Source organism: Thermoactinomyces mirandus (assembly GCF_013868055.1).
In the GTDB taxonomy this organism is placed as follows: Bacteria; Bacillota; Bacilli; order Thermoactinomycetales; family Thermoactinomycetaceae; genus Thermoactinomyces; species Thermoactinomyces mirandus.
In genome coordinates this window covers 1-46,793 of the sequence record NZ_JACEOL010000027.1, presented here as the reverse complement: position 1 = coordinate 46,793, position 46,793 = coordinate 1, and the positions used below count along the sequence as shown (strand labels likewise).

Sequence of the window (46,793 nt, the reverse complement as noted above, 5' to 3'; positions counted from 1 at the left end):
AATTACAACTGTAGTACTAATACGGGAATAAATGAAAAAATAAAAAGTTGGCATACAGCGTGGGTTACAGGCATAAATACCCATTGACTTTTACTAAAATAAATGGTACTTTTGTACAGAATTAATTACACTTCGGGAGTGTTATAATGAGCGAGTTAAAGGAAGGGGCCGTCGTACAGGGAGAAGTGATTACAACCAAGCCATTTGGCGCGTTCGTAAAATTGGAGACGGGCGAGACCGGATTAGTTCACATCTCTCAAATTTCGACAAAATTTGTGGAAAAAGTTGAAGATGAATTGCAAGTAGGTTCAACCATTAAAGCAAAAGTGCTTTCTATTGATTCTTCGGGAAAAATCTCCCTGTCAATAAAAGCGCTCCAAAATAATCGACCACGTGAAAGAAGAGGGGGCGACCGTCGCTCAGGCCGTAAAAATTCAGCTGACTTTGAAGACATGATGAAAAAATGGATGAAAAGCAGTGAAGAACGCTTGAGTGCCCTTGCAGCAAAGCAAAGAAAAAATCGATAATAAGTTGATTGCATAGACGGCAAAAAAAATGAAAAAAGAGCGTAACATCTTCCATCAATGAGGAAGATGTTTTTATTATGGAAAAAGAACAAAACTTCCTTTTTCAGGCATTTTCAGGTTATCGTTTCTCAATGATCAACAGGGAAGGAGCCTGATGCCGATTGACAAACTGCTGCCACATGACCTGGTAATGGCGGGACGGAAGGCTGGATGCCCATCGGATCACCTGGTCGGATTCTGTTTGCCCGCCGGGATGGCCGGTATATAAGGCAACGGTGCAAAGGCCGCCTGGCATCAGATAATAGATGGCCGCCTCCAGCGCTTTTAATGTGGTATCCGGTTTGGTAACCAGCTGGTGGTTTCCCCGGGGGAGATAGCCCAGATTAAACATGACGACATGGACGTTTCCCCCAAGTTGTTCCGGCAGCTTTTCCTGCATTTGATGATGGCTGCAATGAAAAAGTTTAACCTGGTGATGCTGGTTGTTATGTACCAGGCGTTTATACGTATTGTCGATTGCCTGTTTTTGAATATCAAATCCGAACACTTGCCCGTCAGGCCCTGTCTGTTGGGCCAAAAACAGGGTGTCATGGCCGTTTCCCACCGTTGCATCAATGGCAATCCCGCCAGGGACCAGGACCTTGGCCGCCCATTGGTGTGCACTTTGCAGAATGGAGGGCAGGATCATCATTTATTCCCCCTTGCTGTCAGACTGATTTGAAGCTGGATGATTTTGGGAACAGAAGTAATATGTCTTCACCGGGAAACGGAGATCCGCGCCCTGTCCGCTCCCCGGATGCCAGGGAGATTTCCGGAAAGCTTCAGGACGATTGCCGGCGTGGTCTTGCCTTTTTTCCCTGCCATGAATTGCGCTGCTTTAATTCGGCGTCGATCGCGTTTAAAACTTCCCATTTTTTTAAACTCCATTTGGGCTCGATCAATAGATCAGGCGGCCCGTCTCCTGTTACGCGGTGAATAATCACGTCAGGGGGAAAAAGTTCCAGTGAATCGGCAACCAGGCGTACATACCGGTCTTTTTTCATCGGCTTGAACAAACCGGCTTCGTACTGTTTCACCATCGGTGTCTTTTTCAAAAGATGCAACAAATGAATTTTGATTCCCTGAATGTCCATATGGGCACAGGCAGATACCGTTTTTAGCATCATTTCTTCTGTTTCGCCGGGCAGTCCGTGAATGATGTGGGCGCAAATGCGGATTCCGTGTCGTCGCAATTTGTCAACCGCTTCAAGAAAACAGGCTGTATCGTGCCCCCGATTGATTAAAGCGGAAGTTTTTTCGTGGATGGTTTGCAGTCCCAGTTCGATCCACAAGTAGGTTCGTTTATTAAGTTCTGCCAAATATTCAATCACATCTTCGGGCAGACAATCCGGTCTTGTTGCTATATTTAAACCGACAACGCCATCCTGCCTCAGGATGAGTTCATACATTTCTCTCAGCACTTCCACCGGGGCATAGGTGTTGGTAAAAGCCTGGAAATATCCAAGGTATTTTGCTTCCGGCCACTTGCTGTGCATGCGGTTCTTCACTTCGTGAAATTGCTTAAGCAGATCGTCACGCCGGTTTCCGGCAAAATCCCCGGAGCCCCGGGCACTGCAAAAAGTGCATCCGCCAATGGCTACCTTGCCGTCCCGGTTTGGACAGGTAAATCCGCCATCCAACGCCACTTTGAATATTTTTTGCCCGAACACCTGGCGCAGATGCCAGTTCCATGTATGGTAACGTTTGTCTCCCCAAAGGAGAGGAGATTCGCTTGTTTTAATGGATATCATGGAGATCATCCTTTATTTTCGGTGTGTCCTGATCCGTTGCTGGTTCCCGTCCTTATATTATACATGATTTTCATTATACATGAATTTCGATACCTGCATCCGCCAAATACTGATTATTCCACGCCCGATGGATCATATTAATAAAAACGAAAGCCCACCGGCCTCCGGCAGTCAGTTTTCGGTGTCTTAATTTCGGGTACAGGATTGGGAAGGAGTGTAGCCATGATACAATTAATTGCAACAGATATGGATGGGACATTGCTAGATCGCGAAGGGAAAATCAGTGAACAGAATCGGAAAGCATTGCGCCTGGTCCAGGAGAGAGGGATTCTGGTAGTGATTGCTACCGGGCGTTCTTACCATGGGGCAATGGATCTTCTTCGCGATTCGGGGCTTCATGTGCCGCTTATTTATTTGAACGGAGCATGTATCAGGTCTGAGAAGGATGAATTGATGAAGGGCATCACGTTGGAACCGGATGCGGTTCGCCGGATGCATGAAGCGTTTCAGGAAATAGAGATTTATCATGAATTGTATACAGGAGACGGAATTTATTGCAATCGTGACGGATACAATTACCTGAAAATTGAGATCGACCGCATAATAAGCACCAATCCCACCATCCAGCCGGAATTGGCCAGGCATGTGGCCAACAGGAAGTATCGCACATCCCGGATTACTGAAAAACATTATGAGGACATCGCGGAGGATCCGGGCGCTTCAGTCTATAAAGTGCTGGCTTTTTCAACCATTGATGAAAAGTTGAAGCAAGCCCGGCAGAAAGCGAAATCCTTCAGCGGAATTGTCGTTACCAGTTCAGCCAGACACAATATAGAATTAAACCATCCGGACGCACAAAAAGGATTGGCTTTGGAATATCTGGCACAAAAATATGGAATCAGCATGAAGCAGACCATGGTGATTGGTGACAATTTCAATGACTTGTCCATGATGAAAAAGGCCGGTTTGAGCATTGCGATGGGAAACGCGGAAGAATATGTGAAAAAGGCATGCCGATATGTAACGCGCAGCAATGATGAGCATGGTGTGGCCTATGCGATCTCCAGGTGGGCCGGAATCGGGGAATTGGTCTAAAAGCAGAATGGATACAAAACTCTTTGCGGGACGGATTCAATTTGCTGTTTTGGTCCCGCAAAGGGTTCCCGGGTCCGGATCATGATTTAATAGTGGAAAAAGGCATTTAGGGGGAAAGGAGCATTGGAAGACGGCGACAGTTGGTAGATCGTGCTCGGGTGGATCGTTTTACCGGTTTTTTTAAACAGTTTGCTTACCGCTTCGGAAATGGCTATCCGCCATTTGTGCCCAGGAAAACAGATGCGGGAATGCCGGAAAGTGCAAATGATCTTTTGACCGTTACACAATCAGGACGAACCTTGGTTTCGCTTGGACTTGGGTGGATTGGCGGCTTCATGATTGTTCAGGCCATGGAAGCATGACTCGGGCAACTCGGGCTGTTTGACATGGCGGCTCAATTGATTGCCTTTGTGATGGTGTTTGTGGTTTTTGCTTATTTACATGGGGTGTTCGAAGGAATTATTCCGAAGTTACTTGCTATTCTAAAAGTGAAAAATACAGTCCGGTACCTGCTTCCCTGGTTAACGCGGATTTTCCGCCTGTTCAGGCCTGTTGTTCAAATTCTGCAGCCCCCGCCCGGTTATGGCTGCAGAAACTGGATGTTGATCCATGCCGGCAAAATAATATCCCGTTTGGCGATGAGATGCACCAGTATCTTTTACGGTCGTGCCGGGACGGCACTGTGGATGGAATCGCTTACAATCTGTTGGATAATGTTGACCGTACAGCAAGAGAAGTGATGGTTCCCCATGTTGAAATGGTTTGCCTGTATGAGGGGCAGTCTTTTCGTGAGATATCGGATATCATCAACCAATCCGGGCATACGTGGTATCCCCTGTGTGGAAAGGATAAAGACGATATTCCGGGGATCATCCATATCAGGGACGTATTTGAAAAGATGCAGCAAGCCGGGGACCGGGATCTAAAAGACTTGATACGGTTGTGCCGGAAACGATGCGACGCAAAGAGATTCTTTGCTGTCTGCAAAGGAGAGGGCCGGTTTGGCCATTGTGATGGACAGGTTTGGCGGGACATCCGGTCTTGTGACGTTTGGAGATCTGATTGAGGAAATCTTGAAGGAAATTCCCAGCCCGGTATACGAAAGCAAACCAATGATTCAACTGTCTGAAAATGGAATGGAAATGGATTTAAGGTTATCCAATCGGTGATGACCAATATCCGCTGTCAAACCATGACGCGCATCATGATGCGGTTGGCAGCCGGATTTTTACAACCGGTTAAAGCCCTGAAGTTGAATACCTTGCTGGATGGATCAATTTTCAGTGAACCTGTTATACCATAACCAATCCATAAATATAAAATGCTTTGCCTTTTTGTCAAAACAATCGGAAAATAGGGAACAAACAATTTATTACAAGATCGAACGAATGATTCTGATTTATAAAACATCTCCAAAAAACTGTTTACTTTTTATGTACAGATGGCTGTAAAAAAGTAAAGGTTTATGGAGTTTGTTTTTTGATCAATAAAAATTTAGCTGATCGGCGGGTCAGCTCTGAAACAACGATCCATTGAAAGTCACCTCTTTATCCAAATCTAATAAATGGAATATTTATATAACGGTAACTTTGCATACTAATATAACACTTTTTAGTGATGTAATAAAGAATATTTATAACAAAATAATTAGAAAAATTTGTTTTCTAAATGTTCTGTTTTCCAGTTTTTGTTACAAGAAGTTGATTCGTAAGTATTCATGAATGACATAAGATTGTGTTTGGGAATGCTAAATATGTCATGGGATACTAATCCCATTATACATAATAGAAAGATAAAGAATTAAAGAAACGGTCAATCATGAATTATTGAATATTTATTGACAAACTTTTTTTTAGTTGTATTATTTAAGTAAGGTGTTATCATTCATACAGAAAAAAGCAATTAATAACCAGGTTTTCGGGGGTTTTTTATATTGTTATAGTACCAATTTATTCAGTCGTTGCTACAGTAAAAACGTTTTCGTGTTGAATATTACTCAAAGAGGTGAATGTAGCGTGGCAGATACCAGACAAGTTGCTGAAGGGTTTGGCAATTCAGAAATCCGGTTGGAACAGTTTAAGCCATTTACCATTCTTTCTCCGGAAGGGAAAGTGGTAAACGAAGAGCAAATGCCGGAATTAAGTGATGAACAATTGCGTGAATTGATGAAAAGGATGGTCTTTACCCGTGTCTGGGATCAGCGTGCGGTCGGTTTGGCCCGCCAGGGACGTCTCGGTTTCTATGCGCCGGTATCCGGGCAGGAAGCGACGATGATCGGAAGCGAATACGCCCTGAACAAAGATGATTTCATCTTGCCGGGTTATCGGGATATTCCGCAGCTTTATTGGCATGGTTATCCAATGTACCAGGCTTTTCTGTGGTCTCGCGGGCACCAGCATGGCGGAGAGATTCCGGAAGATGTGCATGTACTTATTCCCCAAATTATCATCGGGGCACAATATGTCCAGGCAGCAGGCGTTGCCATGGCATTCAAACGCCGCGGTGAAAAACGCGTGGCTATTACTTATACGGGTGACGGTGGAAGTTCCCAGGGAGATTTCTATGAAGCAATGAACTTTGCCGGCGCCTTTAATCTGCCTGCCGTTTTTGTAGTACAAAACAACGGTTATGCCATTTCCACACCGTTTGAAAAGCAGACAGCTGCCAAATCGGTTGCACAAAAGGGGATCGCAGCAGGTATTCGAAGCGTTCAGGTAGACGGAATGGACGTACTGGCTGTTTACCGGGTTGTGAAAGATGCAGTCGACCGCGCCCGCGACGGAAAAGGCCCGTCTCTGATCGAAGCCGTTAACTATCGGCTTGGACCCCACTCCATGTCCGGGGATGATCCGACCCGTTACCGTTCCAAAGAGGAACCGGATCAATATGAGCAGAGGGAGCCACTTGTCCGTTTTCGCAAATATCTGGAAGCAAAAGGTCTTTGGACGGAAGAGGATGAAAACCGGGTTATTGAGGAAGCAAAACAGACAGTTGCCGATGAAATTAAAAAAGCAAATAAATATGAGAAAATGACCATTCCGGGGTTGATCGATTCGATGTTTGATGTGACACCTCCGTATCTGGAAAAACAAAAAGCGGAATATATGAAGGAGGGGAATTAAACCATGGCGCAAATGACAATGGCCAAGGCGATCAATGATGCATTGCGCGTCGAATTGGAACGGGATCCGAAAGTGATGTTGTTTGGGGAAGATGTGGGGAAAAACGGCGGTGTTTTCCGCGTCAGTGACGGATTGCAAAAAATGTTCGGTGAAGACCGCGTATTTGATACTCCGCTTGCAGAGTCCGGAATCGGCGGGCTTGCTGTTGGATTGGCAAGTCAGGGTTTCCGTCCGGTAGCGGAAATTCAGTTTATCGGGTTTATTTTTGAAGCGATGGATTCAATATGTGTACAAGGTCCCCGCTTGCGTTACCGCTCAGGAGGACGTTACACAGCACCGATCGTGTTCAGATCTCCGTTTGGTGCAGGGGTGAAACCGCCTGAACTTCATGGGGACAGTCTGGAAGGATTGCTCGCGCAAACACCAGGGTTAAAAGTGGTAGTTCCTTCCAATCCCTATGATGCCAAAGGGTTGTTGATTTCAGCAATTCGCGATAACGACCCGGTTTTCTTTCTGGAACACTTGAAATTGTATTTTTCACAAAAGGCAGATGTGCCTGAAGGAGAATATACTGTCCCGCTTGGCAAAGCCAAGGTGGTTCGTGAAGGATCGGATGTAACAATTATTACTTATGGGGCAATGGTTCATACATCATTAAAAGCCGCCGAGCAGGCTGAAAAGGAACAGGGAGCCAAAGTGGAAGTGATTGACCTTCGTACAATCAGTCCGCTGGATACCGAAACAATTGTTCAATCGGTTGAAAAGACCGGTCGGGCAATCGTGGTACAGGAAGCGCAGAGAACAGCCGGAATTGCTGCAGAAGTAATTGCCCAAATTAATGAAAATGCGATCCTGAAACTGGAAGCTCCGGTGAAACGGGTAACGCCACCCGATACCATAATCGGTTTTCCATTGATTGAAGAAGAATGGATTCCGGATGCTTCCCGCATCGTGAAAGCTATTAACGAAGTTCTCGATTTTTAATGGTTATCAGACCTGCCATGGGTGTGAAAACTGTCTGTGCGGTGATGAACTGTCACGCGCCTTTCCTTGCATCATGATCAGTGAATAATCAGGTTGAATCAGATAAGGAGGCTATTCTTGTGGCAATATTTGAATTTAAATTGCCGGACGTGGGTGAAGGAATCCATGAAGGCGAAATTGTAAAGCTGCATGTCCAGGAAGGAGAACCCATCCAGGAATTTGATGTTTTTGCCGAAGTGCAAACGGATAAAGCGGTTGTGGAAGTATCGTCTCCGGTAACGGGTACGGTGAAGGAAATCAAAGTGAGTGAAGGGGATATAGCTCTCGTTCATTCAACGATTGCCTTGATCGATGTGGCAGGAGAATTGCCGGATGGTGAAGGACAGGCCAAAGAAAGCAAAGAAGAAGGTCCGGCACCAGAGGAAAGCAAGGAAAAGAAAAAGGAATCAGCTCCGGCCGCCCCGAAAAGAGAAAACGTGGCAGCAATGCCATCAGTGCGTAAATTGGCTCGTGAATTGGGTGTTGACATCACCCGGGTGGCTGGAAGCGGCAAGAACGGACGGATTTTGGCTGAGGATGTAAAACGTTTTGCTGAAGCCGGCCAACAAAGCGGACAACCTGAGGCGGAAGAAGTGAAAACGGCAGCGAAACCGGAAGTAAAGGCACAGGAAACCGCTGCTGAACCTGCCGGAGGAGAAGAACGCATCCCGCTTCGCGGCATTCGGCGTACCATTGCGAAACGGATGGTGGAAAGCAAACATATTGCTCCCCATGTAAACCTGATGGACGAAGTGGACGTTACAGAATTGATTGAACTCCGCAAATGGGGAAAACCGATTGCCCAGGAACGGGATATCAAGCTGACGTACCTGCCGTTTATCATCAAAGCGGTCATTTCCAGTTTACGTGAGTACCCGGAATTGAATGCATCGATCGATGACGAGAAAGAAGAAATTGTTCTTAAACATTATTACCATATCGGTCTTGCCGCTGCGACAGACAATGGCCTGATGGTTCCGGTCATCAGGGATGCCGATCGCAAATCCGTCTTTGAACTTGCCAAAGAAGTGACTGAAAAAGCAACCAAAGCGCGGGAAATGAAACTGGATGTCAGCGAGATGAAAGGCAGCACCTTTACGATTTCCAATCTGGGCGGATTCGGGGGACAATTCTTTACTCCGATTATTAACTATCCCGAAGTTGCCATCCTGGGTGTTGGAACAATCAAGGAGAAACCGGTTGTTCACGAAGGCGAAATCGTGATTCGCCCGCAGATGTATGTCACCTTGAGCTTTGACCATCGCCTGGTGGATGGGGATTTGGCGGCAAGGTTCATGAGACGTTTCAAACAGCTGATAGAAAATCCAAAACTTTTGATGATGGAGATGAGTTAACATGGTAGTGGGAGATCTGGCTCAAGAAGTAGATGTTCTGGTGATCGGTGCCGGCCCTGGCGGTTATGTGGCAGCAATTCGGGCCGCGCAACTGGGACGCAAGGTTACCATTGTAGAGAAAGATTCCCTGGGCGGCGTATGCCTGAATCGCGGTTGTATCCCGTCAAAAGCAATTATTTCGGCGGCTGAACGTTTTCGGGAAATCAGGGAAGCCGATGAAATGGGGATTGAAATTGCTGGAGACGTCAAGGTTAACATGCCTAACCTGATGAAATGGAAAAACAGTGTCGTAAAAAAACTGACTGGCGGAGTAAAATCCCTTTTAAAAGGGAACAAGGTGGAAATCATCAGCGGAGAAGCCTTTTTCAACGGACCCGATTCAGTGCGGGTCGTAAGTGACAACTCCAGCCAGACCTATAAATTCAATGATGTCATCATCGCTACCGGTTCCCGTCCGGTTGAACTGAAATCCCTGCCTTTTGACGGGAAACGGATTCTTTCCTCCACTGAAGCTTTGGCTCTGGAGGAAGCCCCGAATCGTCTGGTTATTGTCGGCGGTGGTTACATCGGGCTTGAATTGGGAACAGCTTATGCAAAACTGGGTGCCGATGTGACGATTCTGGAAGGAACGAAAACCCTTCTTCCCGGAACGGCCCCGGCTTTGACCAAAATGGTATCACGCAAGTTGAAGAAACTTGGTGTCAAAGTGGTAACCGAAGCAATGGTTCTAGGTGGAGAAAACAAAGGGAATGAAGTAGAAGTAAGGGCCGCCATCAATGGAGAGGAAAAAACATTTGCCGCTGATTACTGCCTGGTCGTAATCGGTCGCAAACCAAATACCGATGAACTGGGGCTGGAATATGCAGACATTGAGGTGGATGAACGCGGTTTTATCAAGATTGATGACAGGTGCCGTGCCAATGTTGAACATATTTACGCCATCGGGGATTGTGCCGGTGGAGCGTTGCTGGCGCATAAAGCCAGTTATGAAGCCAAGGTGGCCGCTGAAGCGATCGCAGGCCTGAGCAGTGTGATCGATTATCGGGCAATGCCTTTTGTCATTTTCAGTGATCCGGAAATTGCCTATACCGGCCTTTCTGAAGCGGAAGCAAAAGAACAGGGCTATACACCGGTTGTCAGCCGTTTTGCGTTCCAGGCCAATGGCCGTGCCTTGTCATTGAACCGAACCGATGGCTTTGTGCAAGTGGTGGCCGATTCGCAAACGAAGCAGGTATTGGGAATCCAGATTGTCGGACCTGAAGCGTCAACCTTGATCGGAGAAGCAGTATTGGCTGTGGAAATGGGTGCCAATGCCGAAGACATTGCCATGACGATTCATGCACATCCCGCTTTGCCGGAGACGATTATGGAAGCCGCAGAAGGTGTGTTGGGCCGTGCCATTCACATGGTAAACAGGTAAACCCTTGCAGGGCTCCATGTGCAAAAGTAGCGCATGGAGCCTCTGTTTGACGGAATTTGACGGAAATTTAAAAATAATTGTAACTCAATTCAGTTCAAGTATATTTCGTATTATAATGAGGGAGGAGTAATAACATATAGGTTTATTTTAAAGAGCAGAATGATAAGATTGTTACATGAAATGGATTGATTCTCTGATGGTTAATAAGTGGATGAATTGGTATCGCAGGTGGGTTTATGTCAATGTGGTCTATCTGGTTTCCTCTATCCGGCATCGTCTGAGAAAGACTTATGAGGTGAAAATGGGTGAACTTGTGGTCTTGCCGGAGCAAAACATATGCCTGAGGCATCATAACCCGGGAAATCTGTCACAAAGCCAGATCAGCACAGTCTTCAGCATCATGGATAAAATACTGGGAGATCGCAACAATCTGACACCGGAGGAGCATGAAGCTTTCAGAAAATATCAGGACAGCTTTGTAAACAAGCGCCTTTTGCAGCAATGGAAAAAAATCCGTTCCAGATTATATGTCAATGACGGGATGAGCCGGCTGGATGATCAGGTTGAGGCCGCTTTCAGGGAAATTAAGCCAATTCTGTACAAAAGTTTTTATGAAGCATATCCGAATCAGCCAATGGCCATGAATTTGTTCACATTGCGGGCATTTGTCTGGAAGCAGGAGTATATCACCCGCAAGTTTGGTTTGGAACAGGATCACCAATGCTGGCTGGAGATCTTAAATATGATTGATGATTTGAAAAAAAAAGTGTTCTCTGTTCAAAGTAATTATCCTTGATGATTGTTGAAAAAGGGGAAAAAGCAATGAAAACTTCCATCCAAATAGAAGTGCGTCCGACAGAGATTGATGTTATGGGCCATGTCAATAATGCCAAATATCTGGAGTACATGGAATGGAGCCGGGAAGACTGGTATAACCGCATGGAACTCCCGTTTGATGTATTTACGGACATGGGAGTTGGTACCGTTACCGTCAATATTAATATCAACTACCGAAAAGAAGCGCTGTTGGGGCAAAAGCTGACTGTTTCGACAGAACCGCTTTGCAAGGGAAGGACAAGTTATGTTTTGAAACATGAGATCTGTAATGAGGAAGGTGAATTGGTCGCTGACGCAGAAGTAACCAGTGTCACCATTGACCTGAAAAAGCGCAAATCGGTGGAGCTGCCGGAAAAGCTTGCCAAAGCCTTTACATAAGCGTTTTAGGTTTGCCGCTCAACGATGCAAATGGTTTACAGTCTTTTATACATGCCAAAAAGCAGGGGGAACCCCTCAGGGGATCCCCTGCTTTTTCTGGCTTGAATTGTTATTTACAGGGAGTGAATGCAGATGGAGCCCTATTCTCCTTTGTATGTTTCATTTTTTTATTTATTTAATGTAGAGCAGGATTATTACAAATGCCATGACGTTTTGGAAGAACTGTGGCTGGAAGAAGGAAGAGAAGCATATTATCAGGGATTGCTGCAGGTGGCGGTTGGCTTGTACCATTTGCAAAATGGTAACCGGAATGGAGCGGTAAAGCTGTTGACCAGTGCACTGGTCAAACTGGAACCTTATCCGGCAGATAAATGGATGGGACTGGACCTGGCCAGACTGAAGCAGGATGTACAGCAGTATTTGATCCGGTTAAAGCAGGAACCGGATCTGACTGAGTCTCTATCCCCGATTGTGATGAAACTGACCGATCCAAAGCTGCAAGCGAAAGTGGAAGAACTGGAAAATGGCTGAAAAAGGGAAGAAAAATAGTTGCCCTTATTTTTCTCTCCTTTCGGGCGGCGGTTTAGTTTCTGAACACTTTCTGCTTGATCAGTGCAAGGCATTCCCGCGTTTTGTGATAGGGAAGAAACAGCACTTTCGAGTGGACGGGCGATCCCGTTGCATAGATTCCTGCCTGCCTGGCATAGTCCAGGGCTCGTACCATATGATAATCATGTGTAATAATCGTGATATTCTTCCATTGATGCTTCTCAAGAATTTTTTTGGAATAGAGAAGGTTTTCCTTCGTGTTGGACGATTGGTCTTCCAGAATCAGGTGAGCAGGTGAAACGCCTCTTTCTACCAGATAATTTTTCATTCCCTCCGCTTCAGTGATTCCGTTATTTCCCAATCCTCCTGACAGAATCAGGTAATTCACTATATTTTCCCGGTACAATTTCAAGGCGAGATTTAACCGTTCCTTCAAGGCTGGACTTGGTTGCTGATTCCATAATGCGGCTCCCAGCACGATTCCGGCCTCCGAGTGTTCCCGGGGCGGATCGACGTGGTCATACCGGGATACCCATTGCCACAGATAAATGAAGACACCGCTTGAAAATATTGCAAATAGCCATCCAATCCAGATCCATTTGTTTGAAACCATGGCTTTCCTCTCCGTTAATTAAATAATCACTTTTTCTATGGATATTCATAAACAGAAAATATCAGACATGTGCAGGGAAATCCTTTCTGAAAAATCCGCCTCCAACCACCTTTTTATCTGCAATGTGAGTTGTTACGCAATGGCCGGCTGACAGAGCCGGATATTCCTCCAAACAGGTTCTTCATCAATATAACAAAAATTTAAAGAATGAAAAAGAAAATCGCTGTTTCGCCCGAATTTGGATGGGAGCCTGTTTTATTCACATGATCTGGAAAATATGAAATATAGATTTAGTAGATTGTTATTCCAGTTTATTCTGAAAGGAGCCATTCATGGTGAAAAAAGGCAGGAAAGGAATTCGTACACCCGAAGAGACCGGTTTGCATACGAAAGGATGGGTCCAGGGAGGCATCCCGGCGGTTGGAGCGGGTGTTGACCCCAGATCCGGGCACGGGAATCGTGCGCCATGTGGATGCCGGTTACGAACAGGCGTCGAAATAACGAAAAAGTATGGAATCAACAAATTGATGATGGAGTGAATGGAAATGGACAAATGGATCATTGAAAATGCGAGCCAGCTGCTGACTCTGGAAGGCGCAAGCAATTGGCCAGTGACGATCAATGCGGCACACGCGATTGCCCGGGCCCATGAAATCGGAAGTCTGGAAGCGGGAATACAGGCGGACCTGGTTGTCATGAATGCACCCAATGTCTCTTATCTGCAGTACCATTACAGGGTCAATCCGGTTGAACGGGTGATGAGAAAAGGAAACCGGGTAGATCGGGGTGAAAAATGACATGGGATTTCAGTATCTTGCTCCGCCTCCTTTTGTCCATCAGTCAGAAGCAGCCGATCCCAATGATGTAAAGGTAAGTGAGTGGATTCAACCCTGGGATGGGAAAGAACAGGCTGATGTCGGAGTAATCGGGATACCCCTGTCCCGCTCTTCCATCAGTGCGTCTGCTGCCAGCGAATCTCCCTGGGCCATTCGCCAGAGCTGGAGATATTTTTCTGCTTACGATGTGGATCATGATATCGACTTGACCAGGCTGAAAGTACGGGACTTAGGCGACATCCGGATGCATACGACCGATATTCCGCTGTGTCACCGGCACATTGAAAAAGGAATAGAGGAAGTATACCGGACGGCGGCAAAATGTACTTCGTTTTTGCCGGTCATGATCGGGGGAGACCATTCGATCACCTGCCCGTCAGTAAAAGCATTTGTCAAAGCACATCCTGGCAGGAAAGTGGGATTGTTTCAGTTTGATACCCACTTTGATGTGCGCAGCCTGAAGAGCGGTGGGCCGAGCAATGGCACACCGATCCGGGGATTGCTGGAGTCAGGGATGCTTAGGGGGCAATATATTGTCCAGGTGGGGATACACGGTTTTGCCAACTCAAAAATATACCGGGATTATGCGGATGAACAGGGAATCATTTTTTACACAATGCACCAGATTCGAAAACAGGGGTTTGCCCAAATATTCGATGAATCATTCGCCCGGTTGTCCCGCAAGGTGGACGTCATTTATGTGACTGTCGACCTCGATGTATTGGACTTGTCCTTTCTTCCCGGCTCTCCCGGATCTTCCCCCGGTGGCCTGTATTCGTGGGAACTGTTTGAAGCCTTGCATTTGCTTGGGCAGAAAGAACAGGTAAAAGCTTTCGATATGGTTTGCCTTGATCCCAGCCGGGATCTTGGCTCATTATCGGTCAGAACAGCAACTCATACCTTCCTGTCCTTTCTGTCAGGGGTATGCAGCCGGAAAAATTGAAAGGATTGAAACCGGTTTTTGCCCCCCAGATCTCCATCCGTGTTAAGATGGGGGATAAATGATCACCATAAGTGGAAGAAGGACAAAAAGGCCCAGCTGCAACTGCTGAGCCCTGAATTCAATGAACAGAGATCGGAGGATTCATATGGAAGAGACATCCCGCTTGTTTATCGCCCTGGTTCTTCCCGGTGAGGTAAAACGGCATCTCGCCAAGGGATGTTCCATGCTGAAGGAAAAATGGAAATTCTCGCGCTGGGTTCATCCCGACGATTACCATATTACCCTGTATTTTCTGGGTGATGTATCGGAAAAAAAGAAAGGACAGATTGTGGATACATTACATACATGTTCCGCCAAATCGGGCTCGTTTTCCTTGAATCTCGCCGGCCTTGGGACTTTTGGCCAAAAAAGGCAGCCCCGTGTCCTGTGGGCGGGTGTTTCCGGTGACCTGGCTTCTCTGCACACATTGCAAGGCCGGGTGACTGAAGCGGTCCGATCACTGGGGTTTCTTCCCGAAAAGCGTGCATATTGTCCACATATCACACTGGCCCGCAAATGCCAGTCCCGCGATTTTCTTTTGTCGCCGGAAGCAAACGACTTCTTTCGGGAGATCAGGTGGAAAGCGGATGAAATTGCGCTTTATGAAACGAAACCGGGACACCGGCCCATGTATGAAACGGTTCAAAAATTAAAAATTTCGCTTTGAGATTATCGATAGATGGAAGCGCCTTTTTCCTTGAATTCAGCTGCTTTCTCCCGCATTCCTTTTTGTGCGGCTTCGTCAAGGGAAAGCCCCTGTTTGTTTGCATATTCCCGAATGTCCTGAGTGATGCGCATACTGCAGAACTTGGGACCGCACATGGAGCAGAAATGGGCGGTCTTGGACGGTTCAGCCGGCAGGGTTTCATCATGAAACTCCTGGGCACGAACGGGATCAAGGGATAAATTGAACTGATCCTCCCACCGGAATTCAAAACGCGCTTTGGACAAGGCGTTATCCCTTTTTTGGGCGCCCGGGTGCCCTTTGGCCAGATCTGCCGCGTGGGCTGCAATCTTGTAGGTGATGACCCCTTCTTTTACGTCCTGTTTATTGGGCAGTCCCAAATGCTCTTTAGGCGTCACATAGCAAAGCATGGCTGTTCCGTACCAGCCGATTATGGCGGCACCGATGGCTGAGGTAATATGGTCGTAACCCGGGGCAATATCAGTGGTCAGCGGCCCCAGTGTGTAAAATGGAGCTTCCTGGCAAAGTCTCTGCTGGATGTCTACATTTTCCTTTATTTTGTGCATCGGAATATGCCCAGGGCCTTCAATCATCACCTGCACATCATATTCCCATGCGACTTTTGTCAATTCGGCCAATGTTTCCAATTCGGCAAATTGTGCTTCATCATTTGCGTCGGCAATTGAACCGGGCCGCAGGCCGTCGCCCAGCGAAACCGCAATATCGTAGGCTTGAAGAATTTCACAAATCTCGCGGAAGTGCGTGTACAAAAAGTTTTCTTCGTGATGTGCCAGACACCATGCTGCCATGATCGACCCGCCGCGGGAAACAATTCCGGTCGTCCGTTTGGCTGTAAGCGGAACATAGCGAAGCAGCACGCCTGCATGGATGGTAAAGTAATCCACCCCCTGTTCGGCTTGCTCAATCAGCGTGTCCCGGTAAACTTCCCATGTCAAATCCTCGGGTACTCCATTCACTTTCTCCAGTGCCTGGTAAATGGGAACCGTCCCCACCGGGACCGGAGAGTTTCGGATAATCCATTCACGTGTGTTGTGGATATTTTTTCCGGTGGACAAATCCATGATCGTATCGGCACCCCATAACGTTGCCCAGGTCATTTTCTCCACTTCCTCTTCAATCGATGAAGTGACGGATGAATTGCCGATATTGGCGTTGATCTTCACATGAAAATTTTTTCCGATAATCATCGGCTCTATTTCGGGGTGATTGATATTTGCCGGTATGATGGCATGTCCGCTGGCCACTTCACTTCTTACAAATTCGGGGTCCAGGTTTTCACGAATGGCCACAAACTCCATTTCGGGAGTGATCATTCCTTTTTTGGCATAATGCATCTGTGTTACCGACTTGCCTGGTTTCGCCCGCAGCGGACGCCTGTTTGGGCTTGGAAAAGCTTCAAACCGGGCCGCTTTTTCCGCTGAACGAAAGCCGTTGTCTATCGTCTGGACCGGGCGCCCTTCCGTTTCTTCCACATCAGCGCGCTCCAGAATCCAGGATTTGCGCAATTTCGGCAATCCCTGTTTCAGATCGATGGTTGCTTCAGGGTCGGTATAGGGTCCGCTGGTATCATAGATCAAGAACGGTTCATTCGGCGTTTCACCGCGCCAGTCGCGGGTGGCAGAAAGTGAAATCTGGCGCATCGGAACACGGAGATCCGGCCGGGACCCTTCTATATAGACTTTTTTGCTGTTGGGATAGAAATAACGTTCCATGCCTGTTACCCTCCTTTGGATTGCAACCATAGGCCAATTGACAGAGAGGGCGAACATATGGCATTAAAAAAACCATACACCTGATGCGTATGGCTTGAAAAAGCAATCGTAAGACGGGGGAACAGCAAATCCCCTTCATCTTCCCTACGCTGGCATTACCCAGATCAGGTTAACCGGTCGGCGGCAGAGTTCTCCGCCCTCTCAGCCTGGCTTTTTCCAAGCTCCCGTTTTGACCCTATATAGTTGCTTAATTTTAAGCTATCATAGATAATAAAACAGGTCAATGCAGGAAAAGAGAATCAAGAGGATTTCAACATGGCAACTGGGCATGTTTACCGGGGATTCAGAAAAACAGGCAAGTTGACATTTTATGATAGCGTCGTTAACACTGGACTTTTATTTGTTTGCTATACTAAAAAGCACATTGTGTTAAAATAAGTAAATATATTCTATCAATAACGAATTTTTTGCGTAGTCCTTGGACAGTTTTTTGTTTACCTGTGAAAAGTTGGAGAAAGGATGCATGAAAATTGAAGATAAACTGGCAACATGTACGGAAGATTTTTAAACAGGACGGGCATATGCCTGAAGCGCAATTTTTACATACCGGTTTTATGGGATTGTTGGATTTTTCGGCATCTGTCAGGGAAGGAATTACGGTTTTACTGGGGCCAAAAGGTTCGGGCAAAACGACATTGCTGAAATTGACAGCATTGCAATTGGTTCCCGACGACGGACGGGTTACTTTTTATATTAACGGAAAACAGCCCTGGGTCTGGTCAAGAAGAAATTTTGAAATGCCGGAAATTGCCGGGCTGCTTGACATGAAAAAATGCATCCATTTTACTCCGCAAATAAAACGGTTAAATCAAACTGCCACCGTGGAGTCTGCACTTTTAAAAAAAGCCCAATTCATGCGTGTGTCACATCCGAAGAAAAAAAGTGCTGAACTGATTGCCAGGTGGGGCCTGGCAGGTTATCGGAAATTACCGCTTAACCAGCTTTCGGGGGCAGTGTTGAAAAGATATCTGCTGGTCTATGGTCTGGTTGCGCCTGCTCCGGTTTGGCTGCTGGATGAACCGACCGATACACTGGATCCATGGGGGCGCCATTTATTGATACAGGAATTGAAGAAGCGATCCAGATCGAAGGGGCAAATCACCGTGATGGCTTTGGAAAAGGATCTGGATCTGGCTGAATATGGGAATGATTTGATCCTGTTGGAATCAGGGGCTTGCCGGCGGGCCGGAAATCGTAAAATTTTGACATCCAGCGTGCCGGAAGGAACTGTCCGTGCCTGGTACGAAGCGATGCAGGCTTTTTCCTATCTGAGAAAACAGCGTCAATCCTGAATTCGGCAATATGGTCGTGCGTAATTGACTTTCTGCCTGTGGGAGGAATATAGTGTAAAGATAAAGTCTGACCATTATTTTACACAACCCCCTGTCCAGGGGGAGGGGGAATGTAAAAGGAGAGGAACCTGCAATAAGACTGAAAAATGAAGAAAGACTATTGTACCATTCCGATTTTTTTCTTTATAATTGAAAGAAACTAACTGATTGGAGGAAAGAAATATGAGCATTGATGAACGGATCAATCAATTTTTGCACAGCGAAGAAAGAGCTCCGTTGCCATATCGTGCCGGTGATCGTGTTCCAATCAGAATTACCCGAATCATGGAATATGGGGCCTTTGTCGTGACAAGGGATCAGTATATGGCACCCGGATTGATTCATGTTTCCCAGATCCCCGACGGGGTTAACCTGGAAGTGAATCAGATGATTGATGCAGAAATAAGACAGATAAAAGATGATCATAAGGTGGAATTCAGTTTGATGTTTATGGAAAAAAAAGAATCCCCCTTTCAGTTGCTGGAGGGCATGAAAAAAGATTTGCCCAAAAAAGAAGTGCCGCAAGATGAAGTTGAACAAATTATACAAGATCTTTCCAGAGAATTCGGAATAGTATCGGAAGACTCAAAAAAGAAAATTGAGGAAATGGTAGAGAAGATGGGAGTTTACCGGTTTACCAAGGCAATGATGGAGACACTCCCTCACTTTCAAAGGGATCTGGTTTACCACTTCCTGGAGGAAATGAATCAAGAGAGGGAGTATCTTTAACCCGCGTTCTTTTCATTTTTCCTATCATTTGAGACAACGCCTCGAAGAACGGTTGAAAAGAAAAATATCCGGACATGAAATCGACCGTTTCATTCGGGAAAGTCAGGTTATTTTAGAAACGGAGCGTCATCTCTATTTATATCACCGCGGGCAGGATATCCGTTTTCCCTGCATCCGCGACGGGAAAGAGTGGATTATCAAGTCAGCCATTGTAAAGGGAATGTGGATGGAGGCTAAAAATTAAATGCGAGCGTCTCGTTTAACCTCAGCGGCTGCTGGGATTTTTTAATCAATTTCAAGGGAAACCCTCAGGCCCCCACCTGAGGGTTTCCTGTTTCTGCCGTTTTGCCTAGTTTTGCACGGTTTCCTTGTCGTTCAGGATTTGGCGCAATACAGTTTGCAAGATGCCGCCATTGCGATAGTATTCCACATCAACCACGCTGTCGAGACGGACGATGACTTCAAATTCAACTGTATTTCCGTCCGGTTTGACCGCGCGTACTGTCAGGGATTGACCAGGTTGAATGTTGTCATTCAAACCGGGAATGTCAAATGTTTCACTGCCATCGAGGTTAAGGCTTTTCCAGCTTTGCCCTTCACTGAATTGCAACGGCAGCACACCCATACCGACAAGGTTGCTGCGGTGAATCCGTTCGAAGCTTTCGGCGATGACGGCTTTCACTCCCAGCAGGTTGGTTCCTTTTGCCGCCCAGTCACGGGAACTGCCGGTACCATATTCTTTCCCGGCGATCACAATCAATGGAGTGTTTTCTTCTTTGTATTTCATGGCTGCATCATAGATGGAGATGACTTGGCCGCTCGGAATATGTCTGGTAACACCACCTTCGGAACCGGGAACGATCTGGTTGCGAATCCGGATGTTGGCAAAGGTACCGCGAGTCATTACCCGGTCGTTTCCGCGGCGGGAACCGTAAGAGTTGAAATCTTTCACGGCAACGCCATTTTCCTGCAGGTATTTTCCTGCCGGGCTGTCGGGAACAATGCTTCCGGCTGGTGAAATGTGATCCGTAGTGACAGAGTCATTTAACAGGGCAAGCACACGGGCACCTTTGATCGGAGCAATTTCTTCTGCGTTCACCGACATATCGACAAAGAAAGGAGGTTCCTGGATATATGTCGATTTTTCATCCCATTCGTAAAGAACTCCTTTTGGAGTAGGCAACTGATTCCAACGTTCATTGGCTTCAAACACTTTGCTGTATTGTTTGCGGAAGTGTTCTGCTTTGATTGTTTCGCTCATTACCTGGCTGATTTCCCGGGAACTTGGCCAAATATCTTTCAGATATACAGGCTGGTTATCGGTGCCGTATCCGATTGGTTCATTTTCAAAGTCAATATTGACCGTTCCGGCAAGGGCATATGCAACCACAAGCGGCGGTGAAGCAAGATAGTTCGCTTTTACGAGTGGATGAATCCGTCCTTCGAAATTACGGTTACCAGACAGTACAGAGCAAACGGTCAAATCATTTTCTTCAATGGCTTTGCTTACATCGCCCGACAAGGGCCCGCTGTTTCCGATACAGGTTGCGCATCCGTAACCGGCAACGTTAAAGCCAAGTCTGGCGAGAGGTTCAAGCAGGCCGGACTGTGTCAGGTATTCTGTGACGACTCTGGAACCGGGGGTCAAGCTGCTTTTGACATACGAAGGGACTTTCAGCCCTTTTTCTACCGCCTTTTTGGCGACAAGCCCGGCTCCCAGCATAACGGACGGGTTGGAAGTATTCGTACAGCTGGTAATGGCAGCAATGACCACAGAACCTTGTTTCAGTTCGTAACTTGTTCCGTCTTTGCGGGTTACTTGCACCGATTTGCTGATTTCCTGGTCGGTCAGGCCAAACCCGCGTTCGTCAATCGGTTTGCGCAAGGTTTCATTCCATGTATGTTTCATTTTATTGAGTTCAATCCGGTCTTGCGGACGTTTTGGTCCGGACAAGCTGGGAACAACAGTGCCGAGATCCAGTTCGATGGTATCGCTGAAGACGGGGTCCGGCGTATCATCTGTGCGGAACAGGCCTTGTGCCTGATAGTATTCCCGGATCAATTCAATCAGGCTTTCGTCACGTCCCGTTGTTCTGAGGTAATTCAGGGATTCTTCGTCAACCGGGAAGAATCCGACCGTAGCTCCGTATTCAGGAGCCATATTGGCAACTGTTGCACGGTCTGCCAGGTTGAGGTTGGACAGTCCGGGTCCGTAGAATTCAACAAATTTGCCAACCACGCCTTTTTTGCGCAGCATTTCCGTTACGGTCAGTGCCAGGTCGGTTGCGGTGGCGCCTTCCGCCAGTTTACCGGTCAATTTGAAACCGACCACTTCAGGAGTAATAAAATATAAAGGCTGGCCAAGCATACATGCTTCTGCCTCAATTCCGCCAACTCCCCAGCCAACAACACCAAGACCATTGATCATCGTGGTATGGGAATCGGTTCCGACGAGGGAATCAGGGAATACAACGGTTTCGCCATTTTCTTCACGGGTTTGTGCCACACGCGCCAGGTATTCCAGATTTACCTGGTGAACAATACCTGTTGCCGGCGGAACGGCCCGGAAATTGTCCAGTGATTCGGAAGCCCAGCGCAACAGGCGGTAACGCTCCTCATTCCGCTTAAATTCCAAATCCATATTGTACTGGAGGGCATCATCCGTACCAGCCCGATCCACCATAACAGAGTGGTCAATCACCAGATCAACCGGAATGTGCGGATTAATCCGTTCCGGATTGCCGCCAACCCTGTCCATTGCAGAGCGAAGGGCTGCCAGGTCAACCACTGCCGGAACTCCTGTAAAGTCTTGCAGGACAATTCGGGCCGGTTTAAAAGCGATTTCCTTATCAGAACGGTTTTTTGTCCATGTAGCCAACTGTTCGATATGTTCCCGGGTTACGGATTTTCCGTCATACTGGCGGATTGCTGCTTCCAGCAAGACCTTGATGGAAAACGGCAGCCGGGAAATCTCGCCTACCCCCTGTTCCTCCAGACTGTTCAGACGGTAATATACATATTCTTTGCCGCCGATTTTCAGACTGGAGCGTACATTGTACAAATCTTTGGCCATCAGGGATACCTCCTTTGGTCATACAGAAAAGTTCCATTTCAATCATTTTTTTGACTAACCTTCATATTTGATCTGGAATCGCAATTTGGAAAAAATAAAGTGCCTGTAAGTCTCACTGTTTGTTTCATTAGACGAAACCTGGTTTCTAAATTCGCATTCATTATACAATTTTTTTAAATACTTGTATAGGTTATTTGCAAAAAAACATCGGGAAGGGAGAAAAGATTTAGGAAAGAATATGTGACTATTTCATTATATTTGTGAATATCTTTTTGTTTGCCTTAAAATATCCGTTTTCTTAACCAAGTTGGAGGAGTATAATATTTGGAAAACATGTTTCATGGAGTGAAACACGGAGGGTTTAATTTTGAGTGGAGAAAAAAAGTCAACGGTCAGGGCCGCGGAGAGAGCTTTGGATATTTTGCTGTGCTTTGTTGATAAAACACAACTTGGAATGATGGAAATCGCTGAACGCACCGGATTGAACAAAAGCACCGTTTTCCGGTTGCTGGCTACCCTGGAGAGCAAAGGGTTTGTAAAGAGAAACCAGTATACGGAAAAATATGAACTGGGTTTCCGGATCTGGGAGCTGGCAGCCCATTTAAACCAGTCGGATGATCCCGCCGTATTGTTTTTGCCGGAAATGGAACGATTGCGTGACGAGTTGGATGAAACCGTCAGTTTATATATTCGGGATGGAAAGGAACGGATCCGGATTCAGGCGGTGGAAAGCAACCAGGCGATTCGCCGTGTGGCGCCGATTGGGGCGAGGATGCCTCTTACGGTAGGGGCGTCAAGCAAAGTGCTGATGGCTTTTGCCGATTCTAAGCTGGTGCAGGAAGTGCTGGCCGGGTCCAGGTGGCCGGATCATATAAGCAAAGTGAACTATTTGCAACAGTTGAAAACAATCCGGGAAGATGGTTATGCGATGAGTGTTGAAGAACGGGAAGCTGGAACGGCAGCGGTGGCTGTGCCCATTTTTTCCCGGCGAGGCCGGTTGGTGGCGGCACTTGCCGTATCCGGTCCTGTTTCGCGAATGAATATGGACAAGATGATCCAGTTTGTGCCGGATATGTTGGAAGCTGCCAGCAAAATGGGAAAAATGATGAAGGATTAGAAAAAATATGCCGGGGGAATTTTCCGTTTCCATTCGCGCTGTATTTTTGGAGCAGAATCTGTCCGCAAATTGCGGGAAAGTTTATTGCTGATTGACCGTTAGTCAAAGCGGAAAAATGACTTTCCATGAAAATTTTTGACAGTCCGGAAATCAGTTGGTCATTACCGGGGGCATTTGAGGGAGAGTTATGTTTTAAAAAAATACTTCTATACTTGCTGTAAAGTGTTTGCTTTTGATAGTATGTCAAAGTAGCGGTTAGCCTGAACCAGAAATTCAGACTGTGCTAGCTGGTAGAGAGAAGGTGCTGCATTTGCAAAAGGAAGCAGGATCGTTCGAAGATCCGAAACTGTCAATGGTGGAGATATTTGAAACAGTGGAAGGCGAAGGAACCCGCGCTGGATTTCCCACCACGTTTATTCGTTTGTTTTATTGCAATTTGCGATGTGTCTGGTGTGATACTCCCTATAGTTATGCTCCTTACAAACCGGAGTATGAAGCCCGGGTTTCGGAAATTGTTCAGAAAGTGAAGAACTATCCGCACCCTTCGGTATGCCTGACTGGTGGAGAGCCTTTATTGCACGGCCGCAAAGTGGAGCGGTTGATTGAAGCGTTGGCCGGAATCAATTATATAGAAGACATTCATATCGAGACAAACGGTTCGATTGATCTGGAACCATTTGCGAAGTTGCGAAAATCCCATGAAGCGGTCTGGCGAAAGGTCCGGTTCATTCTGGATTACAAATTGCCTGCCAGTGGCGAAAACGGACGCATGATCCACAGGAATTTCGACTGGTTGCGGGAAAACGATGAAGTGAAATTTGTGATTGCGGGTGAGGATGATTTTCTGCATGCAAAAAAGATTGTGCAAACGGAGATGAAAAAAGGAATTCCCCTGTTCAGTCCCGTATGGGAAAAGATGGAACCTGCGAGACTGGTCGATCTGATGTTAAGGCATAAATTGGGCCATGTGAAATTGAATTTGCAGATGCACAAGTTTATTTGGGATCCGAATCTGCGTGGAGTATGACCGAGGTGAAACGATATGGATAAAAAAGCGGTAATTGTATTGAGTGGCGGGCTGGACAGCACCACATGCATGGGAATTGCAAAAGAGGAAGGCTATGAACTGTATCCGATTACTTTTTACTATCATCAGCGCCATAACCGGGAAATTGGGCAAGCAAGGAAAATTGCCGCTCACTATGGAGTCGCGGACAGGCACAAGATCGTGGATGTGAATTTTCTGGGAGAAATAGGAGGCAGCGCGCTAACTGACCAGACATGGGAAGTTCGCACCGGCGGAGTGAAAGAAGATATTCCGGATACTTACGTGCCCGCACGGAATCTCATTTTTCTGTCACTGGCAACTGCCTATGCAGAGGTGATTAGCGCCAAACACATTTACACAGGTGTCAGTGCGGTTGACTATAGCGGATATCCGGACTGCCGACCCGAGTTCATCCGCTCATTGGAAGAAACGGTGAATCTGGCAACCAAAATGGGAGTTTCTTCTGAAGAGAAAATTTATATTGAAACCCCTTTGCTCTATTTAAGCAAGGCTGAAACCATCCGGCGGGGACTGGAACTGAACGTGCCATACGAACTGACCACTTCCTGTTATCAGGGAGGAGAACTGGCGTGCGGTGAATGTGACAGTTGCCTGCTCCGCCTGAAAGGATTCAAGGAGAACAATCAGCCGGACCCCATTGCCTATAAAAAAATTCCTCCTGAATTGAGATGTTAAAAATTGGGCTGGCAGACAGATAGTATAAAAAAGGATCGGAATAAAACAAAAAGCCGTTCCTTGTGAAGGGAGCGGACCGTAAAAGGAGGGATTACCTGTGGATGAAACCTGCAAGAAAAATTTGTCTCTGAAAGCATTGGGAAAGAAAACCCAATATCATTTTGAATATAACCCCGATTTGCTGGAAACTTTTTCTAATCTCCATCCGGACACCGACTATTTTGTGAAATTCAATTGTCCGGAGTTTACCAGTTTGTGTCCGATTACAAACCAGCCTGATTTCGCCACCATTTATATCAGTTATGTTCCCGACCAAAAACTGGTGGAAAGCAAATCGCTGAAGCTGTATTTGTTCAGTTACAGAAATCATGGGGATTTTCACGAAAACTGTGTTGTCACGATAATGAAAGATTTGATTCAAAAGCTGGAACCGAAGTATATTGAAGTGTTGGGGAAATTTTTGCCAAGAGGCGGAATCAGTATTGATCCTTATGCAAATTACGGAAAACCGGGAACCAAATGGGAGAAAATTGCCGAACAGCGGCTGGCCCGGCACGACATGATGCCTGAAAAGGTAGATAACCGGTAACAACGGAGATGCGGGTTAATGGGAAGACCCTCATCTTTTTTGTATGGATAAATGGCAAAATTTGCTTTTTGGGATGCTTGCCCTGAGATAAAATAGAAAAAAAGGAGGGGTTTTTTGATATGTCTGAAGACTCGCGGATCAATCAAATGCAGCAAATAGTTCAGCGTATGCGTGATGAATTGACAAGTGTCGGGGTGAAAGAGCTTCGGACACCTGAAGAAGTTGATGAGGCGTTGCAGGGAGAAGGAGCAAAAGGAACCACTCTGGTCGTAGTCAATTCGGTCTGTGGGTGTGCGGGAGGCCTGGCGCGCCCGGCGGTTGCCCTGTCCCTGAAACATGACAGGATACCAGATCATTTGTATACTGTTTTTGCGGGGCAGGACCGGGAGGCAACGGAACGGGCCCGTTCCTATTTTGGGGAAATGGCTCCGTCTTCGCCATCGTTTGCGCTGTTGAAAGATGGAAAACTTGTGCATATGGTCCATCGCCATGATATCGAAAATGCATCGCTGGAAGAAATCGTGGCCAACTTGACCCATGCTTACGACCGTTATATTGATGGAGCATCTGCCTGAAAAGAAGCGTTACAGAATAACCTGTACAAGGAGGCAGGAAAATGGTTTTTCGTCCCCTTGCCTCCGTTTTCCGTCCGGCAGCTTCTTCCGTTTTTTTTGGATTGGTACGATTCAATTAAATATAAGCAATAGCTAATTAATGAATATTATAAAATTAGCGAATTGATAAAATAATAAAAAATTGGTATTGTATAATTGAGACCAATTGAAATCATATCCTGCGAATTTAACCGCGCCGGTTAAAACAGCCGCAGGAGTGAGCCGGAGGCCTGAGCGAACAAGACTTTTTTCGCTTGGTGATCCGGCGTTTTATTTTTTTACCTGTTACTAATGGAAAGGGTGATTAACAGATGATTCCTTCCCGTATCAAGGAAATGCCCGGTCCGCAGTCGATGAAGCTTCATGCCCGTCGTCAGGAAGCAGTGCCGATCGGCCCTTATCATGTGGCACCGCTATATGTCAAATCGGCCAGAGGAGCGATTATTACAGATGTTGACGGAAATCAGATAATTGATTTTGCCGCTGGAATTGGCATGCAAAATATTGGCCATTGCCACCCCAGGGTGGTCAAAGCCATCCAGGAGCAGACGGCTGCATCTATTCACAGTTGTTTTCACGTCATGCCCTATGAAGGTTATATTGAGTTGGCCGAGAAACTGAATCAGATCGTACCGGGGAACTGGAAAAAGAAAACCATGTTCGTCAACAGCGGGGCGGAGGCAGTGGAAAACGCGGTAAAAATTGCCCGCAAGGCAACAGGCCGCAGCGGTGTGCTCTCATTTGAGCGGGGGTTTCATGGCCGCACCCTGATGTCCCTGTCGTTAACCAGCAAGGTAAAACCCTACAAAGCCGGGTTTGGCCCGTTTGCCCCGGATACTTACAGGCTTCCCTATCCCGACTATTACCGGGCTCCCGCGCAGATGACCCCGGAGGAAGTGGACCGGGAGATATTGAGGCAAATCGAGGAGCTGTTTATCAAGGAGGTTCTGCCGGAATCGGTTGCTGCCATCATTCTGGAACCGGTGCAGGGAGAAGGCGGATTTATCATGCCGTCGTCACGTTTTGTGCAAGGGATCCGTCAGCTTTGTGACCAATATGGTATCGCGATGATTGCCGATGAGATCCAGACAGGTTTTGGCCGTACCGGGAAGCTGTTTGCCATGGAGCATTACGGGGTAGCGGCAGATATTATAACCATGTCGAAGTCGATTGCGGCCGGTATGCCGCTCAGCGCTGTTACTGGACGGACTGACTGGATGGATGCGCCGGAGACTGGTCAGCTTGGAGGAACCTTTGCCGGGAGCCCCGTTTCCTGTGCAGCTGCTCTGGCCGTACTGGAGGTATTGGAGGAAGAGAAACTGACAGATCGTGCCCGGATGATTGGAATGCGCATGGTGGAAGCTTTATCCGGGTTGCAGGATCAATATCAAATGATCGGCGATGTCCGGGGGTTGGGGGCCATGGTGGCGATCGAGCTGGTGGAAGATCGGGCCGCCAAAAAACCGGCCCCGGAGGCGGCAAGCCGGATCGTAAAAAAATGTTGGGAAAATGGATTACTGGTCCTCAGTGCAGGAATGTACAGCAATGTTATTCGTTTTTTGCCGCCTCTGGTGATCTCGGATTCCCTGCTGGAAGAAGGACTGCAACTCCTGGAAAAATCCATTTCAGAGGTGGCGGGCATTTCCGGCTGAAAGCCGTGTGAATTTGTGGGGATGAAGAAAAAACGGTTTTGCCAATATTTTTTCGGGTGCCCGGTATGGGCCGGACCGTGGGTATTTCCGGCTGGAAGGAGGAGAACCGGCAAGTTCATATGGAAGCGTTCCGTTTGTTGAAGGATACCTTTTCAAGGGAGTGACTCAATGAAGGAGAAACAACGGACAGAAAAGGTGTTGTCACGGATTGATGTGCTGGCACTGGCTTTTGGTGCCATGATTGGCTGGGGCTGGGTAGTCCTGACGGGCGAGTGGATTCGTCAGGCGGGATTGCTCGGCTCAGTGCTGGCTTTTGTTGGCGGAGGGATCATGGTTCTGTTCGTCGGGCTGGTCTATTCGGAGTTAACGGCTGCCATGCCGCAAACAGGCGGGGTCAGTGTGTTTTTGGACCGGGCGTTGGGGTACCGCTGGTCTTTTATCGCCTCCTGGGCGATTGCACTTGGCTATATTTCCGTTGTGGCTTTTGAAGCAGTCGCCCTTCCCACGGTGATTGACTATATCTTCCCCGATTATCAGTCCGGTTTCCTTTGGCAAGTGGCTGGCTGGGATGTGTATTTATCCTGGGCAGGAATCGGGATGGCCGGTTCGGTTTTCGTGACATGGATCAATTACCGCGGTCTGAAGCAGGCAGCGGTTTTCCAGGTTATCTGTACCACAATGCTTACCATCATCGGTTTGGTCCTGATCATTGGCAGCCCCTTTACTGCAAGCCCCGAGGGAATCTCAGCTCCGTTTGCGGGCATGACCGGACTGTTCGGGGTTCTGATCATGACTCCGTTTATGTTTGTCGGGTTTGACGTTATTCCCCAAACAGCTGCAGAAATCAATCTTCCCTTTAAACAGATTGGTAAAGTGCTGATTCTCTCGGTGTCAATGGCCGTAGTCTGGTATGTTGGCATTGTTTATGCGGTGGGCCATTCCATGAGCATGGAGGATATCAACCGGTCTGTTTTGCCCACAGCCGATGCATTGGCAACATTACTCGGCTCTCCATGGGGTGGAACCTTGCTGATTATTGGGGGGATCGGCGGGATTCTTACCAGCTGGAATGCCTTTTTTGTCGGGGGAAGCCGCATCCTGTATGTCATGGCGCAAAAAAGGATGCTGCCTGCCTTCTTCGGACGGTTCCATCCGAAATATAACACTCCTGTCAATGCGATACTGCTGATTGGTGCCATATCATTCATCGCTCCGCTTTTTGGGCGGCAGGCGCTTCTTTGGCTTACCAATGCAGGAAGTTTCTCAATTGTAATGACCTATATTCTGGTATCCGTTTCTTTTGTGGTGTTGAGGAAAAAAGAACCGGGCATGATCCGGCCCTTTCGGGCGGGCAAATCATCCTGGATTGGCTATGGCGCCCTGCTTTCCAGCCTTTGCCTGGGAATTCTGTATCTTCCCGGCATGCCATCCTCCCTTCGGTGGCCCTATGAATGGATTATGCTGTTATTGTGGTGGCTCGCAGGCTTGTATTACTTTGTCAGACTCTGTGGATCGAAAAAAAGTTTAGGCAACCGGCGGATTGGCGCCGAACCGCATGATTATACCTGAGGAGGAGAACGGGATGCGTTATGACAATTACATTGGAGGCGTCTGGAAGAAACCGGCAGGCGGAGAGTACACGCCCAACCGAAATCCCCATGATCCGGAAGAGATTCTTGGCCATTTTGCCGCCAGTACGGCAGAAGACGTGAGGGAAGCGGTTTCCTCAGCCAAAAAAGCTTTTCCTTCATGGAAAAAGCTGTCCTTTCCTGAGCGCGCGGCCTATTTGAAGAAGGCGGCTGAAATTATCCGGGGAAAAGCCGGTCAAATTGCGCGGGACTTGACGCGCGAAGAAGGAAAAACGCTGGTCGAGGCGAGTGGGGAAACCCTTCGCGCTGTCAGCATTCTGGAGTTTTTTGCGTCAGAAGCATTTCAACCGGTGGGGGAGGTGATTCCGTCAGTTTCAGAACAAACCTTTTTATTTACCAAGCGGGAGCCACTTGGAGCAGTGGGGTTGATCACACCATGGAATTTTCCGATCGCCATTCCCGTGTGGAAAATGGCTCCGGCCCTTCTCTACGGTAATACGGTGGTTATCAAACCGGCTGAGCTGACTCCCATGTCGGTCTATCATGTCATCGATGCTTTCCATAAGGCGGGCATTCCCAAGGGCGTGGTCAACTGTGTGTTTGGAACGGGATCAGTTGTCGGTTCGGAGATCGTCCAAAACAGCGAGATCAAGGCCATCTCTTTTACCGGTTCCAATCTGGTTGGAAGAAGCATTCAGGAACGGGCCGCCATGCAGGGGAAAAAAGTGCAACTGGAACTTGGCGGCAAAAATCCGCTGATTGTCCTGGACGATGCCGACCTGGACAAAGCGGTGGAGATTGCCATTTCGGGAGCTTTCCGTTCAACCGGTCAAAAATGTACGGCAACCAGCCGGATCATGGTGGATGCAAAAGTCTATAAAGCGTTCAGGGACCGGCTGGTAAAGAAAACGAAAATGTTAAAAGTGGGCAACCCTCTTAAGCCGGATACTTTCATGGGACCCTGTGCCAGCCGCGGGCAGTGTGATCAGGTGCTGGAAATGATTGAGGCGGGGAAAAAAGAAGCTGATTTGCTGGTTGGCGGGGAAATACCGCCGAAACCGGAACTGGTTCGCGGATTCTATGTCCAGCCCTCCATTTTTGAAAATGTGCCCCGGGATGCGCGGATTGCCAGGGAGGAGATCTTCGGTCCGGTTATCTCCCTGTTTCAAGTGAATGGCTATGATGAAGCCATCGAATTGGCCAATGATACTTTCTTTGGATTAAGCGCTTCCATTTGTACCAACAATCTTACGCTTGCCCGCCGGTTTGTGGATGAAATTGAGGCGGGCATGGTTCACATCAATTCTGAAACCGCCGGAGCGGAACCGCAGGCTCCTTTTGGCGGAGGCAAAGGTTCCGGAAACGGGAGCCGGGAGCAGGGGAAGGCGGCCGCGGAATTTTATACTCAGTTAAAAACTGTATATATGGACCCGATATAATCAATCAACGATGATTTCCTTGGCTACATTTGACAAAATCATCGGAATTTATTACAATTATACTTAAAATTGAAATCATATCCTGTGAGTTTTAACTGCGCCGGTTAAAAAAGTCGCAGGAGTGAGCCGGGATCCCTGAACGAAACAATTCGTTTGGTTACCCGGCTTTTTATTTTTTCAGGTTGAGGAGGAAAGCCCATGAAACGGGATGGTCCTTTGACAGGGATTCAGGTGCTGGATTTGTCTCGTGTGCTGGCCGGTCCGTTTTGCACCATGATTTTGGGAGACCTGGGGGCCGATGTGATCAAAGTTGAAGCACCGGGGCAGGGGGATGAGACCCGGGGCTGGGGGCCGCCCTGGGCCGGAGAGACAAGTGCCTATTACTTGAGCGTAAACCGAAACAAACGCTCCATGGTTTTGAATTTGAAAACAGAACAAGGGCAAGCCATCCTGCTGGATCTGGTCCGGCACGCAGACATCCTGGTGGAAAATTTCAAGGTGGGCACACTGGCCAAATTTGGATTGCCCCCAAAAAGGCTGCTGGAAATCAATCCCCGCCTGATTGTTGCTGAAATTTCGGGATTTGGCCAAAATGGTCCTTTTTCGCACAAAGCTGGCTACGACTACATGATCCAGGCCCTGAGCGGTTTGATGAGCATTACTGGGAGTCCGGAAAGCGGTCCGATGAAAGTGGGCGTTGCCATTGTCGATGTGTTGACAGGCCTTTTTACCGCGACCGGGATTCTGGCCGCCTTGCACGAACGAAACAGCTCGGGTAAAGGACAGATATTGGATGTAGCCCTGTTTGATGCCAGTGTCGCTTCTTTGGTCAACGTGGCCAGCAATTACCTTATTTCCGGAAAAGTTCCGCAACTGCTGGGTAATGCCCATCCCAACATTGCTCCTTACCAGCTTTTTCAGACCCGGGACCAGCCGATCATTATTGCAGTGGGCAATGACACCCAATTCAGGCGTCTGGCCGAGTGCCTCGGATGTCCCTGGCTAGCGGAAGATCCCCGTTTTGCCAAAAATTCCGCACGTGTAGTCAACCGGAAAGCACTGGTGCAAAAACTTGAAACGATTTTGACCAAACACACGAGTTCGCACTGGATTTCTCTGTTTGAGGAATTAAATCTTCCATCTGCCCCGATTCAAACCCTGGATCAGGTATTTTCCAGGTCTCAGGTAAAAGAGCGAAATTTGCTGGTAGAAATGGAACATCCCACAGCGGGAAATATTTCCCTGGTCGGGAGTCCGCTGAATTTTTCGCGAACCCCGGTTTCTTACCGGAAGTATCCACCTTTGCTTGGCGAACATACAGAAGAAATCTTGCGGGAAATGGGCTATTCCAGAATGCAGGTGAAAGAATGGGAGCAGGCGAAAGTTTTCTCCCCGAATGAGAAAAGGAGTGAGTGAGATGTTTGATTTTTCCTATTCCGATGATCAACTGGCGGTCAAAAAACTGGTTCGCAAGTTTGTCGACAAGGAAATCATGCCCCATATCGAACGGTGGGACATCGAGCAGCACTTTGAGACTTCCGTTTTAGATCGCCTGGCTGAGCTGGGTCTCATGGGGGTATGCATTCCGGAACAGTATGGAGGACAGGGAATGGATTACAATACCCTGGCCATCGTTTGTGCTGAACTGGAGCGCGGGGATACAGCCTTTCGGACAGCTGTTTCCGTTCATACGGCTTTAAACAGCATGACGCTTCTGCAATGGGGAAATGGATTCCAAAAAGAAAAATATCTCAAGCCCCAGGCCCAAGGAACCAAAGTGGGAGCATTTGGATTGACAGAGCCAAATGCAGGATCGGATGTGGCGGCGATCGAAATGCGGGCGGTCCGTGATGGCGATGTCTATATCCTGAACGGCGGCAAAACGTGGATCTCCCTTTGTGATATCGCCGACCATTTTTTGATTTTTGCCAAAACCGCTCCGGATCAGGGGCATCGCGGAATCTCCTGTTTTATTGTGGAGCGGGATTTCCCAGGCGTCACCACGCGCGGGTTTAAAAACAAATTGGGCATCCGTGCCGGAAATACAGGAGAGGTTTTCCTGGAAGATGTCCGGGTTCCGGCAGAAAATCGGGTTGGGAAAGAAGGAGAAGGTTTTAAAATCGCCATGTCTGCTCTCGACAACGGGCGATTCAGCGTGGCCGCCGGTGCTGTCGGCCTTATCGATGCCTGCATTGAAGCAAGTCTCAAATATGCCCATGAACGGGAGACGTTTGGGCAGCCGATCGGGAAACATCAATTGGTACAGCAGATGATCGCCAAAATGGTTGCAGGATATGAAACTTCCCGGCTGCTTGTCTACCGGGTCGGGTGGATGAAAAACAGGGGAATCCGCAATACCCGGGAAACTTCCTTGGCCAAATGGATTGCGTGTGATGCCGCTTTTAACGCTGCCGCAGATGCCGTCCAGATTCACGGGGCCAATGGATATTCCCATGAATTTCCCGTGGAGCGGTATATGCGCAATGCCAAGGCTCCTGTGATCTATGAGGGAACCAGGGAAATCCATCAGATCATGCAGGCAGAATATGCACTGGGATACCGCAGCGACAAGAAATTGCGAAAAAACCTGCCTTCCTGGCCGTTCGGGGAGGAAATCGAATAAGTATATTGATAGATCATACGGTCATCTTTTGATAATCTAAAAGAAAAGCCCGATTACGGGACTTTTCCGGTGGGAGAGATTGTATGGGAAAAAGCGTAATGTTGGCTGGACATGCCAAATTGCCCCAGCGGATGGCGGCCAAGTCTGTTTATGACTCTCTGACCCTGACGGTGGAGATTGATCCGAAGTACGGTGTTATTCTCGACGCATCCTGTACCCTGGCTACCCGCCATGCCCAGCATTTTATCGGGCAGGTATTAAAAGGATACAGCCTGATGGATGGAATCGATTCGATAGCAAAAGAAATGGAGGCTTTCTACCATGGAAAGGCACAGCAGGCTTTAATTGCCGCAATCCGGGATGTTTACCAGCAGTACCTGATTTATAACCAGAAACAGGCTTCCACTACATAAACTTGCTATCCGTTAAAGTTTGAGATTTCGCTTCAGATCCAGAACAAACATGAACCCAGACCGGCCACAGTCAAAAAAGTGGCCGGTTTGATGTACCTTGTTACGGATTGCCGGAGCCTGACCCTGATCGATGTTTTAACGCGAGAACTTCATTCAAATATAAAATACTTTTTTCAAAACAATGAAATGATTTTGGGGGGAATGTTCCGTTTGGTTTGTTTTTTAAGTAGAATAAAAGAGGAAAGGATGGTGAAGGGATGGAACTGATTGCCTTTTTTTTGTTAGCCTTATTTATCATTATAAGCATTATGGTTAATGTATCGTACCGGTCAGCGAAAAAAGTACCTCATAAACAGAGGTATGATTTGCCGGATTTGGGCATCAGGCGAGATAGCGAACTGGAACATAGCCTGAAAAAGCTGGTTCATCATCTGGAAAATGCTTTGGCAGAAAGTTATATTGAGCGGGCAAAAGAGCGGGTGATCCGCGAACATAAGATCAGTATTGTCGAATGGGAGAATCGCTTTTTTGAATGGAAACGCTACATAATCATGAAAGCGATTCTGAAAAATGCTCCGGCATACAGTACCGAAGTGGACGAGACCTGGCAGGAAATGCAAATGTTTACCCGGGAATATGATGAATTCTGCCGGTGCTATTTAAAAACCCCCTTAACCCGGGAGCAGGAGCTTCCAGTTCATCCTGGGCATCATGAAGAGCGAGCCTGGTTTGATTTTGTCTATGTGCTTTTATTCTGTCCGACAAAATACAGTTATCAGGCTTGGGGAGATTTTTTCAAGCATCCCTTGCCAAAATCCTTGCTGGAAGATTTTAAACGTTGTACAAACCAGGAACTGGCCGGGAAATATTTTAACCCAACCTCAGCGGAATCTGAGATTGCTCTCGTGATCCATGGCCTGATCCGCGATATCAAGCACAAACTGGAACAGGTTGACCAGTATATTGTCAATCACGGTACCGATGTAAGGAAATTTCGCCGTCAATACAGGAAATACGTGTCCAAAACCGGAAAAGGTACAGATGATGTCACAAGCGGAGTTATTTTTCTCTCCTTATATTATCAGGAATCCTTTGCCGAAAAGTACAACTATCTGTATGACAGGGGAAGTTCTGCTTCCTATGGGAGCGCCGTCGATTATCCGTTCGCCGGTCATGGAGATTCAGGCAGCGGTGATGGTGGCGGCGATGGCGGCGGCGGAGAATAGAAATGATTGAAAAGCCATGAGATTTTTTCTCATGGCTTGAGACTGCAGAATGAAGAATATTCCTAGGCTTTCGTTCCGTCCGCGCCTTACAGGAAAGTAGCGGGGGCGCTCCAGCCTTTGCTTTCCGGCGGGCTCTCCTTGCAAATCCAAACAGTTTGCAGGGATTCTCTTTCGCCTTTGCCGAAGTTGCAAACGTTACAGAAAATCGTCCTTTTATCTGTGTCGGCGAGTCAAACTGCAAGATCCTTTCCGTACAATCTGCGATTATTCCCCCTGCCTCTTTTCTTTAACCTCAATTTATTCCGCTGATCAAGGATTCGTTTATGCTAATCCAGTTATTTGAAATCTCCTTCTGTGACTTTTTAATACAACTATTCATTATTTATTGACAAATTAATAAAATTCTTTCATTATTCGTTGACAAATCAATAAAAAACGTTATTATATTATTTAATGATAACGATTATCAATCGCATTAAATATTGATTAAGCTTGAGGGATTGTGATGAAAAAAAGATACCTGTTTTTTATTTTGTTGTTGTTATCCCTTGCTTCTCTTTTTATTGGTGTAAAAGAGATTTCACCAGGTGATTTGCTGCAGTTTGATCAGGAAGAGATGCATATTTTCCTGACCAGTCGTATTCCGCGCTTAGTCAGTATATTGATCTCCGGGATTAGCATCAGTATATGCGGGCTAATTATGCAACAGATCAGTCAGAACAAATTTGTTTCTCCCACCACGGCGGGAACGATGGATTCAGCCCGGTTAGGCATACTGGTTTCAATGCTTCTTTTCAGTTCAGCCAATTTATTGGTAAAAATCAGTGTTGCCTTTTTATTTGCCCTGGCAGGGACACTTCTTTTTATGAAAATACTGGAAAAGATCAGATTGAAAGATGTAATTTTTGTCCCGCTGGTCGGGTTGATGTTTGGAAATATTATCAGTTCTGTTGCTACTTTTTTTGCTTATAAATATGATCTCATCCAAAATATGTCCAGCTGGTTGCAAGGTGATTTTTCCATGATTATGCAGGGACGCTATGAGATTCTTTATATAAGCATTCCGTTGATGTTTGTCGCCTATTTCTATGCTGACAAATTTACGATCGCCGGGATGGGTAAAGATTTCTCCAAAAATCTGGGCTTAAATTACAAGCAGGTGATTCATATCGGGCTGATCATTGTGGCTATCATCACCGCTTCGGTGGTGTTGACTGTCGGAATGATTCCCTTTTTAGGTTTAATTATTCCAAATCTGGTCTCTATTTATTACGGGGATCATCTCAAGAAAAATCTCCCTTATACTGCTTTGCTTGGTGCCATTTTTGTCCTTTTTTGCGACATAGTCGGACGCCTGGTTATTTATCCATTTGAACTTTCCATCAGCCTTACCGTTGGCATTATTGGCTGTGCCATCTTTTTGTATTTGTTGATGAGGAGCAGAGTATATGCAACCTAGAGTCAAATTAACCATTTTAGGAATTTTTGCAGCATTGATCATTGCGATTTATTTATTGATTGATCTGGGGAGTAATTGGGATTATGCGTTGCCTCGCAGAAGCATGAAAATAATCGCTATTTTGCTGACCGGCAGTTCGATTGCCCTTTCCACAGTCGTCTTTCAAACCATTACTCATAATCGCATTTTAACACCAAGCATCATGGGGTTGGATTCGCTCTATCTGTTTATTCAAACGGTGGTAGTTTATTTTTTGGGTTCCTCAACGCTTGCGATGATGGATGATCATTTCAATTTTCTAATCAGTGTATTTGCAATGGTTCTCTTTGCGATTCTTCTTTATCAAGTCCTTTTTCGCCAGGAAAAGTATCATATTTACTTTTTATTACTGGTAGGTCTTATTTTTGGGATCCTGTTTGACAGTCTCTCTTCCTTTATGCAGGTGCTGATCGATCCAAATGAATTTCTGATCGTACAAGATCGTATGTTTGCCAGTTTTAACAATATCAATACAAATCTTGTATGGATTTCCCTTGTTTTGATTTTGGTTACTGTCAGTTATTTTTGGCCGTTTCTGAAATATTTGGATGTTCTTTCGCTGGGAAAAGAACAGGCGATTAATCTGGGGGTAAGGTATGACCATACAGTAAAGCGATTGATGATAGTCGTGGCTGTCCTGATTTCGATTTCAACGGCGCTTGTAGGTCCTGTTACGTTCCTCGGGTTGCTGGTGGCCAATATTGCCTATGAAATGTTCCGGACGTATAAACACAACCACCTGATTCCGGGAGCGATCCTGGTCAGTTTTATTGCGTTGGTTGGGGGGCAACTGGCTGTAGAGCATATTTTCACATTTGAAACCACGCTGAGCGTGATTATCAATTTTATTGGAGGCATTTATTTTGTCTATCTGCTTTTAAAGGAGAGTCGACTATGATCGAGGTGAAAAATATCTCAAAAAAATATGGATCAAAAACTGTACTGGAAAATATTTCACTCAAAATCCCCAAAGGAAAAATTACGTCTTTTATCGGTTCGAACGGAGCCGGGAAAAGCACACTGCTTTCTGTAATTTGCCGTCTGATTTCTAAAGATAGTGGGGAAATTTATGTTGACAATAAAGAAATCAGCCAATACAAAAGTGAGGACTTGGCCAAAAAGATTTCGATTCTTAGACAAGAAAATCATTTGAATCTTCGGTTGACGATTCGGGATCTGGTCTCTTTTGGGCGATTTCCCTACTCTCAAGGGAAGTTGGACAAAGAGGATGAGGATCATATTGATCATGCCATCAAATATATGAATCTGACGAGTATTCAAAACAAGTATCTGGATCAGTTAAGCGGCGGGCAGAGGCAACGTGCTTACATAGCAATGACCATCGCCCAGGATACCGAATATATTTTTCTGGATGAACCATTGAATAATCTCGATATGAAACACTCGGTACAAATCATGAAAACTCTTGAAAAGCTGGTTGCCGAATTGGGAAAAACGATTTGCATTGTGATTCATGATATCAATTTTGCTTCCTGTTATTCCGATTATCTGGTTGCTTTAAAAGATGGACAAATCATTTGTGAAGGGACCAGCAAAGAGCTGATTCATCCAGATTCATTAAGAGAAATTTATGATATGGATATTACCATTGAAAAGATCAATGATCAAAAAATTTGTGTTTATTATTCTTGAGTGTAAAAATTTGCCAGTTCGCTGTAACATAAACAGCTTGTATTAATAAAGAGGTGAAAATAAATGAAAAAAGTACTTGCGCTGTTTGTTGTTTTTGCGTTGGCGTTGGTTGGAACTGCCTGTAATAATTCTTCACAGCAAGGACAAACTCAATCTTCGGAAGAAAACATCACTGTTGAACACCAACTGGGCAAGACGGAATTGTCCCGAAATCCTGACAAAGTAGTTGTTTTTGACTTTGGGGTCCTGGATACTCTGGATCAGCTTGGAATTGAAGTCGCGGCACTGCCAAAATCAAATGTCCCGAACTATTTGTCAAAATATGAAGGTAATAATTATGAAAACGCAGGTACCTTGAAAGAACCCGACTTTGAAAAGCTGAGTGAAATAAACCCTGATCTGATCATCATCTCTGGTCGCCAGCAAGATTTATATCAGGAATTCCAGAAAATTGCTCCCACCATTTTTATGGGGGTTGACTATAATGATTTTATGGGTTCATTTGAAAAAAACATGCAGACATTGGGGAAAATTTTTGGGAAAGAAAAAGAGATTGAGCAAGAACTGGTCACGATCAGAAGCTCGATTGAAAATTTAAAACAGAAAGCAGCCGCCAGCAAGAAAACTGCTTTAATTGTCCTGGCCAATGATAATAAAGTAAGTGCCTATGGGCCAAAATCCCGTTTTGGCCTGATTCATGATGTGTTTGGTTTGACCGCGGCTGATTCGTCAATCAACGCATCGACACACGGGCAAAGTATCTCCTTTGAATATATTGTGGAAAAAAACCCGGATTATCTCTATGTAGTTGACCGAAGCGCCGCAGTTACGAAAAAAGCTTCAGCCAAACAAACAATTGAAAATGAACTGGTGAAAAAGACCAAAGCTTATCAAAATGGCAATATTGTTTATTTGGATCCAAATATATGGTATCTTTCCGGCGGCGGACTTCAATCGGTGAGTGAAATGATCAGCGAAATAGACAAAAGCATGAAATAGATAAATTATGCTGGCTATTACAATTTCCGTCCGCCCGGTTAGCGGCGAGCATGACTTAAGAAAACGGCGGCTGGAAAAATAAAAGAAAGCAAAATCGGCCTTGGATTGGAAATCCGGGGCCGATTCATAATCTGTCCGGCAGAAGCAACAGATTTATTTTTTGCGATGTTTCAATCCGTCCCGGATGCCAAAGCGGACACCCAGGTAAACAGCAACGCCCAACAGGGCAATGGGTACCAGCATTCCGAAAAGGCCCATTGTCCAGCCCATCATGCCATAACCATATCCCATCTGCTCATCTCCTTTCATGAATAAGTCCCCGTTTTTTGCCAATTTTTTTGCTAAATCAAATATATGGTTACTGTTTATATGAGATTATTTGCTGAAAGCGGGCCGGTGGCCGTAAACTTTTCCGATCGGGCATGGACCAGTCCAGATTGGCAATCCTGTTGCTTCAATGCTTGTTTTTCTGTACCTTATTTTAATGCGTTCCCAAAGAAATAGTTCAAGGCATTGGGAAGGTCCCGCTGCCAGAAACCCCAGGTATGGTCTCCGTCCGCTTCAATATAATGAACCTGCGCTTTCTTCTTTTTCAAATTACGATAAATTTCCCGATTGCGGGCAAGTAAATCCAATTTCCCCATGTGTGTAGGCACAGCTGTTTCGGAGGTACCGATGGATTGATAGATTTGCAAATGGGAAAGGGAATGCTGACGCATGATTTCTTCACTGGTTGCTTTAAAAAAGGCTCCTGACTGGGAGAGAACGTTGTTTACCTGATCGGGATATTTCAGTGCAATATGCAAAGAAACAGTTCCGCCAAGGGAAGATCCGCCAATCACCAGGTCTTCTTTTTTAGAGGAGACAGGGTATTTTTCGCGAATGAATGGAAGAAGTTCGTCCATGACCATTTGCATATGCAGGGGCTGCCGATTGCCGGCAGGCGAATATTCCGAACTGCGCTTTTCTTTATCCACAGGAATCGCAACCATTACAAACGGATCAAGCTGGCCATCATCGATCATTTGGACAGCTTGGGTTACTATACGCCCCAGGTTGAAATAATCATTTCCATCATGAAGAACAAGCAGCGGATAGTTCTTTTGTAATGATTGTTCTTCGCCGGGAAGGAAAATCAGGATCTCTTTGGTTTCATCCAAACAAACGCTTTTTAATGCTTCTCTTTTGATTGTCCGTTTAAACATTTGTCTTGTGCGTCCCCTTCAGGATAAAGTTTTACTCATACTATAACTTATTTTTATTATATTTTCCTATTGATTATTTATATCATTTTTTGTATATTTATACTATATTATTTAATAGTTTTAATGATTTTCTTTTATTATCCCAAATCTGAGGAAAAAAATCAGGGGAGTTTTTATAAAGGAGACAGTTTCCTTTTTATTATTTTTTAAAAATTTTGATTTAACACAGCTGGTTATGGAGAGGTTTTAATTTTTGCCGGCTTAAGATATTGAGGTGAAATTGATAAAATTATGGAAAACGTACAAAATCGAACGCCATCAGTTGGTGAAATTTTGAAATTTGTGATCCCGTCTGCCATTGGCGTTTTCCTGTTTATGATTCCCATCCAGTCTGACGGGGAAATGACAATTCCGGTCGCCTTGCTGGCCAACTGGAGCCAGGAACTGCTCGCGGACTACCTGCCGGGCCTGGCAACCGGAATGATGGGGATCGCTGTTATCTTTACGCTTATGGCAAAACTGGCCAGACCGGCCTGGATGATGGACAATCTCTTTCTGAAAAAACTGTTTGATGTATCAGGCTTTTGGACGGTAACCCGTGTGGTTGGCCTGCTTTTTGCCATCATGACCCTGCTTCAGTTGGGGCCGGAATGGGTCTGGTCTGAAAATACGGGAGGGCTGCTGCTTTTAAGTCTGATTCCCGTGCTGTTTACGGTGTTTATCTTTGCCGGACTGTTTATGCCCTTTTTGATGGATTTTGGTTTGCTGGAAATGACCGGCACCTTGGTTACCCGATTGATGAGGCCGCTTTTCAAACTGCCCGGACGCGCTTCCATCGATTGTCTGGCTTCCTGGCTGGGAGACGGAACAATCGGGGTACTGCTTACGAACAAGCAGTATGAGGATGGATTTTATACAAAGCGTGATGCTGCCATTATCGGAACCACTTTTTCCGTCGTATCGATCACGTTTACGATCGTGGTATTGGAGCAGATCGGGCTGGGGCATCTGTTTGGCCCATATTACTTGACCATTGCCGTTGCCGGGTTGGTAGCGGCCATCATTCTGCCGCGCATTCCTCCGCTTTCCCGCAAGGAAAACACCTATTATGACGGGTCGGAAGGAAATGTGAGTGAAACGTTGCCGCCAGGTTTCTCTGTCTGGAAATGGGGCATGATCCAGGCGCTGGAACGGGCAGACAGGATCCGGTATAAAGAAGTTTTTCAAAATGGTTGCAAAAATATACTGGATATGTGGATAGGAGTTTTGCCGATAGTCATGGCGTTGGGAACAACGGCCGTTATTATTGCTGAATATACTCCCTTGTTCCGGTGGCTCGGCATTCCGTTTATTCCGATCTTGTCCCTGTTGCAAATTCCTGAGGCGAGTGAGGCGGCACAGACCGTTGTAGTCGGTTTTGCCGACATGTTTTTGCCGTCGGTGATTGCCAGCGGAGTCATTGAAAGTGAATTGACCCGGTTTGTCATTGCCTGCCTTTCAGTGACCCAACTGATTTATATGTCCGAAGTGGGAGGGCTTTTGCTGGGCTCGAAAATTCCGGTCGATTTCAAGGATCTGGTTGTGCTGTTCCTGTTAAGAACTTTGTTGACCCTGCCCATTATCGCGGGGATGGCCCATCTTATTTTGTAACCAAACATGGTCTTGGTTGCCAATCCGGGCTTTCTGTCTTTATGGCGGGAAGCCTTTTTTAAAAAAATCAATAGTGACAGACGATTTTTGGATCTCCGTTCCGTCTCCTCCTTGCGGGGAAGCAGCAGGGGCATTTCTGTGTGGCGCCTCCTGAAAATAACTTCACTTCTAAAAATCAATTCTTTAACCTTTGCCAACATGTTCAGACTTTCTGCAATAAATACAGGAAGTCTTTTTTATTTTCAACTTGCTTAGAGATTTTATTTAACTATTCAAATATAATTAAAATAAACATAATTCAATATATTATGAAATGGAGTGATCGCCCTATGAACAGACCTGTCTGGGTCCCGCAAACCGAGCAAATGAAAAAGACCCGTTTATACCAGTTGATGAAAAAACTGGGGATTGAGGACTATGATTCATTTTATCGGGAAAGCATTAGAAACATTGCGTGGTTCTGGGATGAAGTGGTAAAAGACATGAAGCTGAACTGGATCGCTCCCTATCGTCAAGTGCTGGACATGAAAGATGGAATTGCCTGGCCGCGCTGGTTTAAGGGTGGAAAAATCAATGTTGCGGAAAATTGCCTGGACCGGTTTGTGAAAGATCCGTCGGCTCGCCATCGCCTCGCATTGATATGGGAAGGAGATAACGGGGAAAGCCATAAATATTCATACCGCGAATTATGGGTCGAAGTGAACCGGATTGCAGGTGGGCTGACAGAACTGGGGGTAGGGCCGGGAGACCGTGTAGCCATATTCCTGCCGATGATCGCGGAAAATGTCATTGCCATGCTCGCTGTAGCACGCATAGGCGCCATCTTTATACCATGCTTTTCCGGTTATGGTGCGGAAGCAGTCACTGCCAGGATTCAGGGTTGTCAGGCCAAATGGCTGATTACGGCAGACGGTTTCCTGCGACGGGGAAAAGTTGTAAAGATGAAGGAAGAGGCTGACCGGGCGGCAGACCTGTCGCCGTCGATCCAAAAAGTAATTGTTGTGCGCCGGTTAGGCCGCAAATGCCCCTGGAACGGGGAAAGAGATGTTGAATGGGATCAACTGAGGACTTCTGTGAAAACAGTAGCCCCCTATCCAACCTCATCCGGAGATCCGTTCATGATTATCTATACTTCGGGTACGACCGGCAAGCCTAAAGGGACGGTTCATGTGCATGCGGGTTTTCCGGTCAAGGCAGCTTTTGATGCAGGTTACATGTTTGATGTGGGAGCGGGCGACGTGTTGTTTTGGGTTACCGATATGGGATGGATGATGGGACCGTGGATGGTGTTTGGCTCCCTGATCATGGGAAGCACCATGGTGGTTTACGAGGGAACGCCGGATTATCCCGCACCTGACCGCCTGTGGGAAATGGTGGAGAATTATGGCGTCACCCATTTGGGAGTTTCTCCGACATTGACCCGGGCACTGATGAGGTTGGGGAATCAGTGGACGGAAAAACGGGATTTAAGCAGTTTGCGAGTGTTTGGTTCAACAGGCGAACCGTGGAATCCGGAACCGTGGCACTGGCTGTTTGAACAGGTGGGAAAAAACAAAGTGCCAATTTTCAATTATTCCGGCGGTACTGAAACTTCGGGCGGGATTTTGGGCAACCACTTTTTCAAACCAATTTTTCCATGCGGGTTTGCCGGTCCAATTCCGGGGATGGATGCGGAAGTATTTGATGATTCGGGCCGCCCCGTCAGGGATCAGGTGGGGGAACTGGTCTTGCGCCAACCTTGGGTAGGAATGACAAGCGGTTTCTGGCAAGATGATAAACGGTACGAGAAAACATACTGGAACCGCTGGCCCAATGTCTGGCTGCATGGAGACTGGGTATATATTGATCAGCAAAATCAATGGTTTATTACGGGAAGATCGGATGATACACTGAAAATTGCCGGTAAAAGGCTGGGGCCCGCCGAGATGGAATCGGTATTGGTAAATCATCCGCTGGTCGCGGAAGCCGCTACCATTGGCGTTCCCGATTCGGAGAAAGGAGAAAGTGCAGTCTGTTTTGTTGTCCTGAAAGGAAAGGAATGTGAAGGGCTGGAAGAAGAACTGGTCGAATTTGTTGCCAAACACATGGGGAAAGCCCTGAGGCCAAAACGGGTATGGACTCTTGAAGAATTGCCCAAAACGCGTAATGGCAAGATATTACGGCGGGTTATCCGTGCATCCTACCTGGGTGAAGAAGTCGGGGATCTTTCGTCTTTGGAAAACAAAGCGGCGGTGGAAGTGATCAGGTCTTTGGCGAGAAATGCAAACTAATCCAAATTTCATAAATTTGATAAAAACAGTGAAGGATAAGTGTCAATATCAATTCCCTCTGGAATGAACTGTTTTTTGGTTCATTCTATTTTTTTGCCGTTAATAAAAATAATTGTTTTTTGATATAGCGTTGTCAGTTAACCATGTTACAATGAAGATTGATCCACTAAATGTGGACAGAAAAACGAAGAAGTTGTGCGAATGAATACATAGGGAGAGGTGTCGGTATTGCATGTTCCGGGGAACAGATTTGGAAAGACGTGTGCTTTTGGCGCAGGAAACACGCTCTCCAGACAAACGAAACGATCTGCTTAAGGAACTGGAACCACAGGTACGCAGGATCGCTTCAAGCGTCTGCAGGAGGGAGATAACCAAACAGGACGATGAGTACATGATTGCTTATAAGGCTTTGGATGAAGCGATAAGCGGGTATTGTTCAGGTTTTCAGGCTACATTTATGTCATTTGCATACAAGGTGATCCATCGGCGATTGATTGATTATTTCCGACATGAGAAAAAACACCGCAGAATCATACCATTGGTTAATTATTCAGGAACCAGTGATGAAGAGACTCCCAACCCGGAAGTGGTTGCCAAAGCATTTGAAAATCATCGAAACGAAGAATTAAAATATATGCGTCAGATGGAGATTGAGATGTTCAGAAAATCACTTGCAAGGTATGGAATCACTTTTGAGGAATTGGTGAAAAAAAGTCCGAAGCATCGCGATACGCGCGAAAATTTGTACAAAATCGCTGCAAAGATTGTATCTGACCAGGATCTATTACAGAAATTTCTGCAGCAGAAGAAATTGGACAAGGAGATCTCCTCTGCTTTGGGAATGCATCGCCGCACTTTGAGCCGGCATAGAAAATACCTGATTGCTCTTACTATTGTGATGACTGAAGATTTAACCCTGATACGAAGCCATTTGGGTCTTAAAGGGTGAGAAGGGGGGCGAGTGAATTGCGGAAAGGTGTTATCATGGAGATCAAGCCACGTCATTGGATTGTTTTGACATCCGATGGGGAGTTTGTCCGTGTTCCGCGGAGAAACATGGCACTGGAAGTGGGAGAAGAAGTGGAAATCAGTTCGGTCCGTTCTTTTTCTTCCTCCATAAAAAAACCCTGGGTAGCCGCAATCAGTGTTGGGGTGGCGGTAATGGTGGGAACGTTTTTTGTCTTACCTCAGATGTCTCCTCCTGAAGATGGCGATACGCAAGGGTTTGTCTATCTGGACATTAACCCGAGCATTGCCATCAATCTGGATGATGATGAAAACATAATAGAAGTGAAACCTTTAAACAAATCTGCCTTGAGATTGCTTCGCAACAGGACATACAAGAACGAACAGGTCGATGATTTTGTCGAGCAGTTTTTGGATGAGGCAAAACACAATGGTTACCTGCATCCGAAAGATCAGGTTGTCCTGTCCGGATATGACGATGAACGGACCAGTGTAAAAGCGTTGCATAAAATAGAAAAAATGATAGACAAAGAAAGTGAAGAAGAGGAACTGGACCTGAATGTTCATACCTTGAAAATGCCGAAGGAAGTAAAGGAAAAAGCGGATCAGACAGGATTGTCACCAGCGAAGTATGCAGTTTGGAGAATTGCAAACAAAGAAGGTGAGAATCTTGACGTGAAAGAAATGGAAGAGATGCCGATTACGAAACTGGCTCAAGATATCAAGCCGGTTTCGGACTTCCTTAACAAACCGCCATCAGAAGAAGAATGGAAAGAAATTATAGCAGATGATGAGCAAACTGATAAAGGTGAAGCCCCCGCACAAAAACCGGTCACGGATGGAGATAAATCGACGGATTTTACCCAAGATCCAGCTTCGACGAAGACGAATGAACAACAGAAAAAAGAATCAACCAGCAAGGAGGAACCGGATGGATCAGGCTCGTCGACTCCTTCCACTGATCAAGGAAGCGACAATCAGACCAGTTCCTCCCAGGATTCAAATAATACCAAAAAATCCAACTCATCAACGGTTGAATAAAAGCGTCTGGTGGAATAAAGGCATGTTGCAAGCTGACACCTCCCATCCAGCTTACAACAGAGACGAGAGGGGCCTGTTTGATGAAAGGGACTGGGATCGTAAGGAAAGTAGATCATTTGGGACGGATCGTTTTGCCAAAGGGCTTGAGGGATATGTTGGATATTCAGCCAAGTGACGGAGTAGAGGTTTTTGTAGATGATCAGTACATTGTACTGAAAAAGTACGCGCCCAGTTGTATTTTCTGCGGCAGTATGGATGAAGTGATTTACTACCGCGGAAAAACGGTTTGCAAGGAATGTGTGGAGGAAATTGCCAAAGAAATCAAGAATGGGAGCGCCTGAAAAGGCGCTGAGCTTGATGACAAACC

Annotated in this window: 48 protein-coding genes, 1 pseudogene and 1 riboswitch; of the genes and pseudogenes, 42 read left to right on the top strand and 7 right to left on the bottom strand. The window is 46.4% G+C overall.

Annotated features, from left to right (window positions below; translation table 11 throughout):
• Positions 1-146 precede the first annotated feature (146 nt).
• Positions 147-527: a S1 RNA-binding domain-containing protein gene (locus H2C83_RS08290; protein ID WP_181739646.1), complete on the top strand. Its 381-nt coding sequence runs from the start codon at positions 147-149 to the stop codon at positions 525-527.
• Between the two features lie 118 nt (positions 528-645).
• On the opposite strand, the gene mnmM is transcribed toward H2C83_RS08290, so the two are convergent.
• Entirely contained in the window at positions 646-1,218 is a 573-nt protein-coding gene (gene mnmM / locus H2C83_RS08285; protein ID WP_246333814.1) for a tRNA 5-(aminomethyl)-2-thiouridylate-methyltransferase MnmM, read from the bottom strand.
• Between the two features lie 130 nt (positions 1,219-1,348).
• Entirely contained in the window at positions 1,349-2,317 is a 969-nt protein-coding gene (gene mnmL, locus H2C83_RS08280) for a tRNA modification radical SAM protein MnmL/YtqA (protein ID WP_181739654.1), read from the bottom strand.
• Between the two features lie 222 nt (positions 2,318-2,539).
• On the opposite strand from mnmL, the gene H2C83_RS08275 reads away from it, so the two are divergent.
• The 12 genes from H2C83_RS08275 to H2C83_RS08220 all read left to right on the top strand — a co-directional run bounded on the left by H2C83_RS08275 (position 2,540) and on the right by H2C83_RS08220 (position 12,078).
• The gene (locus tag H2C83_RS08275) at positions 2,540-3,412 is read left to right on the top strand and encodes a Cof-type HAD-IIB family hydrolase (protein WP_181739644.1); all 873 of its coding nucleotides are present in this window, start codon (positions 2,540-2,542) and stop codon (positions 3,410-3,412) included.
• A 140-nt stretch (positions 3,413-3,552) separates the two neighbouring features.
• Complete coding sequence (locus H2C83_RS08270; protein ID WP_181739642.1) at positions 3,553-3,774, top strand: hypothetical protein; 222 nt, start codon at positions 3,553-3,555, stop codon at positions 3,772-3,774.
• 24 nt (positions 3,775-3,798) lie between these two features.
• Positions 3,799-4,152 carry a hypothetical protein gene (locus H2C83_RS08265; protein WP_181739640.1) on the top strand — a complete coding sequence of 118 codons (354 nt, stop codon included), beginning with the start codon at positions 3,799-3,801 and terminating at the stop codon, positions 4,150-4,152.
• 261 nt (positions 4,153-4,413) lie between these two features.
• Positions 4,414-4,581 carry a hypothetical protein gene (locus tag H2C83_RS08260; RefSeq protein WP_181739638.1) on the top strand — a complete coding sequence of 56 codons (168 nt, stop codon included), beginning with the start codon at positions 4,414-4,416 and terminating at the stop codon, positions 4,579-4,581.
• Positions 4,578-4,715: a hypothetical protein gene (locus H2C83_RS08255; RefSeq protein WP_181739636.1), complete on the top strand. Its 138-nt coding sequence runs from the start codon at positions 4,578-4,580 to the stop codon at positions 4,713-4,715. The genes H2C83_RS08260 and H2C83_RS08255 overlap by 4 nt, the downstream gene beginning before the upstream one ends.
• Positions 4,716-5,472: 757 nt before the next feature.
• A complete protein-coding gene (pdhA, locus tag H2C83_RS08250; protein WP_376766352.1) occupies positions 5,473-6,534 on the top strand; it encodes a pyruvate dehydrogenase (acetyl-transferring) E1 component subunit alpha in 1,062 nt (353 codons plus the stop codon).
• Positions 6,535-6,537: 3 nt separating this feature from the next.
• The gene (locus tag H2C83_RS08245; RefSeq protein ID WP_181739632.1) at positions 6,538-7,518 is read left to right on the top strand and encodes an alpha-ketoacid dehydrogenase subunit beta; all 981 of its coding nucleotides are present in this window, start codon (positions 6,538-6,540) and stop codon (positions 7,516-7,518) included.
• Positions 7,519-7,637: 119 nt separating this feature from the next.
• Positions 7,638-8,912, top strand: a complete 1,275-nt coding sequence (locus H2C83_RS08240; RefSeq protein ID WP_181739629.1) for a dihydrolipoamide acetyltransferase family protein — start codon at positions 7,638-7,640, stop codon at positions 8,910-8,912.
• Between the two features lies 1 nt (position 8,913).
• Positions 8,914-10,332 carry a dihydrolipoyl dehydrogenase gene (gene lpdA, locus H2C83_RS08235; protein WP_181739627.1) on the top strand — a complete coding sequence of 473 codons (1,419 nt, stop codon included), beginning with the start codon at positions 8,914-8,916 and terminating at the stop codon, positions 10,330-10,332.
• Positions 10,333-10,507: 175 nt separating this feature from the next.
• A complete protein-coding gene (locus tag H2C83_RS08230) occupies positions 10,508-11,128 on the top strand; it encodes a hypothetical protein (protein WP_220184069.1) in 621 nt (206 codons plus the stop codon).
• A gap of 26 nt (positions 11,129-11,154) precedes the next feature.
• Positions 11,155-11,547 (top strand): acyl-CoA thioesterase, encoded by a 393-nt coding sequence (locus H2C83_RS08225; RefSeq protein WP_181739652.1) that lies wholly within the window; start codon positions 11,155-11,157, stop codon positions 11,545-11,547.
• A 132-nt stretch (positions 11,548-11,679) separates the two neighbouring features.
• On the top strand, positions 11,680-12,078 hold the full coding sequence (locus H2C83_RS08220) for a DUF309 domain-containing protein (RefSeq protein WP_181739623.1): 399 nt from the start codon (positions 11,680-11,682) through the stop codon (positions 12,076-12,078).
• A 52-nt stretch (positions 12,079-12,130) separates the two neighbouring features.
• On the opposite strand, the gene H2C83_RS08215 is transcribed toward H2C83_RS08220, so the two are convergent.
• Positions 12,131-12,709 (bottom strand): YdcF family protein, encoded by a 579-nt coding sequence (locus H2C83_RS08215; RefSeq protein WP_181739620.1) that lies wholly within the window; start codon positions 12,707-12,709, stop codon positions 12,131-12,133.
• 393 nt (positions 12,710-13,102) lie between these two features.
• Between H2C83_RS08215 and H2C83_RS18525 the strand changes: the two are divergent.
• From H2C83_RS18525 to thpR, 4 genes and pseudogenes are all read left to right on the top strand, one after another.
• Positions 13,103-13,248, top strand: a pseudogene (locus H2C83_RS18525) (urocanase-related protein); the annotation flags it as partial.
• 6 nt (positions 13,249-13,254) lie between these two features.
• Positions 13,255-13,506, top strand: a complete 252-nt coding sequence (locus H2C83_RS08205) for an amidohydrolase family protein (RefSeq protein WP_246333813.1) — start codon at positions 13,255-13,257, stop codon at positions 13,504-13,506.
• Positions 13,496-14,488, top strand: a complete 993-nt coding sequence (locus H2C83_RS08200) for an agmatinase family protein (RefSeq protein WP_181739616.1) — start codon at positions 13,496-13,498, stop codon at positions 14,486-14,488. The genes H2C83_RS08205 and H2C83_RS08200 overlap by 11 nt, the downstream gene beginning before the upstream one ends.
• Positions 14,489-14,633: 145 nt before the next feature.
• A complete protein-coding gene (thpR, locus tag H2C83_RS08195; protein ID WP_181739614.1) occupies positions 14,634-15,194 on the top strand; it encodes an RNA 2',3'-cyclic phosphodiesterase in 561 nt (186 codons plus the stop codon).
• Between the two features lie 2 nt (positions 15,195-15,196).
• On the opposite strand, the gene thiC is transcribed toward thpR, so the two are convergent.
• The gene (thiC, locus tag H2C83_RS08190; RefSeq protein WP_281364124.1) at positions 15,197-16,945 is read right to left on the bottom strand and encodes a phosphomethylpyrimidine synthase ThiC; all 1,749 of its coding nucleotides are present in this window, start codon (positions 16,943-16,945) and stop codon (positions 15,197-15,199) included.
• A gap of 123 nt (positions 16,946-17,068) precedes the next feature.
• A riboswitch (TPP riboswitch) is annotated at positions 17,069-17,183 on the bottom strand.
• Between the two features lie 292 nt (positions 17,184-17,475).
• On the opposite strand from thiC, the gene H2C83_RS08185 reads away from it, so the two are divergent.
• From H2C83_RS08185 to H2C83_RS08175, 3 genes are all read left to right on the top strand, one after another.
• Positions 17,476-18,297 (top strand): ABC transporter ATP-binding protein, encoded by an 822-nt coding sequence (locus H2C83_RS08185; protein WP_181739610.1) that lies wholly within the window; start codon positions 17,476-17,478, stop codon positions 18,295-18,297.
• Positions 18,298-18,519: 222 nt separating this feature from the next.
• Complete coding sequence (locus H2C83_RS08180; protein WP_181739608.1) at positions 18,520-19,065, top strand: hypothetical protein; 546 nt, start codon at positions 18,520-18,522, stop codon at positions 19,063-19,065.
• Positions 19,066-19,093: 28 nt separating this feature from the next.
• Positions 19,094-19,309, top strand: coding sequence for a hypothetical protein (locus H2C83_RS08175; RefSeq protein ID WP_181739606.1), 216 nt, complete (start codon positions 19,094-19,096; stop codon positions 19,307-19,309).
• Between the two features lie 105 nt (positions 19,310-19,414).
• Here the strand turns inward: H2C83_RS08175 and acnA are convergent, their stop codons facing one another.
• Positions 19,415-22,138 (bottom strand): aconitate hydratase AcnA, encoded by a 2,724-nt coding sequence (gene acnA, locus H2C83_RS08170; RefSeq protein WP_181739604.1) that lies wholly within the window; start codon positions 22,136-22,138, stop codon positions 19,415-19,417.
• 367 nt (positions 22,139-22,505) lie between these two features.
• On the opposite strand from acnA, the gene H2C83_RS08165 reads away from it, so the two are divergent.
• From H2C83_RS08165 to H2C83_RS08090, 17 genes are all read left to right on the top strand, one after another.
• Positions 22,506-23,255, top strand: coding sequence for an IclR family transcriptional regulator (locus tag H2C83_RS08165; RefSeq protein ID WP_181739602.1), 750 nt, complete (start codon positions 22,506-22,508; stop codon positions 23,253-23,255).
• A gap of 280 nt (positions 23,256-23,535) precedes the next feature.
• Positions 23,536-24,282 carry a 7-carboxy-7-deazaguanine synthase QueE gene (locus H2C83_RS08160; RefSeq protein WP_312853880.1) on the top strand — a complete coding sequence of 249 codons (747 nt, stop codon included), beginning with the start codon at positions 23,536-23,538 and terminating at the stop codon, positions 24,280-24,282.
• 15 nt (positions 24,283-24,297) lie between these two features.
• Entirely contained in the window at positions 24,298-24,999 is a 702-nt protein-coding gene (gene queC, locus H2C83_RS08155; protein WP_181739600.1) for a 7-cyano-7-deazaguanine synthase QueC, read from the top strand.
• Between the two features lie 121 nt (positions 25,000-25,120).
• On the top strand, positions 25,121-25,588 hold the full coding sequence (gene queF, locus H2C83_RS08150) for a preQ(1) synthase (RefSeq protein WP_220184071.1): 468 nt from the start codon (positions 25,121-25,123) through the stop codon (positions 25,586-25,588).
• Between the two features lie 119 nt (positions 25,589-25,707).
• On the top strand, positions 25,708-26,163 hold the full coding sequence (locus H2C83_RS08145; RefSeq protein WP_181739595.1) for a BrxA/BrxB family bacilliredoxin: 456 nt from the start codon (positions 25,708-25,710) through the stop codon (positions 26,161-26,163).
• A 350-nt stretch (positions 26,164-26,513) separates the two neighbouring features.
• On the top strand, positions 26,514-27,854 hold the full coding sequence (gene gabT / locus H2C83_RS08140; RefSeq protein ID WP_181739593.1) for a 4-aminobutyrate--2-oxoglutarate transaminase: 1,341 nt from the start codon (positions 26,514-26,516) through the stop codon (positions 27,852-27,854).
• 38 nt (positions 27,855-27,892) lie between these two features.
• Positions 27,893-28,018 (top strand): hypothetical protein, encoded by a 126-nt coding sequence (locus tag H2C83_RS18130; RefSeq protein WP_281364123.1) that lies wholly within the window; start codon positions 27,893-27,895, stop codon positions 28,016-28,018.
• Between the two features lie 4 nt (positions 28,019-28,022).
• Positions 28,023-29,423 (top strand): APC family permease, encoded by a 1,401-nt coding sequence (locus H2C83_RS08135; protein ID WP_181739591.1) that lies wholly within the window; start codon positions 28,023-28,025, stop codon positions 29,421-29,423.
• A gap of 13 nt (positions 29,424-29,436) precedes the next feature.
• Positions 29,437-30,882 carry an aldehyde dehydrogenase family protein gene (locus H2C83_RS08130; protein ID WP_181739588.1) on the top strand — a complete coding sequence of 482 codons (1,446 nt, stop codon included), beginning with the start codon at positions 29,437-29,439 and terminating at the stop codon, positions 30,880-30,882.
• 198 nt (positions 30,883-31,080) lie between these two features.
• On the top strand, positions 31,081-32,298 hold the full coding sequence (locus H2C83_RS08125) for a CaiB/BaiF CoA transferase family protein (protein ID WP_181739586.1): 1,218 nt from the start codon (positions 31,081-31,083) through the stop codon (positions 32,296-32,298).
• A 1-nt stretch (position 32,299) separates the two neighbouring features.
• On the top strand, positions 32,300-33,505 hold the full coding sequence (locus H2C83_RS08120) for an acyl-CoA dehydrogenase family protein (protein WP_181739584.1): 1,206 nt from the start codon (positions 32,300-32,302) through the stop codon (positions 33,503-33,505).
• A gap of 83 nt (positions 33,506-33,588) precedes the next feature.
• Positions 33,589-33,918, top strand: a complete 330-nt coding sequence (locus H2C83_RS08115; protein WP_181739582.1) for a DUF3870 domain-containing protein — start codon at positions 33,589-33,591, stop codon at positions 33,916-33,918.
• Positions 33,919-34,175: 257 nt separating this feature from the next.
• Positions 34,176-35,144 carry a glycine-rich domain-containing protein gene (locus H2C83_RS08110; protein ID WP_181739580.1) on the top strand — a complete coding sequence of 323 codons (969 nt, stop codon included), beginning with the start codon at positions 34,176-34,178 and terminating at the stop codon, positions 35,142-35,144.
• A 505-nt stretch (positions 35,145-35,649) separates the two neighbouring features.
• Positions 35,650-36,603 (top strand): ABC transporter permease, encoded by a 954-nt coding sequence (locus H2C83_RS08105; protein ID WP_181739578.1) that lies wholly within the window; start codon positions 35,650-35,652, stop codon positions 36,601-36,603.
• Positions 36,593-37,540, top strand: a complete 948-nt coding sequence (locus H2C83_RS08100) for an iron chelate uptake ABC transporter family permease subunit (protein WP_181739576.1) — start codon at positions 36,593-36,595, stop codon at positions 37,538-37,540. The genes H2C83_RS08105 and H2C83_RS08100 overlap by 11 nt, the downstream gene beginning before the upstream one ends.
• On the top strand, positions 37,537-38,295 hold the full coding sequence (locus tag H2C83_RS08095; RefSeq protein WP_181739574.1) for an iron ABC transporter ATP-binding protein: 759 nt from the start codon (positions 37,537-37,539) through the stop codon (positions 38,293-38,295). Before H2C83_RS08100 ends, H2C83_RS08095 begins: the two co-directional genes overlap by 4 nt.
• A 63-nt stretch (positions 38,296-38,358) precedes the next feature.
• The gene (locus H2C83_RS08090) at positions 38,359-39,294 is read left to right on the top strand and encodes a siderophore ABC transporter substrate-binding protein (RefSeq protein ID WP_181739572.1); all 936 of its coding nucleotides are present in this window, start codon (positions 38,359-38,361) and stop codon (positions 39,292-39,294) included.
• 153 nt (positions 39,295-39,447) lie between these two features.
• Here H2C83_RS08090 and H2C83_RS08085 read toward each other — a convergent pair whose 3' ends face one another.
• Together H2C83_RS08085 and H2C83_RS08080 are read right to left on the bottom strand one after the other, a co-directional pair.
• Positions 39,448-39,603 carry a hypothetical protein gene (locus tag H2C83_RS08085; RefSeq protein ID WP_181739570.1) on the bottom strand — a complete coding sequence of 52 codons (156 nt, stop codon included), beginning with the start codon at positions 39,601-39,603 and terminating at the stop codon, positions 39,448-39,450.
• 167 nt (positions 39,604-39,770) lie between these two features.
• The gene (locus H2C83_RS08080) at positions 39,771-40,499 is read right to left on the bottom strand and encodes an alpha/beta hydrolase (protein WP_181739568.1); all 729 of its coding nucleotides are present in this window, start codon (positions 40,497-40,499) and stop codon (positions 39,771-39,773) included.
• A gap of 291 nt (positions 40,500-40,790) precedes the next feature.
• Between H2C83_RS08080 and H2C83_RS08075 the strand changes: the two genes are divergently transcribed.
• From H2C83_RS08075 to H2C83_RS08055, 5 genes are all read left to right on the top strand, one after another.
• Complete coding sequence (locus H2C83_RS08075) at positions 40,791-42,149, top strand: YjiH family protein (RefSeq protein ID WP_181739566.1); 1,359 nt, start codon at positions 40,791-40,793, stop codon at positions 42,147-42,149.
• Between the two features lie 329 nt (positions 42,150-42,478).
• Positions 42,479-44,419, top strand: coding sequence for an AMP-binding protein (locus H2C83_RS08070; protein WP_181739564.1), 1,941 nt, complete (start codon positions 42,479-42,481; stop codon positions 44,417-44,419).
• 232 nt (positions 44,420-44,651) lie between these two features.
• Positions 44,652-45,368, top strand: a complete 717-nt coding sequence (locus H2C83_RS08065; protein ID WP_181739562.1) for a sigma factor — start codon at positions 44,652-44,654, stop codon at positions 45,366-45,368.
• Positions 45,369-45,385: 17 nt separating this feature from the next.
• Positions 45,386-46,426, top strand: a complete 1,041-nt coding sequence (locus H2C83_RS08060; RefSeq protein WP_181739560.1) for an anti-sigma factor domain-containing protein — start codon at positions 45,386-45,388, stop codon at positions 46,424-46,426.
• A 77-nt stretch (positions 46,427-46,503) separates the two neighbouring features.
• Entirely contained in the window at positions 46,504-46,767 is a 264-nt protein-coding gene (locus H2C83_RS08055) for an AbrB/MazE/SpoVT family DNA-binding domain-containing protein (protein WP_281364122.1), read from the top strand.
• Positions 46,768-46,793: the final 26 nt, after the last annotated feature.

Coding starts and splice junctions, on each gene's coding strand:
- gabT (WP_181739593.1), top strand. CDS start 26,514: ATGATTCCTTCCCGTATCAAGGAAATGCCCGGTCCGCAGTCGATGAAG.
- H2C83_RS08265 (WP_181739640.1), top strand. CDS start 3,799: ATGGCGGCTCAATTGATTGCCTTTGTGATGGTGTTTGTGGTTTTTGCT.
- H2C83_RS08090 (WP_181739572.1), top strand. CDS start 38,359: ATGAAAAAAGTACTTGCGCTGTTTGTTGTTTTTGCGTTGGCGTTGGTT.
- H2C83_RS08245 (WP_181739632.1), top strand. CDS start 6,538: ATGGCGCAAATGACAATGGCCAAGGCGATCAATGATGCATTGCGCGTC.
- H2C83_RS08130 (WP_181739588.1), top strand. CDS start 29,437: ATGCGTTATGACAATTACATTGGAGGCGTCTGGAAGAAACCGGCAGGC.
- mnmL (WP_181739654.1), bottom strand. CDS start 2,317: ATGATATCCATTAAAACAAGCGAATCTCCTCTCCTTTGGGGAGACAAA.
- H2C83_RS08110 (WP_181739580.1), top strand. CDS start 34,176: ATGGAACTGATTGCCTTTTTTTTGTTAGCCTTATTTATCATTATAAGC.
- H2C83_RS08275 (WP_181739644.1), top strand. CDS start 2,540: ATGATACAATTAATTGCAACAGATATGGATGGGACATTGCTAGATCGC.
- mnmM (WP_246333814.1), bottom strand. CDS start 1,218: ATGATGATCCTGCCCTCCATTCTGCAAAGTGCACACCAATGGGCGGCC.
- H2C83_RS08105 (WP_181739578.1), top strand. CDS start 35,650: ATGAAAAAAAGATACCTGTTTTTTATTTTGTTGTTGTTATCCCTTGCT.
- queC (WP_181739600.1), top strand. CDS start 24,298: ATGGATAAAAAAGCGGTAATTGTATTGAGTGGCGGGCTGGACAGCACC.
- H2C83_RS08070 (WP_181739564.1), top strand. CDS start 42,479: ATGAACAGACCTGTCTGGGTCCCGCAAACCGAGCAAATGAAAAAGACC.
- H2C83_RS08120 (WP_181739584.1), top strand. CDS start 32,300: ATGTTTGATTTTTCCTATTCCGATGATCAACTGGCGGTCAAAAAACTG.
- acnA (WP_181739604.1), bottom strand. CDS start 22,138: ATGGCCAAAGATTTGTACAATGTACGCTCCAGTCTGAAAATCGGCGGC.
- H2C83_RS08115 (WP_181739582.1), top strand. CDS start 33,589: ATGGGAAAAAGCGTAATGTTGGCTGGACATGCCAAATTGCCCCAGCGG.
- H2C83_RS08080 (WP_181739568.1), bottom strand. CDS start 40,499: ATGTTTAAACGGACAATCAAAAGAGAAGCATTAAAAAGCGTTTGTTTG.
- H2C83_RS08095 (WP_181739574.1), top strand. CDS start 37,537: ATGATCGAGGTGAAAAATATCTCAAAAAAATATGGATCAAAAACTGTA.
- H2C83_RS08230 (WP_220184069.1), top strand. CDS start 10,508: ATGAAATGGATTGATTCTCTGATGGTTAATAAGTGGATGAATTGGTAT.
- H2C83_RS08205 (WP_246333813.1), top strand. CDS start 13,255: ATGGACAAATGGATCATTGAAAATGCGAGCCAGCTGCTGACTCTGGAA.
- H2C83_RS08065 (WP_181739562.1), top strand. CDS start 44,652: ATGTTCCGGGGAACAGATTTGGAAAGACGTGTGCTTTTGGCGCAGGAA.
- H2C83_RS08125 (WP_181739586.1), top strand. CDS start 31,081: ATGAAACGGGATGGTCCTTTGACAGGGATTCAGGTGCTGGATTTGTCT.
- H2C83_RS08220 (WP_181739623.1), top strand. CDS start 11,680: ATGGAGCCCTATTCTCCTTTGTATGTTTCATTTTTTTATTTATTTAAT.
- H2C83_RS08145 (WP_181739595.1), top strand. CDS start 25,708: ATGTCTGAAGACTCGCGGATCAATCAAATGCAGCAAATAGTTCAGCGT.
- H2C83_RS08180 (WP_181739608.1), top strand. CDS start 18,520: ATGAGCATTGATGAACGGATCAATCAATTTTTGCACAGCGAAGAAAGA.
- thiC (WP_281364124.1), bottom strand. CDS start 16,945: ATGGAACGTTATTTCTATCCCAACAGCAAAAAAGTCTATATAGAAGGG.
- H2C83_RS08290 (WP_181739646.1), top strand. CDS start 147: ATGAGCGAGTTAAAGGAAGGGGCCGTCGTACAGGGAGAAGTGATTACA.
- H2C83_RS08215 (WP_181739620.1), bottom strand. CDS start 12,709: ATGGTTTCAAACAAATGGATCTGGATTGGATGGCTATTTGCAATATTT.
- H2C83_RS08075 (WP_181739566.1), top strand. CDS start 40,791: ATGGAAAACGTACAAAATCGAACGCCATCAGTTGGTGAAATTTTGAAA.
- lpdA (WP_181739627.1), top strand. CDS start 8,914: ATGGTAGTGGGAGATCTGGCTCAAGAAGTAGATGTTCTGGTGATCGGT.
- H2C83_RS08085 (WP_181739570.1), bottom strand. CDS start 39,603: ATGAAAGGAGATGAGCAGATGGGATATGGTTATGGCATGATGGGCTGG.
- H2C83_RS08225 (WP_181739652.1), top strand. CDS start 11,155: ATGAAAACTTCCATCCAAATAGAAGTGCGTCCGACAGAGATTGATGTT.
- thpR (WP_181739614.1), top strand. CDS start 14,634: ATGGAAGAGACATCCCGCTTGTTTATCGCCCTGGTTCTTCCCGGTGAG.
- H2C83_RS08100 (WP_181739576.1), top strand. CDS start 36,593: ATGCAACCTAGAGTCAAATTAACCATTTTAGGAATTTTTGCAGCATTG.
- H2C83_RS08135 (WP_181739591.1), top strand. CDS start 28,023: ATGAAGGAGAAACAACGGACAGAAAAGGTGTTGTCACGGATTGATGTG.